General features: G+C 71.9%; 49 protein-coding genes (1 of these 49 cut by a window edge). 25 read left to right on the top strand and 24 right to left on the bottom strand.

All coding sequences use genetic code 11. From position 1 onward, the window contains the following. Positions 1 to 209: the beginning of a GNAT family N-acetyltransferase gene (locus ALMP_RS14860; protein WP_264927836.1), read on the bottom strand. 253 nt of this gene lie to the left of the window's left edge; only the first 209 of its 462 coding nucleotides appear in the window; it begins with the start codon at positions 207 to 209; the stop codon falls past the left edge of the window. A 191-nt stretch (positions 210 to 400) separates the two neighbouring features. Between ALMP_RS14860 and ALMP_RS14855 the strand changes: the two genes are divergently transcribed. The 6 genes from ALMP_RS14855 to ALMP_RS14830 all read left to right on the top strand — a co-directional run bounded on the left by ALMP_RS14855 (position 401) and on the right by ALMP_RS14830 (position 7051). Next, the gene (locus tag ALMP_RS14855) at positions 401 to 1177 is read left to right on the top strand and encodes an SCO2525 family SAM-dependent methyltransferase (protein ID WP_264927834.1); all 777 of its coding nucleotides are present in this window, start codon (positions 401 to 403) and stop codon (positions 1175 to 1177) included. Between the two features lie 50 nt (positions 1178 to 1227). Beyond that, the gene (locus tag ALMP_RS14850) at positions 1228 to 3093 is read left to right on the top strand and encodes an SCO2524 family protein (RefSeq protein ID WP_264927832.1); all 1866 of its coding nucleotides are present in this window, start codon (positions 1228 to 1230) and stop codon (positions 3091 to 3093) included. Position 3094: 1 nt separating this feature from the next. Further along, positions 3095 to 4015 (top strand): SCO2523 family variant P-loop protein, encoded by a 921-nt coding sequence (locus tag ALMP_RS14845; protein ID WP_264927830.1) that lies wholly within the window; start codon positions 3095 to 3097, stop codon positions 4013 to 4015. After that, entirely contained in the window at positions 4000 to 4998 is a 999-nt protein-coding gene (locus tag ALMP_RS14840; protein WP_264927850.1) for an SCO2522 family protein, read from the top strand. Before ALMP_RS14845 ends, ALMP_RS14840 begins: the two co-directional genes overlap by 16 nt. Position 4999: 1 nt before the next feature. Continuing rightward, positions 5000 to 5977 carry an SCO2521 family protein gene (locus tag ALMP_RS14835; RefSeq protein WP_264927828.1) on the top strand — a complete coding sequence of 326 codons (978 nt, stop codon included), beginning with the start codon at positions 5000 to 5002 and terminating at the stop codon, positions 5975 to 5977. Between the two features lie 72 nt (positions 5978 to 6049). Beyond that, positions 6050 to 7051: a DUF6879 family protein gene (locus ALMP_RS14830; RefSeq protein ID WP_264927826.1), complete on the top strand. Its 1002-nt coding sequence runs from the start codon at positions 6050 to 6052 to the stop codon at positions 7049 to 7051. 4 nt (positions 7052 to 7055) lie between these two features. Here the strand turns inward: ALMP_RS14830 and ALMP_RS14825 are convergent, their stop codons facing one another. Continuing rightward, positions 7056 to 8312: an MFS transporter gene (locus tag ALMP_RS14825; RefSeq protein WP_264927849.1), complete on the bottom strand. Its 1257-nt coding sequence runs from the start codon at positions 8310 to 8312 to the stop codon at positions 7056 to 7058. Between the two features lie 53 nt (positions 8313 to 8365). On the opposite strand from ALMP_RS14825, the gene recO reads away from it, so the two are divergent. Genes recO through ALMP_RS14810 form a run of 3 tightly spaced genes read left to right on the top strand, consistent with a single transcriptional unit; the run spans position 8366 to position 10337 of the window. Beyond that, positions 8366 to 9112 (top strand): DNA repair protein RecO, encoded by a 747-nt coding sequence (recO, locus tag ALMP_RS14820; protein WP_264927823.1) that lies wholly within the window; start codon positions 8366 to 8368, stop codon positions 9110 to 9112. 23 nt (positions 9113 to 9135) lie between these two features. Further along, positions 9136 to 9969, top strand: a complete 834-nt coding sequence (locus tag ALMP_RS14815) for an isoprenyl transferase (RefSeq protein ID WP_264927821.1) — start codon at positions 9136 to 9138, stop codon at positions 9967 to 9969. Further along, the gene (locus ALMP_RS14810; protein ID WP_264927819.1) at positions 9966 to 10337 is read left to right on the top strand and encodes a hypothetical protein; all 372 of its coding nucleotides are present in this window, start codon (positions 9966 to 9968) and stop codon (positions 10335 to 10337) included. The genes ALMP_RS14815 and ALMP_RS14810 overlap by 4 nt, the downstream gene beginning before the upstream one ends. A 6-nt stretch (positions 10338 to 10343) precedes the next feature. Here ALMP_RS14810 and ALMP_RS14805 read toward each other — a convergent pair whose 3' ends face one another. The 4 genes from ALMP_RS14805 to ALMP_RS14790 are packed head-to-tail and all read right to left on the bottom strand — an operon-like array spanning position 10344 to position 13477. Continuing rightward, on the bottom strand, positions 10344 to 10760 hold the full coding sequence (locus ALMP_RS14805; protein ID WP_264927817.1) for a Fur family transcriptional regulator: 417 nt from the start codon (positions 10758 to 10760) through the stop codon (positions 10344 to 10346). 58 nt (positions 10761 to 10818) lie between these two features. Then, a complete protein-coding gene (locus ALMP_RS14800; RefSeq protein ID WP_264927815.1) occupies positions 10819 to 11721 on the bottom strand; it encodes a metal ABC transporter permease in 903 nt (300 codons plus the stop codon). Beyond that, complete coding sequence (locus ALMP_RS14795) at positions 11721 to 12497, bottom strand: metal ABC transporter ATP-binding protein (protein ID WP_264927814.1); 777 nt, start codon at positions 12495 to 12497, stop codon at positions 11721 to 11723. Before ALMP_RS14795 ends, ALMP_RS14800 begins: the two co-directional genes overlap by 1 nt. 17 nt (positions 12498 to 12514) lie before the next feature. Next, positions 12515 to 13477 (bottom strand): metal ABC transporter substrate-binding protein, encoded by a 963-nt coding sequence (locus ALMP_RS14790; protein ID WP_264927812.1) that lies wholly within the window; start codon positions 13475 to 13477, stop codon positions 12515 to 12517. 283 nt (positions 13478 to 13760) lie between these two features. Here ALMP_RS14790 and ALMP_RS14785 point away from each other — a divergent pair, with 283 nt between their 5' ends. Beyond that, on the top strand, positions 13761 to 15143 hold the full coding sequence (locus ALMP_RS14785) for a glycine--tRNA ligase (protein ID WP_264927811.1): 1383 nt from the start codon (positions 13761 to 13763) through the stop codon (positions 15141 to 15143). Between the two features lie 65 nt (positions 15144 to 15208). Here the strand turns inward: ALMP_RS14785 and ALMP_RS14780 are convergent, their stop codons facing one another. Further along, positions 15209 to 16321, bottom strand: a complete 1113-nt coding sequence (locus ALMP_RS14780; protein WP_264927809.1) for an endonuclease/exonuclease/phosphatase family protein — start codon at positions 16319 to 16321, stop codon at positions 15209 to 15211. Between the two features lie 169 nt (positions 16322 to 16490). Between ALMP_RS14780 and ALMP_RS14775 the strand changes: the two genes are divergently transcribed. Both ALMP_RS14775 and ALMP_RS14770 read left to right on the top strand, forming a co-directional pair. Then, a complete protein-coding gene (locus ALMP_RS14775; protein ID WP_264927807.1) occupies positions 16491 to 17504 on the top strand; it encodes an aldo/keto reductase in 1014 nt (337 codons plus the stop codon). A gap of 26 nt (positions 17505 to 17530) precedes the next feature. Then, positions 17531 to 18124 (top strand): TetR family transcriptional regulator, encoded by a 594-nt coding sequence (locus tag ALMP_RS14770; protein ID WP_264927804.1) that lies wholly within the window; start codon positions 17531 to 17533, stop codon positions 18122 to 18124. 111 nt (positions 18125 to 18235) lie between these two features. Here ALMP_RS14770 and ALMP_RS14765 read toward each other — a convergent pair whose 3' ends face one another. Both ALMP_RS14765 and ALMP_RS14760 read right to left on the bottom strand, forming a co-directional pair. Continuing rightward, positions 18236 to 18619: a VOC family protein gene (locus ALMP_RS14765; protein WP_264927848.1), complete on the bottom strand. Its 384-nt coding sequence runs from the start codon at positions 18617 to 18619 to the stop codon at positions 18236 to 18238. Positions 18620 to 18689: 70 nt separating this feature from the next. Further along, the gene (locus ALMP_RS14760) at positions 18690 to 20129 is read right to left on the bottom strand and encodes an MFS transporter (protein WP_264927802.1); all 1440 of its coding nucleotides are present in this window, start codon (positions 20127 to 20129) and stop codon (positions 18690 to 18692) included. 96 nt (positions 20130 to 20225) lie between these two features. Between ALMP_RS14760 and dusB the strand changes: the two genes are divergently transcribed. After that, on the top strand, positions 20226 to 21389 hold the full coding sequence (dusB, locus tag ALMP_RS14755; protein WP_264927801.1) for a tRNA dihydrouridine synthase DusB: 1164 nt from the start codon (positions 20226 to 20228) through the stop codon (positions 21387 to 21389). Between the two features lies 1 nt (position 21390). On the opposite strand, the gene ALMP_RS14750 is transcribed toward dusB, so the two are convergent. The 3 genes from ALMP_RS14750 to ALMP_RS14740 all read right to left on the bottom strand — a co-directional run bounded on the left by ALMP_RS14750 (position 21391) and on the right by ALMP_RS14740 (position 26709). Next, positions 21391 to 23172 carry a CDP-alcohol phosphatidyltransferase gene (locus tag ALMP_RS14750; protein WP_375803485.1) on the bottom strand — a complete coding sequence of 594 codons (1782 nt, stop codon included), beginning with the start codon at positions 23170 to 23172 and terminating at the stop codon, positions 21391 to 21393. A 154-nt stretch (positions 23173 to 23326) separates the two neighbouring features. Next, entirely contained in the window at positions 23327 to 25264 is a 1938-nt protein-coding gene (locus ALMP_RS14745) for a glycogen debranching N-terminal domain-containing protein (protein WP_264927799.1), read from the bottom strand. Continuing rightward, positions 25261 to 26709, bottom strand: coding sequence for a hypothetical protein (locus ALMP_RS14740; RefSeq protein ID WP_264927798.1), 1449 nt, complete (start codon positions 26707 to 26709; stop codon positions 25261 to 25263). Before ALMP_RS14740 ends, ALMP_RS14745 begins: the two co-directional genes overlap by 4 nt. Positions 26710 to 26829: 120 nt before the next feature. Between ALMP_RS14740 and ALMP_RS14735 the strand changes: the two genes are divergently transcribed. Both ALMP_RS14735 and ppdK read left to right on the top strand, forming a co-directional pair. Continuing rightward, positions 26830 to 28050, top strand: a complete 1221-nt coding sequence (locus ALMP_RS14735; RefSeq protein WP_264927797.1) for an ROK family protein — start codon at positions 26830 to 26832, stop codon at positions 28048 to 28050. A 441-nt stretch (positions 28051 to 28491) separates the two neighbouring features. Continuing rightward, entirely contained in the window at positions 28492 to 31239 is a 2748-nt protein-coding gene (gene ppdK / locus ALMP_RS14730) for a pyruvate, phosphate dikinase (RefSeq protein WP_375803484.1), read from the top strand. Positions 31240 to 31967: 728 nt separating this feature from the next. Here the strand turns inward: ppdK and ALMP_RS14725 are convergent. Together ALMP_RS14725 and ALMP_RS14720 are read right to left on the bottom strand one after the other, a co-directional pair. Then, positions 31968 to 32918: an SMP-30/gluconolactonase/LRE family protein gene (locus ALMP_RS14725; RefSeq protein ID WP_264927793.1), complete on the bottom strand. Its 951-nt coding sequence runs from the start codon at positions 32916 to 32918 to the stop codon at positions 31968 to 31970. A gap of 142 nt (positions 32919 to 33060) precedes the next feature. Beyond that, entirely contained in the window at positions 33061 to 34218 is a 1158-nt protein-coding gene (locus ALMP_RS14720; RefSeq protein WP_264927791.1) for a PhoX family protein, read from the bottom strand. A gap of 164 nt (positions 34219 to 34382) precedes the next feature. Here ALMP_RS14720 and ALMP_RS14715 point away from each other — a divergent pair, with 164 nt between their 5' ends. Next, positions 34383 to 35312: an oxidoreductase gene (locus ALMP_RS14715; RefSeq protein WP_264927790.1), complete on the top strand. Its 930-nt coding sequence runs from the start codon at positions 34383 to 34385 to the stop codon at positions 35310 to 35312. A 236-nt stretch (positions 35313 to 35548) separates the two neighbouring features. Here the strand turns inward: ALMP_RS14715 and nirD are convergent, their stop codons facing one another. The 3 genes from nirD to ALMP_RS14700 are packed head-to-tail and all read right to left on the bottom strand — an operon-like array spanning position 35549 to position 39726. After that, a complete protein-coding gene (gene nirD, locus ALMP_RS14710; protein WP_264927789.1) occupies positions 35549 to 35908 on the bottom strand; it encodes a nitrite reductase small subunit NirD in 360 nt (119 codons plus the stop codon). Further along, positions 35905 to 38514 carry a nitrite reductase large subunit NirB gene (gene nirB / locus ALMP_RS14705; protein WP_264927787.1) on the bottom strand — a complete coding sequence of 870 codons (2610 nt, stop codon included), beginning with the start codon at positions 38512 to 38514 and terminating at the stop codon, positions 35905 to 35907. The genes nirD and nirB overlap by 4 nt, the downstream gene beginning before the upstream one ends. Next, positions 38515 to 39726, bottom strand: coding sequence for an NAD(P)/FAD-dependent oxidoreductase (locus tag ALMP_RS14700; RefSeq protein ID WP_264927785.1), 1212 nt, complete (start codon positions 39724 to 39726; stop codon positions 38515 to 38517). It abuts the gene before it with no gap. A gap of 226 nt (positions 39727 to 39952) precedes the next feature. On the opposite strand from ALMP_RS14700, the gene ALMP_RS14695 reads away from it, so the two are divergent. Further along, positions 39953 to 40738: a sulfite exporter TauE/SafE family protein gene (locus ALMP_RS14695; protein ID WP_264927783.1), complete on the top strand. Its 786-nt coding sequence runs from the start codon at positions 39953 to 39955 to the stop codon at positions 40736 to 40738. A gap of 46 nt (positions 40739 to 40784) precedes the next feature. On the opposite strand, the gene ALMP_RS14690 is transcribed toward ALMP_RS14695, so the two are convergent. From ALMP_RS14690 to ALMP_RS14680, 3 genes are all read right to left on the bottom strand, one after another. Further along, entirely contained in the window at positions 40785 to 41402 is a 618-nt protein-coding gene (locus tag ALMP_RS14690; protein WP_264927781.1) for a class F sortase, read from the bottom strand. 120 nt (positions 41403 to 41522) lie between these two features. Further along, entirely contained in the window at positions 41523 to 42050 is a 528-nt protein-coding gene (locus tag ALMP_RS14685) for a hypothetical protein (RefSeq protein WP_264927779.1), read from the bottom strand. A gap of 271 nt (positions 42051 to 42321) precedes the next feature. After that, a complete protein-coding gene (locus ALMP_RS14680) occupies positions 42322 to 42759 on the bottom strand; it encodes a gamma-glutamylcyclotransferase family protein (RefSeq protein ID WP_264927845.1) in 438 nt (145 codons plus the stop codon). A gap of 276 nt (positions 42760 to 43035) precedes the next feature. Here ALMP_RS14680 and ALMP_RS14675 point away from each other — a divergent pair, with 276 nt between their 5' ends. Further along, entirely contained in the window at positions 43036 to 43764 is a 729-nt protein-coding gene (locus ALMP_RS14675) for a DUF6215 domain-containing protein (RefSeq protein ID WP_264927777.1), read from the top strand. A gap of 48 nt (positions 43765 to 43812) precedes the next feature. Here ALMP_RS14675 and ALMP_RS14670 read toward each other — a convergent pair whose 3' ends face one another. Further along, complete coding sequence (locus ALMP_RS14670; RefSeq protein ID WP_264927775.1) at positions 43813 to 44586, bottom strand: maleylpyruvate isomerase family mycothiol-dependent enzyme; 774 nt, start codon at positions 44584 to 44586, stop codon at positions 43813 to 43815. Positions 44587 to 44768: 182 nt separating this feature from the next. Further along, positions 44769 to 46853, bottom strand: a complete 2085-nt coding sequence (locus ALMP_RS14665) for a molybdopterin oxidoreductase family protein (protein ID WP_264927772.1) — start codon at positions 46851 to 46853, stop codon at positions 44769 to 44771. A gap of 336 nt (positions 46854 to 47189) precedes the next feature. On the opposite strand from ALMP_RS14665, the gene ALMP_RS14660 reads away from it, so the two are divergent. The 3 genes from ALMP_RS14660 (at position 47190) to ALMP_RS14650 (ending at position 50786) form a co-directional block, all read left to right on the top strand. Beyond that, positions 47190 to 48707 carry an amino acid adenylation domain-containing protein gene (locus ALMP_RS14660; RefSeq protein WP_264927770.1) on the top strand — a complete coding sequence of 506 codons (1518 nt, stop codon included), beginning with the start codon at positions 47190 to 47192 and terminating at the stop codon, positions 48705 to 48707. After that, entirely contained in the window at positions 48704 to 49951 is a 1248-nt protein-coding gene (locus ALMP_RS14655) for a hypothetical protein (RefSeq protein WP_264927768.1), read from the top strand. Before ALMP_RS14660 ends, ALMP_RS14655 begins: the two co-directional genes overlap by 4 nt. A gap of 67 nt (positions 49952 to 50018) precedes the next feature. Next, positions 50019 to 50786: an enoyl-CoA hydratase-related protein gene (locus tag ALMP_RS14650; protein ID WP_264927766.1), complete on the top strand. Its 768-nt coding sequence runs from the start codon at positions 50019 to 50021 to the stop codon at positions 50784 to 50786. A 121-nt stretch (positions 50787 to 50907) separates the two neighbouring features. Here ALMP_RS14650 and ALMP_RS14645 read toward each other — a convergent pair whose 3' ends face one another. Further along, positions 50908 to 51207: a hypothetical protein gene (locus ALMP_RS14645; RefSeq protein WP_264927764.1), complete on the bottom strand. Its 300-nt coding sequence runs from the start codon at positions 51205 to 51207 to the stop codon at positions 50908 to 50910. A gap of 171 nt (positions 51208 to 51378) precedes the next feature. After that, positions 51379 to 52056, bottom strand: a complete 678-nt coding sequence (locus tag ALMP_RS14640; RefSeq protein WP_264927763.1) for a vancomycin high temperature exclusion protein — start codon at positions 52054 to 52056, stop codon at positions 51379 to 51381. A gap of 263 nt (positions 52057 to 52319) precedes the next feature. On the opposite strand from ALMP_RS14640, the gene ALMP_RS14635 reads away from it, so the two are divergent. The 4 genes from ALMP_RS14635 to dnaG form a co-directional block, all read left to right on the top strand. After that, positions 52320 to 53213, top strand: a complete 894-nt coding sequence (locus tag ALMP_RS14635; RefSeq protein ID WP_264927761.1) for a sirohydrochlorin chelatase — start codon at positions 52320 to 52322, stop codon at positions 53211 to 53213. A 102-nt stretch (positions 53214 to 53315) separates the two neighbouring features. After that, entirely contained in the window at positions 53316 to 54587 is a 1272-nt protein-coding gene (locus ALMP_RS14630) for a deoxyguanosinetriphosphate triphosphohydrolase (protein WP_264927759.1), read from the top strand. A gap of 167 nt (positions 54588 to 54754) precedes the next feature. Continuing rightward, positions 54755 to 56020 (top strand): NAD(P)/FAD-dependent oxidoreductase, encoded by a 1266-nt coding sequence (locus tag ALMP_RS14625; RefSeq protein WP_264927757.1) that lies wholly within the window; start codon positions 54755 to 54757, stop codon positions 56018 to 56020. A gap of 29 nt (positions 56021 to 56049) precedes the next feature. Further along, positions 56050 to 57475 (top strand): DNA primase (dnaG, locus tag ALMP_RS14620; RefSeq protein WP_264927755.1); only part of this gene is annotated, 1426 nt, incomplete at its 3' end.

Here is a 57475-nt window from a genome sequence, read left to right as displayed (position 1 = left end):
GCCGCGTTCGGCGGCGTCGAGAGCACGTACCCGACCAGGTCCTCGCCGTCGTCCACGACGAACACGTAGTCCGGGAACGAGGCCAGCATCTGGCGCAGGACGAAGTAGGGGTAGGGGTCGGAGGGGAAGGCCTCCGCGTCGAGGCGGACGACAGTGGGCAGATCCTCCTCCGTGGCCGCTCTGATCCGTAAGGGCGTTTCCCCGGCCACCCGGTCCGCTGTCGAACCGGCGGCCGACGGAAAACGATCTCCGGGAAGAGGAGTCATACCGTCCCCTTGTGAAGGATCGACAAAGCGAATGGCTCTTGCCCTCGCTCTTGTGCGATATGCATACCTGATCGTCCATCATTGCCCGGTGCATCCGCTCCTTCAAGACCTGGGCGTACTGCTAGGCTGAACCAATGACCCCGGGACCGCCCACGGTTGACCAGAAGTTGAATGCGCAGGTGCGTTGGGACGACTTCGATCCCCACGCGTACATCGAGCGCAATTACCTGGAGATCCAGGCCGTGGACGAGGAGATCCTGTCCCTGGTGCGCGATCACTTCAGTGATCATTTCCGGGACGGTGGCGGCCGGGTGGCTTCCGGTATCGATGTCGGCGCGGGGCCCAATCTCTATCCCGCTCTCGCCATGCTTCCCTGGTGCGACCGGATCACCCTGCTGGAGCGGTCCTCGAAGAACCTGGAGTACCTGCGCGGCCAGCTCTCCCACTACGACCCCCACTGGGACCGGTTCTGGGAGGTCCTCTGCAAGGACGAGGCATATGCCACGCTGGACACGGACCCCAGGGTGCGGTTCAAGGAAGCCGTCCAGCGGCCCGAGGCGGGCAGCCTCTTCGACCTCTGCGGCGGCGGCCGGCGCTGGGACCTCGGCACCATGTTCTTCGTCGCGGAATCCATCACCAACTCCCTCACGGAATTCCGCCGCGGAGTCGGCTGCTTCATGCGCGCGTTGAATCCCGGCGCCCCTTTCGCCGCCGCCTTCATGGAACATTCCGAGGGATATCGGGTGGGCGCCCATGAATTCCCGGCCCGAGACGTGGACGAATCCGAAGTGCGGACCGTGCTCAGCGGTCATGCGGAAGATCTCACGATCCATCGCATGGCCAATCCGAAGCAACTGGTGCGCGACGGATACACGGGAATGATCCTCGCCTGCGGGCGACGGAAGAAATGACTCCCGATCCGCTCTTTCCATGGTGACGGGCCTGTGCGAGGGGAATGGGCATGCAGATCAAACCGAGACAGAATCTGCTCGAAGTGTGGCAGGCCGTCGCCCGCCATTCCTTCGTCGACGGGGCATGGGAATGGGGCGCCTCGGGCGGCCGCAGCAGCGTCGCCGACGCCGAGCGTCTGCTCTGTCTCATGTACCCGGCCACGGAAATCACCGCGTTACGCCTCGACGATCCCGACACCACACAACGGGACGTCGAAAGGACGCTGCGGGCCGCGGGTGACTCCAGTGAGGTTCCCGGCACCCTGGTGAAGGTCCTCACCGACTTCATGGAACAGCACCGCGGCGACGAACACCCCACCTTCGCCGGCGGCCACTACTTCAGCGCCGCGGACCCCGAAGAAGAACTCACCAAAGAACAGAAGGAGTTGGGCGTCGTCGACGCCTACTCCATGTCGGTCACCCTCTGCCTCGCCACCCTCGGCTTCCTCAAGGTCTACCAGGGCAAGACCCAGCGGGCGAGCACGCTCGCCCAGATCGAACGGCTCCGCGAGGCCACCAGCGCCCGGCTGACCGCCGCCATGGTCAGCCTGCTGCGCTCCTTCACCGTCAACGTCGTCGACGTCTCCTCCGAGCAGGGGCAGTCCCTGACCCGGCTGCTCGGCCAGGGCCGGCTCTCCGAACGCCAGGTCGTGCAACGCTTCCAGGAGCGCTTCAAGCCCCTGCGCGCCGTCATCAGCGAAAGCGTCACCCTCGGCCTCGACTCCGACGTCACCGACGAACTGCGCAACGAGAACCGCCTCTTCGAATGCGGCTGGGCGTGGAGCCTGGTCAAGGGCGCCCCCGAGATCGAGGTCGAGCCGCAGACCGCCCAGGCGATCGGCAAGCAGCCCCCGGGCGTCGCCCGCCCCGTGCCCTACCTGTACTTCACCGTCGTCGCCCTCGACGGCATCCCCGACCTGTTCTCCGAGCGCACCCTCGTCCTCGGTCTGCTCAGCCCCGAACAGCAGAGGCTGGCCGACGCGCTGCGGCTGCGCTGGGAGATCACCCAGCAGTACTGGTCGGCCATCGCCCGCTTCGGCGACGGCGTCTGGCCGCTGGAGCAGATCCCCTGGCGCACCACCCTCCAGCAACTGGAGTCCGAGTACTTCTCCCTCTCCGTCGCCTCCATCCTCGTGCACGACCTGGTGCGCCGCCGCGCCACCGACGACGACCTCACCCGCACCGTCACCGTCATGGAACGCCTCGCCGAACGCGGCCGGATCACCAGCGGCATGACCCGCGACGACCCCGCGATCGGCCTGCACGACCCGGGCATCACCCTGCCGCTGCTGGGCAGCGAGGCCGTCGGCCCCGCCATGAAGTGGACGATGTCGGACTTCTCCGCGCAGCTGCTCAAGCGGACCATCCAACTCTGCTCGCTGTCGCGGAACATCGCCTCCCAGGACCGCCTGCTGCGGCTCGCCGAGGACATCCTCGACCACCTCTGGCAGCGCCGCATCACCGAGGGCGACGGCGTCGGCCTGTGGGACCACGTGCACGCCGTCTACCCCGAGACACCCGACCGCCGGCGGCCGTTGTCCTGGTCCATGACCGAGCGCGTCACCGAATGCATGGTCGCCGCCCACGCCCTCTACGACCAGCCCCCCATCCGCAGCGCCGAACTCTCCCAGCAGGCACGGGCGTTGATCAGCGAGGCGGCCCACCTCTTCGGCAAGGAGCAGATGCAGCAGCCCGCCCCCGCCCCCAAGAGCCCGCAGGGCGAGGAGATCAAGGGCATCGAGGCCGACCTGCGGCGCGCCCGACGGCTGGTCGACGAACAGCCCGGCACCGCCTACGCGCTGGCCCTCGGCGTCCTCGTCCGCCTGGACGCCCTGGTCCGGGCCCGGGGCGGCGGCTCCGGGTTCCAGGGGGTGTGAGGTGCTCGTCTTCGCCGCCTCCGACAAGGGAGGCACCGGGCGTTCCGTCACCAGCGCCAACCTCGCCTACCACCGCGCGCTGGACGGGGACGACGTCTGCTACCTGGACTTCGACTTCGGCTCGCCCACCGCGGCCGCCGTCTTCGACCTGCCCGACGTCCTCACCGAGGCCGAGGGACGCGGCCTGCACTCGTATCTCAAGGGCAAGACCGGCGAACCCCTGCGGGTCGACGTCTGGTCCCGCACCGAACACCCCGTGCTGAGCAGCCGGCCCGGCGGCTCCGGGCGGCTGGTGCTGCTGCCCGGCGACCGCACCGGCGGCGAATTCGTCACCGACGAGGAGAACCTGCACCGGTGCGTGGACCTCGTTCTGAAGCTCAAGCGCGAATTCGACGTGATCATCGTCGATCTGAGCGCCGGACGCAGTTATGCGATGGACCTCGCCCTCGCCGCCACCTCACCCCGCGGCGGACTCGGACGCCTGAAAACCCGCTGGCTCGTCTATCACCGCTGGACCCGGCAGCACGTCATGGCGGCCGCCGAACTCGTGTACGGAAAGCAGGGCATCGTGCAGGCCGGTGTCGCCATGGGCCACCAGCACGACACGCTTTCCGCCGCGATCCGCTTCGTCCGGGCCGCCGTCCCCGATCTCGAGTCGCCGCTGTGGTCGCAGGTCTCGACCACCCAGTACGCCTGGATGCAGCAGTGCGACACCCAACTCGAGGAAATCGCCGCGGGCCGCGGCATCGGCAAGACCAAGGTGCTCTCCTCCATTCCGCTGGAACCCGTCCTCCAGTGGCAGGAACGCCTCATCACCGACGAGGACGTGCACGACCGCCGGATCGCCAATGTCGAGACCTGGAAGAAGATGGGCGAACTGGCGCAGCGCCTGACCGACGACACGTTCTGGGGGCAGCTGTGAACGGCGGGAGAACCGTCTTCCGGGAGACCAGCGCGCAGCCACGCACCGAATCCGTGCCCTTCTCCCATCTCTCCCTGGAATTAGGGCACTTGTACATGGAGGACTTCATCGAGGGGCCCGAACGGCTGCGCCGGCACTTCGCCGCCGTACGGCCCTGGGTGGAGGCCGCCCGCACCGGCGTCGGCCCGCTCCCGGCCGGCGGACGCCCCCGGATCAGCACCTGCTTCCTCATCGACGACTACTTCAGCCGGCTGTCCACCCCCGCCGAACTGATACCCCCGCTGCTGCGGGCCGCCGCCGACACCGGCCTGACCATCGACTACCTGGCCCGCGAGTCCGCCTGCGCCACGACCGACCCGGCCCACCGCGACCGCGCCGCACTCGCCGAGTCCGTACTGCACCGGCTGGTGGAGTCCCCGCCGCCCGGCAGCAGCGGCTTCCGCCCGCCGGTCAGCCGCACCGGCTGGCTCACCAACGGCCGGCGCACCCCCACCCACCGCACCTCCGCCGCCCTGGACCCCACCGGCGCCGCCTGGGAACCGCCGAGCGAGACCGGGGCCCGCGGCCACTCCGTCTTCATGGACGTCGAACTGTGGAGCGGGCCGGAGGAGGAGCGCACCTGGTCCTGCGCCTTCCTCGCCTCCGTCTGGCAGCTGGTCCGGCTCGGCCTGCTGCGCGACAACGGCGCGGCGGTGCTGACCCCGCGGGACTGGGACCCCAAGGAGTTCCCGGCCCAGTGGGACGCCCTGCCGGCCGTGGTCCGCCTCAACCCGCTCGCGGCGCCGTTCACCGCGTACGCCACGTGCAGCATCCTCCCGGCCCGGTTCCTGCCCGTCGAGCACGCCGTCCGCGTCATCCTCGACCAGGTCCACGTCGAGCCCGAGGCGCTGCGCCAGATCACCGACCGCTCCGCGCGGGAGGGCGTCACCGTGCCCACCGGCGTCGTGGACCGCACCTCCTACGTGTTCCCGCCGGGGCTGTGACATGAGCGGCCTGGGCACCACCACGGACACGGTCCTCGTCTGCGGCGAGGTGCGCACCTGTCTGCTGCCCACCCGCGACGCGGTGGACGAGCGGGTCGCCGCACAGCTGCTGCGGCTGCGCGCCGACGAACCGGTCCGGATCTCCCGGCGCCCCAACCTGCACGCCGTCTCCCCGGACGTCCTCACCGGCGTCGACTGCCGGCTGCCCACCGCCGGCGGCGCCAAGATCCGCGCGGTCGGCACGGTGACGGCCCGCGCGGCGCTCGTCGAGGGCCGGGTGCTCCAGGCCACGGCCTACTTCTCCGCCCCCGCCCGCGGGCCCGACCGGCGCCGGCCGTGGGGGTACTACCTGGTCCGGCCCGGCGTCCTGGTGCCGGTCGGCCGGCTCCCCCGCAAGGCGGTCGTCGAGGGCTTCCTGGCCGGGCACCAGAGCGACGAGCTGGACGTCGGCTCGGTCTCCGAGGGCCTGCTCGCGCGGATCTCCCGCCAGCACCGCCTGCTGGACCACGACCAGCCCCTCACCACGACCGACACCAGCCTGCGCTTCAGCGCCGTACCGGTCGACGACGGCGAGGAGCCGGCCGTGTACTTCACCGAGGCCGCCGAGGGCCGGCGCCTCGTCGAGCTGCGGCTGCCGCGCGGCACCGAGCCCGCCGCCGTCGCCGGGCTCTGCGAGGACCTCGCCCTGCACAACTGGCTGCTGACGACCGTCGGGCGCAAACTCGACGGCCTCAGGCTCGGCTCCGACGACGGCACGGCCGCCCTGAAGGTGCTGCGCCCGCTCGTCGACCACCTGCTGCACCTGTGGATGCCCCAGGCCCGCGTCGACCGCGCCCTGAGCGGCCCCTGGGAGGAACTGGAGCGGACCCCCGGGTTCAGCAGACAGTGGCACAGCATGGCCCAGCGCGTCCGCGACCAGCTGGCGCTGCTCAACCTCGTCCGGCGGGACGCCCACAGCGACGCGCTGACGACACCCTGACGCACCACCGAACCCGCACCACCGCACCACCACATCCGTTCGCGCACGATCCCGACGGGGGGAGAAAGAGAGATGGATGCACCGACGAACCCACTCGGCCAAGGGGGCCGGCAGCGGCGTCCCGGCAGTGACAGCGCACGCCAACTGACGCTGAAGCTGCTGGTCACCGTGGTGGTGGGCGGCGTGGTCTACGTCCTCACCAACGTCCTGCTGCCCAAGGAGGAGGGGCCCTGGCAGCTCGTGCTGTCGGTGCTGTGCGGCGGCACCGTGCTGATCGTGCAGTTCATGGCGTCCTTCGTGAACCAGCTCAGCGAGCTGAAGGACGTCGTGGAGAAGCGCTTCGCCGACATAGGTGAGGCGACCAAGCTCTTCAACGAGGTGGAGAAGCTGCGCGGCGACGGGGTGCCCCGGCTCGCCGAACACGCCACCAAGGTCGTGTCCATGGGGCCGGCCATCCTGCACGACTTCGCCCACGAGGAGATCAACCGCCTCGCCGGGCAGATGGAGGACCTCACCAACCTCAGCGCCGAGTCGCCCGGCGAGAACCACGACTGGCTCATGACGCTGACCAAGTGCACCAAGTTCAGCATCGACGCCATCAGCACCAGCGTCGTAGACGACGGCTTCTGGTCCACCGAACCCGCGAACCGCTATCTGACCGCCCAGCGCGAGGCGATCATGGAACGGCACATCACGGTCCGGCGCCTGTTCATCGTCAAGGAGAACCAGGAGCGCGCCGCGCTCACCCCGATCTGCGAGGAGCAGCGGGAGATGGGCATCCAGGTGCGCGTGGTGGCCCTGGACCGGCTCCCGGCCCACCTGCGGCGCGGCAAGATGATCGACTTCATCCTCTTCGACAGAGCCCTCTCCTACGAGATCCACCCCGACCAGCTGGGCCTGAACTCCTCGACCGGGGTGAACGCCCGCCCGGAACTGGTCCAGCCGTTACAGCGCCGCTTCGAGCAACTCTGGGAGGCCGCCCGGGAACAGACGTCCCCCAACGGCCTGCCCGACCCGGCGGGCCTGCGCTCCCTGACCGGCGGCGGCAACGGCGACGACCCGGCCGGGGCGTGACGCCTCAGCCGGACACGTCGAGGCGGCGCCGGCCGGCGTCCTCGTCCGCCACGGCCCGGCCGAGTCCGGCCGTGAACAGCAGCGGCGGCGTCGCCAGCAGCAGCACGCCCGCCAGCGCCAGGGCCGCGCGGGTGCCGGCGAGGGCCGCCAGGACGCCCCACAGGGCCGTCAGCGACGCGATGGCGGCCTTGCTGCTGACCGACCACGCCGACAGCGTGCGGGTCACCCGGTCCGCCGGGGTCAGCTCCAGCCGGGCCGTGGCCATCACCGGGTTGAACACGCCGATGCAGGTGATCAGCCCCAGCTCCACGATCATCACGAGCGCGAGCCCGGCGGGTCCCGGCCGCACGAAGGCCAGCCCCAGCGGCCAGCACGCCCGCAGCGTCCCCGCCGTGCGCAGCACCCGGCGCCGCCCGTACCGGGCGACCAGGCGCGGCGCCAGCCGGGAGCCGATCAGACCGCCCACGCAGGGCACCGCGAAGGCGAGGCCGTACTGCCAGGGCGCGAAGCCCAGCGGGCCCAGCATCAGTACGGCCAGCGGCGGCGCGACGGCCATGATCAGGCCGTTGACCAGGAGTGTGTTCAGGAACAGCGGGCGCAGCGCGCGATGGGTCAGCAGATGCCGCCAGCCCGCGAGCAGTTCCCCCGGGGCGAGGCGCCGCGGCCCGCCCACGGGACGCGGCTCGTGTCCGCCGACGGCCCGCAGGCCCGCCGCCGACAGCAGATAGCTGACGGCGTCCACCGTCACCGTCACCACCGGCCCGAACACGCCGACCGCCGCCCCGCCGAGCGGCGGCCCCAGCATGGTGGCCGTCCACGTCGTCGACTCGAACCGGCCGTTCGCCACGAGCAGGTCCTCCGGCGGCACCAGCCACTTCAGGAACGCCCCGCTCGCCGCCGTGAAGGTGATGTCGGCGGCGGCCACCACCACCGACACCAGCAGCAACTGCCCGAAGCCGAGCCCGCCCAGCGCGAAGGCCACCGGGACGCTCAGCAGGGCCGCGCACCGCACCAGGTCCGCCGCGATCATCACCGGCCGCTTGCGCCGGAACTCCACCCACGGCCCCAGCGGCACGGCCAGCGCCGCCCCCACCGCCGGACCCACGGCCGCCAGCGCCGCCACCTCGGCCGGCCCGGCGTGCAGCACCAGCACCGTGATCAGCGGAAACGCGTCGAAGGCCAGCCGGGTCCCGAACGCACTGACCGCGTACGCCCCCCACAGCCATCCGAACCCGCGCCCCAGCGTCCGCCGCACCACCAGGCGATCGTACTGGCCGGGCACACGGCCCCCTCCCCGTAGGCGAGAATGGCCCCATGAGTCTGTTCCGCGACGACGGCATCGTGCTGCGCACCCAGAAGCTGGGTGAGGCGGACCGGATCATCACGCTGCTCACGCGCGGACACGGCCGGGTCCGGGCCGTCGCGCGCGGTGTGCGGCGCACCAAGTCCAAGTTCGGCGCCCGGCTCGAACCCTTCTCCCACGTCGACGTGCAGTTCTTCGCGCGGGGGAGCGAGCTGGTGGGCCGCGGGCTGCCGCTGTGCACCCAGAGCGAGACCATCGCGCCGTACGGCGGCGGCATCGTCAGCGACTACGCCCGCTACACCGCCGGGACGGCCATGCTGGAGACCGCCGAGCGGTTCACCGACCACGAGGGCGAGCCGGCCGTGCAGCAGTACCTGCTGCTCGTCGGGGCGCTGAGGACGCTCGCCCGGGGCGAGCACGCGCCGCATCTGGTCCTCGACGCGTTCCTGCTGCGCTCCCTCGCCGTCAACGGCTACGCGCCCAGCTTCGGCGACTGCGCCAAGTGCGGCATGCCGGGACCCAACCGGTTCTTCTCCGTGGCCTCGGGCGGCTCGGTCTGCGCCGACTGCCGGGTGCCCGGCAGTGTCGTACCGTCGCCGCGGACGCTGGAACTGCTGGGCGCGCTGCTCACGGGAGACTGGGAGACGGCGGACGCGTGCGAGGCGCGGTACGTCCGGGAGGGCAGCGGGCTGGTGTCCGCCTACCTGCACTGGCATCTGGAGCGCGGCCTGCGCTCCCTTCGGTACGTGGAAAAGTAAGCAGCGAAGGAGACGAGAAGCACATGGTCGTACGCGGGATCCTGGGGCGCCAGCGGCGCCAGTACCGGACGCCTGAGCCGCACCCGTCCGGCGCCCGTGCGCCGAAGCTTCCCGGCGAACTGGTCCCCGAGCATGTGGCGATCGTCATGGACGGCAACGGCCGCTGGGCCAAGGAGCGCGGGCTGCCCCGCACCGAGGGCCACAAGGTCGGCGCCGAGCGCGTCCTGGACGTGCTCCAGGGCGGCATCGAGATCGGTGTGCGCAACATCTCCCTGTACGCCTTCTCCACCGAGAACTGGAAGCGCTCGCCGGACGAGGTGCGCTTCCTGATGAACTTCAACCGCGACTTCATCCGCAAGACCCGCGACCAGCTCGACGAGCTGGGCATCCGGGTGCGCTGGGTGGGCCGTATGCCCAAGCTGTGGAGGTCGGTCGCCAAGGAGCTCCAGGTCGCCCAGGAGCAGACCAAGGGCAACGACCTGCTCACGCTGTACTTCTGCATGAACTACGGCGGCCGCGCGGAGATCGCCGACGCGGCGCTGGCGCTCGCGCAGGACGTGAAGGCGGGCCGGCTCGACCCGTCCAAGGTCAACGAGAAGACGTTCGCGAAGTACCTGTACTACCCGGACATGCCGGACGTCGACCTGTTCCTGCGCCCCAGCGGCGAGCAGCGCACCTCCAACTACCTGCTCTGGCAGAGCGCCTACGCGGAGATGGTCTTCCAGGACGTCCTGTGGCCGGACTTCGACCGGCGTGACCTGTGGCGCGCGTGTGTGGAGTTCGCCTCGCGGGACCGGCGGTTCGGCGGTGCCGTCCCGAACGAGGAGCTGCTGGCGATGGAGGGCAACCAGGATTGAGTCCTGCCGCCCGTACGAGGGTCGTCCGCGGCTGTGCGGCGGGCGGCCTGTTCGCTTTCGCCGCGCTGATCGTGCTGCTCGCGTTCTCCGCCACGATCGAGATGGAGACGTTCCCCGGGCTGCGGGAGAACCTCGCCCCGGTCGCCGTCGTCATGCTGGGGTGCGCCCTGCTGCCGGCCGCCGGGGCCGTCGCCCTGGCCGGGTGGCGGTCGCGGGCCGCCTGGGTCCTCACCGGCTGTCTGGCCGCCCTGGTGGCGCTGCGGCTGTGGACGCTCGCGCCGATGCTGCACTGCTGGTCGTACGAGAGCGTGGGCCGCGAGGAGGACGGCTCCTACACCTGTGTGAACCGGGGGGACATGCTGCCCTGACGGGCTTCAGGCGATCTTCGCCGCGCAGTCCGCGCAGGTGCCGAAGATCTCCACCGTGTGCGCCACGTTCACATAGCCGTGCTCGGCGGCGATGGCGTCCGCCCACTTCTCCACCGCAGGGCCCTCCACCTCGACGGCCTTGCCGCAGGCGCGGCAGACCAGGTGGTGGTGGTGTTCGCCGGTGGAGCAGCGGCGGTAGACGGACTCGCCGTCGGAGGTGCGCAGGACGTCGACCTCGCCGGCGTCGGCGAGGGACTGGAGCGTGCGGTAGACCGTGGTCAGCCCGACGGAGTCGCCCTTGTGCTTGAGCATGTCGTGGAGCTCCTGCGCGCTGCGGAACTCGTCGACCTCGTCGAGCGCCGCCGCCACGGCGGCACGCTGCCGCGTGGCGCGGCCCTTCACGGGCGATCCAGCGGTCGTCACCGATGCCTCCTCACGTCTGCGCCTGCCGGGCCATTGTGCCAGCCCCCGCTGTGCGCGGTCAGACGCCGACCCCGTCGTCGACCCCTCGCGTGGCCGGAATCGTGCACTCTGCGGGATCCCCGCCGGGGTGGGCGGCGGCGAGCGCCCGGGCACGGCGACGGGCCAGCGGGGCCGCGAGCGCGGTCAGCGCGATGAACGCGGCGATGGTCAGCAGCACGATCGTCGCGCCGGGCGGGACGTCCTGGTAGTACGAGGTGACCGTGCCACCGATGGTCACGCTCACGCCGATCGCGACGGCGATGGCGAAGGTCGCCGCGAAGCTGCGGCTGAGCTGCTGGGCCGCCGCGACCGGCACCACCATCAGCGCGGACACCAGCAGCAGGCCGACGACGCGCATCGCGACCGTCACGGTGACCGCCGCCGTGATCGCGGTCAGCAGGTTCAGGGCGCGCACCGGCAGTCCGGTCACCCGCGCGAACTCCTCGTCCTGGCTGACCGCGAACAGCTGCCGGCGCAGACCGAGGGTGACGAGGACCACGAACGCCGCGAGGACGCAGATCGCGGTCACGTCCGACTCGGACACCGTCGACAACGAGCCGAACAGGTACGACGTCAGGTTGGCGTTGGAGCCGGTCGGCGCGAGGTTGATGAACATCACGCCGCCGGCCATGCCGCCGTAGAAGAGCATCGCGAGGGCGATGTCGCCGCGGGTCCTGCCGTACCAGCGGATCAGTTCCATGAGGACGGCGCCGATGACGGAGACGAGCGTGGCCATCCACACCGGGGACCAGGACAGCAGGAAGCCGAGGCCGACGCCGGTCATCGCGACGTGGCCGATGCCGTCGCCCATGAGGGCCTGACGGCGCTGGACGAGGTAGATGCCGATGGCGGGGGCGGTGATGCCGACCAGGACGGCGGCGAGCAGCGCCCGCTGCATGAAGGCGTAGTCGAGGATGTCCATCAGCTCAGCAGTCCCGTGCGGATCGGTTCGGCGCCCGCCGGTGCGTGCGGGTGCACGTGGTCGTGGCCGGGCAGGGCGTGCTGGCCGACCGCCTTCGGCGGCGGGCCGTCGTGGGTCACGCAGCCCTCGCGCAGGACGACCGCCCGGTCGATCAGGGGCTCCAGCGGGCCCAGTTCGTGCAGCACGAGCAGGACGGTCGTGCCCTTGGCCACCTGCTCGCGCAGGGTCGCCGCGAGCACTTCCTGGCTGGCCAGGTCGACGCCCGCCATCGGCTCGTCCATGATCAGCAGTTCCGGCTCGGCGGCGAGCGCGCGGGCGATGAGCACCCGCTGGTGCTGGCCGCCGGAGAGGGCGTCGACGGAGTCCTTGGCGCGGTCGGCCATGCCGACCAGCTCCAGCGCGTGCCGTACGGCCGCGTGGTCGGCCTTGCGCAGGACGCCGAAGCGGGCCCGGGACAGACGCCCGGAGGAGACGACCTCGGTCACGGTCGCCGGGACGCCGCCCGCGGCGGTGGTGCGCTGCGGTACGTAACCGAGGCGCGCCCAGTCGCGGAAGCGGGCGCGGGGCGTGCCGAACAGTTCGATGTCCCCGGCGCTGACCGGGACCTGGCCGATGACGCTGCGCACGGCCGTCGACTTGCCGGAGCCGTTCGCGCCGAGCAGCGCGACGACCTCACCGTGGTGCACGGTGAGGTCGATGCCGCGCAGGACGGGGCGCGAGCCCAGCTCGGCGCGGACGCCGCGCAGGGATATGACGGGCTCGCCCTTGGGGTCCATGACGCCCTCCGTAAAGATCACTTGGCTCCCAGGGCCGTCTGCAGGGCCTTGAGGTTCGCTTCCTGCACCGCGATGTAGTCCTTGCCGCGGGACTTGGAGGTGATGCCCTCGATCGGGTCGAGGACGTCCGTCTTCAGGCCCGCGTCCTTGGCGATGGTCTTCGCGGTCTTGTCGCTGACGAGCGTCTCGTAGAACACGGTCGTGACGCCGTCGGCCTTGGCCATCTTCTCAAGTTCCTTGACGCGTGCGCCGCTCGGCTCGGACTCGGGGTCGAGGCCGCTGATGGCCTCCTCGGTCAGGCCGTAGCGCTCGGCGAGGTAGCCGAACGCGGCGTGCGTGGTGATGAAGACCTTGGTCCTGGTGTCGGCCAGGCCGTCCTTGAACTTCGTGTTCAGCGCGTCGAGCTTGGCGACCAGGGCGGTGGTGTTCTTCTTGTAGTCGGCCGCGTGGTCCGGGTCGGCCTTCTCGAAGGCGGCGCCGACGCCCTTGGCGACCTCGGCGTACTTGACCGGGTCGAGCCAGACGTGGGGGTCGAGGCCCCCCTCTTCCTCGTGGCCGTGCTCGTCGTCGTGTTCGGCGGCGTGGCCGCCGACCTCGTTGCCGTGTTCCTCGAGCGAGGTGAGCTTCGCGGCGTCGATCTTCGTCTTGACCTCCGACTGGGCCACCGCGTCGTCGACGGAGGGCTGGAGGTTCTTGAGGTAGAGCACCGCGTCGGACTTCTGGAGCTGCGCGGTCTGCTTGGCGCTGATCTCCAGGTCGTGCGGCTCCTGGCCGGGCTGGGTCAGGCTGGTGACCTTCACGTGGTCGCCGCCTATCTGCTCGGCGAGGAAGGCCATCGGGTAGAACGACGCGACGACGTCGAACTTGTCCGTGTTGCCGGCGGCGGCGCTCTCGCTGGAGCAGGCGGAGAGGGTCCCGAGACCGAGGGCGGTGACCGCCGCCACGGCTATCCCGGATATGTGCTGGCGTCGTACGTTCATGACAGTCATTTTCAACAAATATGGAAACCGTTGTCAACAAAGCTCCTGGTAAGGCCGGAGTAAGACCGGCGCGGGACCGGAAGCGGACCGGCGGAGGACCTGCGGAGGACCGGCGAGAGGGTCGCGGGCGGACCGGAAGAGGCTCGCTGGCGGACCGGAAGAGGCCGGATGCGAGGCGGGGAGCGGGCACCGATTTGGTCGAGGGGGAGTCCCCGCCGGTACGCTGAAGCATTCGCTGGAAGCATCTCGCTTCGTCGCCCGTCGTCGTTATGAAGAGAGCACCGTGGCCGCCGACAAGATCGACACCATCGTCAGCCTGAGCAAGCGCCGTGGCTTCGTTTTCCCCTGTAGTGAGATCTACGGAGGCCAGAAGGCCGCCTGGGACTACGGACCGCTGGGTGTCGAGCTCAAGGAGAACCTGAAGCGCCAGTGGTGGCGCTACATGGTGACGTCGCGCGAGGACGTGGTCGGTATCGACTCGTCCGTCATCCTGGCCCCCGAGGTCTGGGTCGCCTCCGGTCACGTCGCCACCTTCACCGACCCGCTGACCGAGTGCACCTCCTGCCACAAGCGGTTCCGCGCCGACCACCTGGAGGAGGCCTACGAGGCCAAGCACAACCGCCTCCCGGAGAACGGCCTGGCGGACGTCAACTGCCCCAACTGCGGCAACAAGGGCCAGTTCACCGAGCCCAAGCAGTTCTCGGGTCTGCTCTCCACCCACCTCGGCCCGACCCAGGACTCCGGCTCCATCGCCTACCTGCGTCCCGAGACCGCCCAGGGCATCTTCACCAACTTCGCCCAGGTGCAGGTCGCTTCGCGCAAGAAGCCGCCGTTCGGCATCGCCCAGATGGGCAAGTCCTTCCGCAACGAGATCACGCCCGGCAACTTCATCTTCCGCACCCGCGAGTTCGAGCAGATGGAGATGGAGTTCTTCGTCAAGCCGGGCGAGGACGAGAAGTGGCAGGAGTACTGGATGGAGCAGCGCTGGAACTGGTACACCGGTCTCGGCCTGCGTGAGGAGAACATGCGGTGGTACGAGCACCCGAAGGAGAAGCTCTCCCACTACTCCAAGCGCACCGCCGACATCGAGTACCGCTTCCAGTTCGGCGGCAACGAGTGGGGTGAGCTGGAGGGCGTGGCCAACCGCACCGACTACGACCTCACCGCCCACTCCAAGGCCTCCGGCCAGGACCTGTTCTACTTCGACCAGGAGGCCGGCGAGCGCTGGACGCCGTACGTCATCGAGCCGGCGGCCGGTGTCGGCCGCGCGATGCTCGCGTTCCTGCTGGACGCGTACGTCGAGGACGAGGCGCCGAACGCCAAGGGCAAGCTGGAGAAGCGGACGGTGCTGCGCCTCGACCACCGGCTGGCGCCGGTGAAGGTCGCGGTGCTGCCGCTTTCGCGCAACGCCGAGCTGTCCCCGAAGGCGAAGGGGCTCGCGCAGGCGCTGCGCCAGCACTGGAACATCGAGTTCGACGACGCCGGCGCGATCGGCCGCCGCTACCGCCGCCAGGACGAGATCGGCACGCCGTACTGCGTGACGGTCGACTTCGACACCCTCGAGGACAACGCGGTGACGGTGCGCGAGCGTGACTCGATGAAGCAGGAGCGCGTGTCGCTGGACCAGATCGAGGGCTACCTGGCCGGGCGGCTCATCGGCTGCTGAGGCTCCTCTCAGCCCTCGGACGACGTCGACGTGCCGGGTCCCCGTGCGGGGCCCGGCACCTCTCGTCACAGGTCCAGGTCCACGAAGAGCGCGGCATGGTCGGAGGCCGCGGTGAGCTTCGACTTCACCTCGTCGAAGGACTTGATGCCGTCCGCGAAGATCCCCCTGGTCTCCAGGCCGACGTGTTGCACCTCGTCCCACAGCGACGGCGCGAGCATGAGGTAGTCGAGCTTCTCCCGCTCGGTCCTGCACGTCCCGTGGGTGCCGGGCAGCCCGCGGTAGGAGCGATGCGTCATCACATCGCGCGCACCGGTGTCCCGCAGTTCCGCGACCGGCGCGCTCTCCGGGGTGTCGTTGAGGTCCCCGGCGACGACGACATGGGGTGAGCGCTCCAGCGCCGCCCGGTAGATCTCCGCCACGCGCTTCGCCTGGGCCAGCCGCAGGTCCGGCTCGTCCCGGAACTTGCTCTTGAGGTGATTGCCGAGGATCACCAGCGATGTGCCGTTCACCTGGATCTCGAACTCGGGGCAGTCGCGGCTGAACAGACGCCGGTCGGGCTTCTCCGGGTCGGTGTCGAAGAGGTGGGACCTGACGGACGTGATCGGGTGCCGGCTGAAGATCCCGACGTCGATGCCGCGGGGGTCGTTGCCGTCGATCAGCAGGCTGTAGGGGTACGGCCGCCTGCCCAGCGCCCCGGCCAGGACCTGCGTGTTGAAGCGCTCCAGGGTGAGCCGGTCCTCGACCTCCACGGCGAGCAGGATGTCGGCGTCGACCTCCGAGACCACCCGGCCGGTGTTCCGCACACCGTCCAGGTCGAGGTCGTCCTGCCCGAGTTCCGCCCAACCGGCCCATGAGGCACGGCCCTTGGCGGTGACCACGACCGTGGTCTTCTTGCCCGACCCCTCGGTCCTGAACAGCCCGGACTCCTTCCCCGGCCGGGACTGGTTGACGAAGATCGGCGGCGGGTCCTCGGGGTCGATCTCGTACGCCCGGTGCTTCTTGATGAGCTCGGCGATCTCCGTCTTGTCCTTGTCCTGGTAGACCGGCAGGTCGAGGAGGGCGACCAGCCTGGCGAAGTCGCCGAGGATCTCCGCGCGCTCGGCCGCGTCGGGCAGACGGAAGGCCGTGGGCCGGCGGAAGACGTTCTCCATGTTGAAGGTGCCGATTCGGATGCTCATGACGCGCCTCCCATGGCGGCGCGAGGTCCGCGAGACGCCGACGGCAGGCGCCGCCGAGGTGACTGCACGCCGACATCTCTCATTGTCCTCGGGACGCCGGAACCTTCGACCGGACAAGTGACAGCTGACAGATATTGAAATCTGTCAGCTGTCATGCCATTCTGGAGCCATGACGATGAACACCCGCTCCCTCGGCACCACCGGCCCCCAGGTCTCCGCCCTCGGCCTCGGCTGCATGGGCATGTCCGCCCTGTACGGCGACGCGGACCGGGCCGAGTCGATCGCGACCGTCCACGCCGCCCTGGAGGCGGGCGTGACCCTGCTGGACACCGGCGACTTCTACGGCATGGGCCACAACGAGCTGCTGATCGGCGAGGCCCTGAGCACCGCCCCCGCCGCCCGCCGCGAGCAGGCCCTTATCAGCGTGAAGTTCGGCGCCCTGCGCGGCCCGGACGGCAGCTGGGGCGGCTACGACGGCCGCCCCGCCGCCGTGCGGAACTTCGCCGCCTACTCCCTCCAGCGCCTCGGCGTCGACCACATCGACGTCTACCGCATCGCCCGGCTCGACCCGGCCGTCCCCGTCGAGGAGACGGTCGGCGCGATCGCCGAGCTGGTCGAGAAGGGGTACGTCCGGCACATCGGCCTCAGCGAGGTCGGCGCCGAGACGATCCGCAGGGCCGCCGCGACCGCGCCGATCAGCGACCTCCAGATCGAGTACTCGCTGATCTCCCGGGGCATCGAGGCGGAGATCCTGCCGACCACCCGCGAGCTGGGCATCGCGATCACCGCGTACGGCGTCCTCTCGCGCGGGCTGATCTCGGGGCACTTCACGGCCGACCGGCAGCTCGCCGCCGACGACTTCCGTGCCCACTCGCCCCGCTTCCAGGGCGACAACCTGCGGCACAACCTGACCCTGGTGGAGGCCCTGCGGAAGATCGCCGAGCAGAAGGGCGTCTCGGTGGCGCAGATCGCCATCGCCTGGGTGCTCGCGCAGGGCGCGCGGTACGACGACATCGTGCCGCTGGTCGGCGCCCGCACCCGGGAGCGGCTCGCGGAATCGCTGGGCGCCCTGGACGTCGCACTGGACGCCGCCGACCTCGCCGCGATCGAGGAGGCCGTGCCGGCCGACGCCGCCGCCGGCGAGCGCTACCCGGCGGCACAGCGGGCACACCTCGAGCGCTGATCGGCGCGCCGGGTACGGTCTCCCTCATGGCACCGACCAGCGAGACCCTGACCGCCGAGCGCATCCTCGAGGCGACCGAGGAGGTGCTGCGCCGCCACGGGCCGGCCAAGGCCACCGTGGTGGACGTGGCCCGCGCGCTCGGCGTCAGCCACGGCAGCGTCTACCGGCACTTCCGTACGAAGGCCGCGCTGCGGGAGGCCGTCACCAAGCGGTGGCTGGACCGGACCTCGCAGGCCCTCGCCGGTATCGCCGCCGACGAGCGGCGTGACCCCGGGGAGCGGCTGCGGGCCTGGCTGGCGGCCCTGTTCGAGGCCAAGCGCCGCAAGGCGGGCGACGACCCCGAGCTGTTCGCCACGTACATGGTGCTCACCGGGGAGAACGTGGAGGCCGTCGGCGCACACGTCGCCGACCTGACCGGCCAGCTGACCCGGATCGTCGAGGCGGGCGTGGCCGCCGGCGCCTTCACCGCCCCCGACCCCACCGCCACGGCCCGGGCCCTCTTCCAGGCCACCGGCCGCTTCCACGACCCCTGTTACGCCCGCACCTGGGAGGACCCGTCCGCCGAGCCCGACTTCGAAGCGCTCCTGGACCTGCTGCTGCGGGGCCTGCGGAGATCCTGAGCCGTGTCCGCGAAGTGGGGGTGCGTCCGCCGTCGTCCTGGGCGTTCGCCGTTCGCCGGATCTCCACGCCCCACGCCCCACGTCTGAGCGTGCGCCTCTCGGGGCCGGTACTCAGGAAGACATCGCGGCGCGATCGGACTCGCTGCGCAGGACGCAGAATTCATTGCCCTCGGGATCGGCGAGGACGGCCCAGCCCGCGCCGTCGGGCTCCCGCAGATCGGTGACCAGGGTGGCTCCGAGACGCAACAGCCGCTCGATCTCCTCCTCGCGCGAGGTCGTCGGGCGCAGGCACAAGTGGATCCGGTTCTTGACCGTCTTCGGTTCCGGCACCTGGTTGAAGTACAGAACCGGGCCCTCCGGCAGCATCACCTGAGTCTCGCGATCGCCCGGTCCGTCCTGCGGATGCAGCGGACAGCCGGTCACCTCGCTCCAGAACCGAGCCAGCTCATAGGCATCCGAACAGTCGATCGCCACGTTCTGCACCACCGAAAACATGAGGTGAGCCTGCCCGAACACCGCTCGGTCCGCCACCGGCTGCCCCTTCCTCCCGGCCCGATCCCCGCCCTCACCTCCGTACGGCCTCGCGGATCTCCCCCGCCTCCAGGCGTTCGGCCGCCCGTTCCGCGGTCCGTCGCGCCCAGCGGCCGCTCGAGGCGAAGCCCACCAGGAGGACCGCCGCGCCACAGGCGGCGAGGATCCACCAGCCGGGGGTGGCGGCGGAGACGAACCGCTCCTCGTAGGCCGAGGCACCGATGCCGGCCGCCAGCACCGCGCCCACCACCGCGACGCCCAGGGTCTGTCCCAGCTGCCGGCTGGTGGAGGCGACGGCCGCGGCCACGCCCGCCTGGCCGCGCGGCATGCCGGAGACCGCCGTGTTGGTGATCGGCGCGTTCACGAAGCCGAATCCGATGCCGAACAGCAGGTAGCCGAGGAAGAGCGTGACGTCGGACGTCTCGGCCTCGAAGACGGCGAACAGGACCGCGCTCGACGTCATCGTGACCCCGGCGACCAGCAGCGGCAGCCGTGGCCCCCGGCTGCCGACCAGCCGCCCGGACAGGGGTGCGCACAGGAAGGTCGGGACGGCCATCGGCAGCATCCACAGACCGGCGCGCAGGGCGTCCAGTCCCCGCACGTTCTGCAGGTACAGCGTCGACAGGAACAGGAACCCGCCGAGGGCGGCGAACGCGCTGATCGCGATCACCGTGGCCCCGCTGAACGGCACCGAGCGGAAGAACCGCAGGTCGATGAGGGGCTCGTCGCGGCGCGGCTCGTACCACAGCAGCGCCAGCAGCGCGGCCAGCGCGAGCCCCGCGAAGGGGCCGCTGCGCGCGAGGCCGGCCGTCGGCGCCTCGATGATCGCGTAAGTCAGGGAGCCGAAGAGGACGATGACCAGCACCTGGCCGACGGGGTCGGGGCGGCGGGCCGTGGCCGCGCGGGACTCGGGGACGTGGCGCAGGGTCAGCAGGAGGGCCGCGAGGCCGACGGGCAGGTTGACCCAGAAGATCGCGCGCCAGTCCACCGCCTCCACCAGCAATCCGCCCACCAGCGGGCCCAGGGCCATCGAGATGCCGACGACCGCGCCCCACACGCCGATGGCGCGGGCCCGCTCACGCGGGTCGGTGAAGGTGTTGGTGATGATCGACATGGCGACCGGGTTGAGCATCGAGCCGCCGACCGCCTGCACCATCCGGAACACGACGAGCAGGTCCAGGTTCGGGGCGAGCGAGCACAGCAGGGAGCCGAGCGAGAAGATCACCAGACCCGCCATGAAGACCTTCTTGCGGCCGATCCGGTCGGCCGTGGAGCCCGCGAGCATCAGCAGCCCGGCCAGCACCACCGTGTAGGCGTCGATCGTCCACTGCAGACCGGAGGTGGTGGCGTGCAGATCGCGCTCCATCGCGGGCAGCGCGACGTTCAGAGCGGTGGTGTCGAGGCTCACGATCAGCAGGCTCATACAGCAGATCGCGAGGACGAGCCGACGTCGGCGCTCGCTGAGCTCGGGCATGCGCCCCATCGTACGCCGATGTCGATAGTGCGGCTAACTAATGACCTTTACAAGGTCATTGCCTCGGCCACCCCCGGCGTGCGTGACAATGGGGGAATGCCCACGACCGCGCCCACGAACAGCACCCAGAGGACGCCCCTGCGGATCGGCCCGCACGCCGTCACGCCGCCGGTCGTCCTCGCCCCCATGGCAGGGATCACCAACGCCCCCTTCCGCACCCTGTGCCGGGAGTTCAGCGGCGGCAAGGGCCTGTTCGTGAGCGAGATGATCACCACCCGGGCGCTGGTCGAGCGCAACGAGAAGACCATGCAGCTCATCCAGTTCGACGCGACGGAGAACCCGCGCTCGATCCAGCTGTACGGCGTCGACCCGGCGACCGTCGGCAAGGCCGTCCGCATGATCGCGGAGGAGGGCCTCGCCGACCACATCGACCTGAACTTCGGCTGCCCGGTCCCCAAGGTGACCCGCAAGGGCGGCGGATCCGCCCTCCCGTACAAGCGCAACCTGCTGCGGGCCATCCTGCGCGAGGCCGTCAGCGGGGCCGGCGACCTCCCCGTCACCATGAAGATGCGCAAGGGCATCGACGACGACCACATCACCTACCTCGACGCGGGCCGGATCGCCGTCGAGGAGGGCGTGACCGCGATCGCCCTGCACGGCCGCACCGCCGCCCAGCACTACGGCGGCACCGCCGACTGGGAGGCCATCGCCCGGCTCAAGGAACACGTCCCGGAGATCCCCGTCCTCGGCAATGGGGACATCTGGTCGGCCGAGGACGCCCTGCGGATGGTGCGCGAGACCGGCTGCGACGGAGTCGTCGTCGGACGCGGCTGTCTGGGCCGGCCGTGGCTGTTCGCGGACCTGGTCGCGGCCTTCGAGGGCCGCACGCGGGACCTCGCCCGGCCCGCCCTGCGCGAGGTCGCCGACGTTATGGTCCGCCACGCCACCCTGCTCGGTGAGTGGATCGGCGACGAGTCCAAGGGCGTCGTGGACTTCCGCAAGCACGTCGCCTGGTACCTGAAGGGTTTCGCGGTCGGCTCCGAGATGCGCAAGCGCCTGGCGATCACCTCCTCGTTGGCCGACCTGCGCGCCGGACTCGACGAACTGGACCTCGACCAGCCCTGGCCGGCCGACGCCGACGGCCCCCGCGGCCGTACCTCCGGCAACAACCGGGTGGTGCTGCCGGACGGCTGGCTCAAGGACCCCTACGACTGCGCGGGCGTCAGCGAGGACGCGGAGCTCGACACCTCCGGCGGCTGAGTCAGTCCCGCGACGGGCGCGGCACCGAGCCGAAGGCGGTCAGGAAGCGGTCGCGGAACGCGCTCATCTTCCACACCGGGGCGTCCGGCGCGGGCCTCAGCCCCTCCGTCCACTTCCAGCCCGAGATCCGGTCGAGGACCTTCGGGTCCTTGGCGACGACGGACACCGGTACGTCCCGGCTGGCGTCGTTCCCGCTGACGCGGGCGATGGGCTGGTGGTCGCCGAGGAAGACCAGCACGGTGTCCTCGCTGCCGTAGCGCTCCAGCCACTGGGTGAGCGCGGTCACCGAGTACTGGACCGACCGGCCGTACGCCTCACGGGACTTGGTGCCGTCGGAGATGATCTCCGAGGCCTTGGTGCCGGCCTTCTGGATGGGGCCGAAGACCGAGCCGTCGCCCAGTTCGTCCCAGCCGACCATCGTCGGCAGCGGCGCCCACGGCTGGTGGCTGGAGGTCAGGATGATCTCTGCCATCAGCGGCTTGTCGCGCTTCTTGCCGTGCTCCAGCCGCTGGAACGCCTCCAGCGCGTACTGGTCGGGCATCGTCGACCAGCTGAACTTCGGCCCCTGGTAGCCCATCTGGAAGGCGTTGTAGACCTTGTCGAGGCCGTAGAACTCCTGCTCCGGCCAGCCCTTCTGCACACCTGGCATGACGCCGACGGTGTCCCATGCGCCGGTCTTCCGGAACGCCTTGGTGAGGCTGAGGTGGTCGCTGGCCATGACGGTCCGGTAGCGCTGCTGGGTGTCGACCCACAGACCGGACAGGGTCGTGGAGTGGCCGAGCCAGCTGCTGCCGCCGAACGTCGACGAGGTCAGCCAGCCGCTCCTGGCGTGGTAACCCGCCTCGGCCAGCGCCTTCGTGCTCACGTCGAGGGTGCGGTTCACACCGGGCGCGATCACCGGGTCCTCGATCGCGCTGCGGCCGTAGCTCTCGATGAACGTGAAGATCACGTCCTTGCCGCGCAGGGCGGGCACGAGCTGCGCGGGCGGCGTGGCACCGAAGGCGTCGGTACGGGCCTCCTCGGCGAACGCGGCCTCGTCCCGCAGGGTGTCCCGCACCTGCCGCGCCTCGGAGGCGACGTTGCTCGCGACCCGGTCGGAGGCGACCGGCAGCCCCGCGTACTCCAGGCCCAGCACCGAGCAGGTGATCCACACCGTGCCGGAGACCAGCGTGGCCCGGGTCGCCGCCCGGATGTCGCGGGCCAGCAGCCCGGCGAGCCGGACCGTCGCCAGCGCCATCACGGTGAACAGCAGTGCCACCAGCAGCAACAGCCCGACGGTGGCGGCGAGCGCGGTGGTGCGGCCCATCGAGTCGGCGACGTAGGACTGGGCGTCGTCGAGCAGCTCCCAGTCCAGGACCAGGTTGAAGTCGCGGCCCAGGTACTCGACGAAGTACATGTCGAGCAGGTTCAGCACGGTCAGCGCCCCGAGGAAGACCCCGGTCAGCGCGGCCACCGCCACCCGCGGCCGGCAGGGCAGCGCCAGCAGCACCGCCGCTCCCACGATCGCCTCGCCGGGCAGCCGCACGAACTGGTCCACCTGGAGCGCGAACAGCCGGTTCGGCAGCAGCAGCGCCCCGATCACCAGGACGACGGACAGCACGGTCGCCGTCCACCACACCACCCGCGCGGCCCTCGGGTGCCGCTCGCGCCAGGCACGCCAGTGCGCCAGCCGCGCCCGTGGCGTGCGCCGGGCGGTCCCGGAGCCCTCGACCGCGTCCTCGGCCGGCGCGGCGGTGCCGTCGGTCGTGTCGGGCAGGTGACGAGAGCGTGTGGAGACAGGCACCCGAGGGGTCCTTCCGTACGAAGGCGGTGGTTCGGCGGATCCGACGTGGAGGATCGGATCCGCCGCAGTTTCGTACGGCTTGTTCCGGGCCGGTGTTCAGCCGCCCCGGCACGCGCTCGGCAAACTTCGCGCAAACGCCGGGCTCAGGCCGCCGTCACACGCCGCCCACCGCGGTGAGCAGCGCCAACGGGGCGGCCGCCGACCGGGATTCCCGTACGCACGCGTGAGGGTACGGCACCGGCTCGGCGTGCGTGTCACGGCCGTGGCCGGCGAGGACCTCGGGCAGGCGGTGGCCGGTGGCGGTGGCCGCGTCGACCATGCCGTTCGCGACCGCGCGCGCCTCGTCGTGCAGGCCGTAGCGGGCCAGGCCCAGGGCGATCAGCGCGTTGTCGTGCGGCCAGACCGACCCCCGGTGGTACGACAGCGGGTGGTACGCCGGCTGCCCGGCCGCCAGCGTGCGCACCCCCCAGCCGGAGAAGAAGTCCGGCTCCAGCAGGCGCCGGCCCACGACCTCGCCGTACTCCTTGTCCAGCAGCCCGGACCACAGCAGATGGCCGGCGTCCGAGGCGAGCGCGTCGACCTGGTGGCCCCGGCCGTCCAGCGCGAGGGCGGGGAAGGAGTGCTCCGGCATCCAGAAGTCCCGCTGGAAGCGGTCGCGCAGATCGGCGGCCGCCTGTTCCAGCAGCGCCGCGTAGGTCTCGTCCCCCCACACCGTGCGCGCCGTCCACGCGGTGCGGCGCAGCGCGTCGTAGGCGTAGCCCTGGGCGCCCGCCGCGGTCACCGGGCCGGTCGGGCGGGTGCCGTCGGCCCAGCAGATGGCGCCGGGGGAGTCCTTCCAGTTCTGGTTGGCGAGGCCGCCCTCGTCGGCGCGGTACACCAGGTAGCCGCGCGAGGTGAGGCCGCCGTGGTCGAGCATCCAGCCGACCGCCGCGCGGGCGTGCGGCTCCAGCCGGCGGGCGAGCTCCGTGTCGCCGGTCTGTTCGACGTACGTGCCGAGCAGGACGAGGAAGAGCGGGGTGGCGTCCACCGAGCCGTAGTAGCGGCCGTAGGGGACCTGCTGGAAGTGGGCGAGCTCGCCGTGCCGCACCTCGTGGACGATCTTGCCGGGCTGGGCGACCGACGCGCGGCCCGTCTCGGTGGCCTGGGCGGCGGAGAGCGCCAGAAGCGTGGCGGCGGCCGGGCCGGGGAGATAGGGCAGGGCGAAGAGGGAGGTGAGCAGGGCGTCGCGGCCCAGCAGGGTCAGGAACCAGGGGGCGCCGGCCGCGGGCACCCGCAGATCCTCGCCGTCCGGGCCGGTCGCCGGGACCTGGAGCGCGGCCAGGTCCGCGAGGCCCCGCGCGCAGGCGGCGGCCAGCTCGGGCCAGCCGGTCGGGAAGGCCACGCCTTCCATGAACTGGGCCTCATGCGCAAGTAGCTTTTCGGTCAATGCCGACGGGGAGCTGGGTACCCGCAGGGCCCGCTTCTCGCCGTGCGGCCGGGCCATCACGCGCAGGGTGAGCGCGGCCGAGCCGTGCGGCGGCAGCTCCAGCGCCCACACCAGGCGGCGGGCGCCGGTGCCGGTCTCCTCCACACCGTCCGGGGCGGGATCGGCGGTCACCGAGGTGACGGACCGCCACTCGCCGCGCCGGTAGGTGAACTCCACGCCGTCGTCGAGGACCTGGCGGCGGCGGACGGCGCCGGCCTTGGCGTAGGTGCGGTGGTCGGAGCGGAGTTCGAACTGGTCGGCGAAGTCGGCGTCGACGGTGAGCGCCAGCCGGACCGTCGTCGGCACCGGACGGTTGCTCGTCACCCGCAGCAGCTCCACGAACGAGCTGTCGCCGACGGCCTGCTCCCGGAACAGCGTGCAGGACGGCGGCTCGTCGCGGCCGCCGCGCGGCACGAGCACACAGCGCGCGGCGTCCCCGCCCGAGACCGGTGAGAGCACCTCCGGCACGGCCCCGTCGACCGTCAGCTGCCAGCGGCTGAGGTGCCGCCCGTCCCTGACGAACAGCCCGTCCGGGGAGCCGGTGCCCCGGACGCCGCTGATGTCCCCGCGGTCACCGACGGCCGCGAACGTCCCGCCGTGCACGAGCAGATGATGCCGGTCCGTCATCCCCGGTCCCCTCCCTTGAGTGCGGTGTCGTCCCTGTCTGCGGTGCTGTCGCTCGAGGTGCCCTCGTGCCCGGTCCTGTCGGTCCCGATGTCGTGCAGGAGGTCGAGCGTGAGCGCGGCCGTCCAGCTGAAGTCGCTCGCCCCGCAGGCCTCGCCGGTGTACGGGTCGACGTACTCGGCGAACCGCGAGGTGGCCGCGATGTCCAGCACGGCCTCGCGCAGCGCGTCCGCGTGCCTGCGCTCGCCGTGCAGTCTCAGGCCCCGCTCCAGCAGCCAGCCGGTGTTGAACCAGGCGGGGCCGCGCCAGTAGCGGTGCCGGTCGAAGGCCTCGCCGAGCAGGTCGTAGCTGGGCACGAGGCGGGTGGTGGTGCCCAGCCCGAAGTGCGGGCCGCGCAGGGTCCCCACGAGGGCGGTGGCGACCTCGCGCGGGAGCCGGGGCAGGAGGAGCGGGACCAGACCGGAGACGCCCCGTTCGCGGACCAGCCCGCCGCCCCTGACGTCCCGGCAGAAGAACAGGCCCTCCGCCGGGTCCCACAGCCGTTCCACCAGGGCCGCCGTCAGCCGCTCCGCGCGGGCGTGGCGTGCGGTGCCGGTGGCGCCCAGCTCGTGCGCGATCCGGGCGAGCGCGTGCTCGGAGGCGATCAGCAGCGCGTTGAAGGCGGGGTCCTCCACGGCGAAACCGCCGCCCCCGTCGGCGTACCCGCCGTCCCGGTAGTCCGTCGCCAGCCGCACGTACCGCCCGTAGTCCAGATCCGTCGGCCGGTCCTCGGCCGCCCCGTGGTCGAGGTCGGCACGCCGGAAGGAGCGGGTCGGCGCGGGGGCGACCCGGGCGAGCGGGGCGTCCCAGGAAGGGGCGTTGTCCATCCCCTGCTCCCACGGGTGGACCACGGACACCAGCCCGCCCCCGCCCAGGTCCCGCCGGTGCAGCAGATACCGGTGCCAGGCGGCCAGCCGGGGATGGACCCGGGCGAGGAAGCCGCGCGCCCGGGAGAGTTCCGGGTCGGCGCGGTGCACCAGCCAGGCCGCCAGCGCGTGCACCGGTGGCTGCACGATGCCGGAGGTCTGTACGGTGCGCGGGGCGCCCGCGGCGCGCCCCGCGGTCGAGGAGCGCCAGAAGTCGGGGCTCGGGAAGTACGCGTCGAGCGGCACGGAGGGGTTGAAGACGATGTGCGGGATCCGCCCGTCGCCCCACTGCGCGTCCAGCAGTGTCTCCAGCTCCGTCTGGGCCCGGTGCGGCGACACGTGCCGCAGGCCGATCGCGATGAACGCGGAGTCCCAGGACCACTGGTGCGGGTACAGGCTGCGCGAGGGCACCGTGGACGTTCCCGTCCAGTTGCGCTCCAGCACCTCCACCGCCTTGAGATGCAGCGAACCCGCCGCCGTGGCGGGCTCGTATACAGCGGTGGGTGCTGTAACGCGGGCGACGAGCTGGGCAGTGCGATCCACTCGGGGCTCCCCGAAGACGTCTCAGCCGCCCGGTTCGGCAGCGGCTACCGTAGGGTTACGTCTATTTAACACGCAAAACTCAATATGTAATGCAAGGTGGAGAAACACAAGGGGGTGCGCATGACCGGGCAGCCGGGACGGACGGGCAGGGGCGGCGGTCAGGCCGGCGCCGGAGATCTGCTCACGCTGGTGCGCACGGGCCGGGCGACGACACGAGGTGCCCTCCAGCAGGCCACCGGCCTGTCCCGGGCCACCGTCGGACAGCGCCTGGACCGCTTGTTCCGCGCGGGCTGGCTGCGCGAGGGAGCGGGCGGCCCGGTCGACTCGCCGCTGGGCGGCCGTCCCTCCATCACGCTGGAGTTCGACGACGCCCACGCCGTCGTCCTCGCCGCCGACCTCGACACCCGCCACGCGCGCGCCGCCGTGCTCTCCCTGACCGGGGAGATCCTCGCCGAGCACTCGGGCACGCTGGTCGTGGAGGACGGCCCGGAGCCGGTGCTGGAGGAGCTGGGCCGCTGGTTCGCCGAGCTGCTGGAGAAGGCCGGTCACCGCGCCGACGAGGTCTGCGGCATCGGCGTCGCCGTGCCCGGCCCGGTCGACAGCGAGAGCGGCCGCGTCGTCCAGCCGCCGATCATGCCCGGCTGGGACGGCTACGACATACGCGGCCGCCTGGCCAGGGCCGTCACCGAGCGCACGGGCGCACCGCCCCTCCCCGTCCTCGTCGACAACGACGCCAACCTCATGGCGTACGGCGAACAGCGCACCGCCCACCCGGACTGTTCGGCGTTCGTGCTGGTCAAGGTGTCCACCGGGATCGGCGCCGGGGTCGTGGTCGACGGCTCGATCTACCGGGGCGTCGACGGCGGGGCCGGCGACATCGGGCACATCCGGGTGGGTGCCGAGGCCCTGTGCCGCTGCGGCTCCCACGGCTGTCTCGCGGCCGTCGCCAGCGGTGGCGCCGTGGCCCGGAAGCTGGCGGAGAGCGGGGTGCGCGCGGCGTCCGGCTCGGATGTGCGGGACCTGCTCGCCGCCGGGCACCCGGCGGCGGCCGCGCTGGCCCGGGAGGCCGGTCGCCAGGTGGGCGACGTGCTGGCGACCGTCGTCACCCTGCTCAACCCGGGGGTGCTGATGATCGCCGGGGACCTGGCCGGCACGCCCTTCCTCACGGGCGTGCGCGAGCTGCTCTACCAGCGGGCGCTGCCGCGCTCCACCGCCCGGCTGGAGGTGGTGACCTCGCGGCTGGGGGAGCGGGCGGGGCTGGTGGGGGCCGGTGCGCTGGTCGTGGAGCACCTGTACGCGCCGGAGCGGGTGGAGGAACGGCTGGCGGCGCTCGGCGTGTGACGGGCGCTCGCGCGGGCGGGCGGCCGGGGCTCGTGTCGGGGGTGTTTCCGTCCTGAGGCGCGTCCGCATGGTGAAACCGGGCAGCTCGGGCTAGCGTGATTCTCGCCACCCCTGATAGGGGCAGCGCTCAGATGAGCGCTTCAAGACCGATTGCACTTCTCCAAGGGGTGGCACTGAGTGCCACCCCTTGATCGTTCATCGAGCGAAATCATACGCGCCACATGGTGCTCATATGAGCGCCGAGAGGGGGTGAGGGCCTCGCTCGTGTTCAAGAAGTGAAAACATGATCCCCCCGGAGCTTGCCCAGCCTTGACTTTCGATCCGGTGGCGGACGACTGGTTACAGGCGTATGACGCACAAGTGGACGTACCCAGAAGCCTTTGATCTGGGTATGTTCCTGGCCGTCAGGGCAGCCACCGCGTCCTCGAGGAGTCGAGACCCGTGTCGGAAAACAAAGATCTCCATGGAGATGAGTCGGCAGCGAGCGTTGAGGGCGTGAAGTTCGTTTACGACTTCACCGAGGGCAACAAGGACCTCAAGGACCTCCTCGGTGGCAAGGGCGCCAACCTCGCCGAGATGACGAACCTGGGTCTGCCGGTCCCGCCCGGCTTCACGATCACCACCGAGGCCTGCAAGGTCTACCTCGACAGCGGCGAGGAGCCGGCGGCACTGCGTGACGAGGTGAGTGCGCACCTCGACGCGCTGGAGCAGCGGATGGGCAAGAAGCTGGGCCAGGCCGACAACCCCCTCCTGGTCTCGGTCCGCTCCGGCGCGAAGTTCTCGATGCCGGGCATGATGGACACGGTCCTGAACATCGGACTGTCGGACAAGTCGGTCCAGGGTCTGGCTCAGCAGGCCGGTGACGACCGCTTCGCCTGGGACTCCTACCGCCGCCTCATCCAGATGTTCGGCAAGACGGTCCTCGGTGTCGACGGCGACCTCTTCGAGGAGGCGCTGGACGCGGCGAAGGCGGCCAAGAAGGTCACCGTCGACACCGAGCTGGAGGCCGCGGACCTCAAGAAGCTCGTCACCAAGTTCAAGAAGATCGTCAAGGCCGAGGCCGGCCGGGACTTCCCGCAGGACCCGCGCGAGCAGATGGACCTCGCGATCAAGGCCGTCTTCGACTCCTGGAACGGCGACCGGGCGAAGCTGTACCGCCGCCAGGAGCGCATCCCGCACGACCTGGGCACGGCCGTCAATGTCTGCTCCATGGTCTTCGGCAACCTGGGCCCCGACTCCGGCACGGGTGTCGCCTTCACCCGCGACCCCGCCAGCGGCCACCAGGGCGTGTACGGCGACTACCTCCAGAACGCGCAGGGCGAGGACGTCGTCGCCGGCATCCGCAACACCGTCCCCCTCGCCGAGCTGGAACAGATCGACAAGAAGTCGTACGACCAGCTGATGCAGATCATGGAGACGCTGGAGAACCACTACAAGGATCTCTGCGACATCGAGTTCACGATCGAGCGCGGCCAGCTGTGGATGCTCCAGACGCGCGTCGGCAAGCGCACGGCGGGCGCGGCCTTCCGTATCGCCACGCAGCTCGTCGACCAGGGCCTGATCGACGAGACGGAAGCCCTCCAGCGGGTCACCGGCGCCCAGCTCGCGCAGCTGATGTTCCCCCGCTTCGACGAGAACGCCAAGACCGAGCAGGTCGGCCGGGGCATCGCGGCCTCGCCGGGCGCGGCGGTCGGCAAGGCGGTCTTCGACTCCTACACGGCCGTGAAGTGGTCCCGCTCGGGCGAGAAGGTCATCCTCGTGCGCCGTGAGACCAACCCCGACGACCTGGACGGCATGATCGCCGCGGAGGGCATCCTCACCTCACGCGGCGGCAAGACCTCCCACGCGGCCGTGGTCGCCCGCGGCATGGGCAAGACGTGCGTGTGCGGCGCGGAGGAGCTGGAGGTCGACACCAAGCGCCGCCGGATGACGGTCCCGGGCGGTCACGTCGTCGAGGAAGGCGACCTGATCTCCATCGACGGCTCGACCGGCAAGGTCTACCTGGGCGAGGTCCCGGTGGTTCCGTCCCCCGTGGTCGAGTACTTCGAGGGCCGTATGCACGCCGGTGCCGACGACGCCGACGAGCTGGTGGAGGCGGTCCACCGCATCATGGCCTTCGCCGACCGCAAGCGCCGCCTGCGGGTGCGGGCGAACGCCGACAACGCCGAGGACGCGCTGCGGGCACGCCGCTTCGGCGCCCAGGGCATCGGCCTGTGCCGCACCGAGCACATGTTCCTCGGCGACCGTCGTGAGCTGGTGGAACGCCTGATCCTGGCGGACACGGAGGCGGAGCGCGAAGAGTCGCTGAAGGCGCTGCTCCCGCTCCAGCAGCAGGACTTCGTGGAACTCTTCGAGGCCATGGACGGCCTGCCGGTGACGATCCGTCTCCTGGACCCGCCGCTGCACGAGTTCCTCCCCGACATCACCGAACTCTCGGTCCGCGTCGCCCTGGCGGAGTCCCGTCAGGAGCCCCACGAGAACGAGCTGCGCCTGCTCCAGGCGGTCCACCGCCTGCACGAGCAGAACCCGATGCTGGGCCTGCGGGGCGTGCGCCTGGGCCTGGTCATCCCCGGTCTGTTCACCATGCAGGTCCGGGCGATCGCCGAGGCGGCGGCCGCGCGCAAGGCGGCGAAGGGCGACCCGCGTGCGGAGATCATGATCCCGCTGGTGGGCACGGTGCAGGAGCTGGAGATCGTCCGCGAGGAGGCCGACCAGGTCATCGCGGAGGTCGAGGCGGCGACGGGTACGGAACTGAAGCTGGCGATCGGCACCATGATCGAACTGCCGCGCGCCGCGCTGACCGCCGGTCAGATCGCCGAGGCCGCGGAGTTCTTCTCCTTCGGCACGAACGACCTGACGCAGACGGTGTGGGGCTTCAGCCGGGACGACGTGGAGGCGAGCTTCTTCACGGCCTACCTGGAGAAGGGCATCTTCGGCGTCTCGCCCTTCGAGACGATCGACAAGGACGGCGTCGGCTCCCTGGTACGGGCGGCGGCCGAGGCGGGCCGCCGGACCCGGCCCGACCTGAAGCTGGGCGTCTGCGGCGAGCACGGCGGCGACCCCGAGTCGGTGCACTTCTTCCACGAGGCCGGCCTCGACTACGTCTCCTGCTCCCCGTTCCGGATCCCGGTGGCCCGACTGGAGGCCGGCCGGGCGGCGACGCAGTCGGAGGGCAGCGACCACCGCTGACCCGAGGCCGGCTCCGTCCGCCGGCCTCACCTGACCCCGGAGCCGCCGTCCGGTCCCCGACCCTCACCGATCGGCGGCGGCTCCGGCACGCAAGAGGAGGGCGACACCCTGTGCGGGGGTGTCGCCCTCTTGTGCGTGCGGGGAGGTCGGGGTGCTCGGGGTGGGATGGCTGGAAGTCGCTCACCTGATGTGGTGGTGCTTTGGGGCTTAAGGTTTCTCCTTGTGATTGATCCATTACCTCCTGTGATCTCTCCGAGGGCTGAAGGGGCCCTCGGGTGACGAGAGGTGTGGGATGAAGAAGGTGCTGGTGGGCGTTGCGGCGGCGGTGGCGTTCTTGGGGGGTGCGGGGACGGCTGTGGCTGATGCGTGGCATGACTTGCCCGATATGAGGCCTATTGGCGTGCACTTTCACCATGGGGAGTACCGCTTCAACCCGCCTGAGCGGAATCACGGCGCCTTCGAGTGGATCGGGCAACTCAAGGACGACATGCCGAACGACGGGCACAACGTGTACATGCTGGCCCGTGCAGAAGCTCATGCGTGGTCCCGCTACAACGGACAGCAGCGGCGCACCGTCTCGATGACGCGTGGGTGGAGTCACGTCTGCCCCCCAAGGCGGTGGTATGAGGGGATGACCGTATGGCCGGATTCCCGAGGGTGGCGGGAATGTGGTTGATTTGTGATGGAGATGTGTTGGTCGTCGGCTCGGTGTCCGGTCTGGCCGGTCGTCAGAGGTGCACGGCCACGCCCGTGAACGTCGTCTCCGGCGTCTGAGGGCTGGTGAAGCGGGCGTTGACCAGGTACAGGCGGTGGCCGTAGCGGGCGGCCGTGGTGGGGACGTCGAAGTCGGGGGAGGTGATGGTGCGGGTGAGGGTGGCGGCGGTGGCGGTGGGGTCGAGGTGCCAGACGGTGACCTTGTTCTGGCGGTTCTGTACGACGTACAGGGTGCGGCCGACGCGGACCAGGCCGTCGCCGTTGGTGACGTCGGTCGCGCCGGTGAGCGTGAGCCTGATGGCGTGGCCGGTCTTGAGGTCCACGTTGTACAACTGGCCCGCGTTGACGACGATCAGGCCGCGGCCGTCCGGGGTGGCGACCAGACCGTTGGCGCTGTTGGTCCCGGCGGGGGCCTGAACCCACTCGCCGGACAGGGGGAGGGCGCGGACCTCCCCGGTGCGGCCGCGCGGGACGCCGTAGAGGACGTCGTCGCGGGAGTCGGTGAACCAGGCGCGGTCCTTGTGCAGGACGACGTCGTTGATGAACGGGGCGGTGTTCTGCGTGAGTCGGTACGTGGTGAGCAGCTTGCCCGAGCGGGAGTCGATGATTTTCGCGGTTCCGCCGGCGCCGCCGCAGACGTACAGCAGGCCGTCGTCGTCCAGCTTCAGGCCGATGGACGCGAGGCCGGTGCCTCCCTCGTGGAGGATCTTGCCCTCGCCGGTGCGCAGGTCGGTGCGGTAGATGCCGCCGTTGGCGCGGGAGCCCATGTAGGCGTACGGCTTGCCGCCGATGGTGATGCCTTCGGGGAGCCAGCCGTTGGGGAGGGGGAAGACCGTCGGCCAAGTGGCCGCGCCCGCGGCGGAGTTGGCGGGCGATGTCGTGGCCGTCAGGGTGAGGGCGGCCAGGGCGGCTCCGCCGAGGACGGTTCGGCGGGAAGGGGAGGAGGGAGTGGGGGTGGGGGGCATGTCGGGCCTCCGTTGGAAGGGTCGGGCGGCGGACTTGTCAACTCCGTTGGCGAGTAACGTGCCGCCGCCCGCCCGGGTTCCCCCGGTTTGCTGTCAGGTTCCTTTCAATCTCAGGGATGGTCCCCGACCTGCGGCAGAGGCCTCACGCCCGGAACGGGCCCCGCACCTCGTAGGTGATGCCGCCCGACGAGCTTCCGCTGGTGCCGCGCTGGCTGGAGAAGTACAGCCGCGTTCCGTCGGGGGAGAAGGCCGGGCCGGTGATCTCCGAGGCCGACTGGCCGTCGATGCGCAGGAAGGGGGCGACGACGTCGTCCGGGGTGATCACGCAGATCTCCATGTTCCCGCCGTCCTCCGCCACGAACAGGTCGCCGGAGGACGCACCGGTGACGTTGTCGACGCCGGTCAGCGGAGCCGTGCCGGACGTCACCAGGGAGTCGTCGTAGGCGAGTTGGAGGGTCTGGGCCGCCGCGTCGTACTGCCAGACGCGGTTGTCGCCCTTGGTGGTGAACCAGCAGGTGCCGTCGGCGTAGTAGCAGCCCTCGCCGCCGTTGAAGCGCTTGGCTCCGGAGACCTGGTTGCGGGTGGCGGTCGCGCCGGTCGGGTCGGGGACGCGGGACCAGGTGACCGGGCCGGAGGTGCCGCTGCCGGCGACCAGGACCTCCAGCGTGCCCGCCGACAGGTCGCCCCAGGTCGTGGGGCGGAAACGGTAGAAGCACCCGTCGGAGACGTCCTCCGTCAGGTAGATCACCTGCCGCACCGGGTCCGCGGCCGCCGCCTCGTGCTTGAAACGGCCCATCGCGTCCCGGCGCACCGCCGCCTTCACCCCCCACGGGTCCGTCTCGAAGACGTACCCGCGGTCGACCTCCTCGCAGGACAGCCAGGTGTTCCACGGCGTCTTGCCGCCCGCGCAGTTGGTGCGGGTACCGGAGAGGATGCGGTACGCGGACGTGATGGTGCCGGTGGAGGAGAACCTCACCGCGCTCGCCCCGCCCGAGGGGCTGATCTCCGAGTTGGAGACGTAGATCCAGCCGGCGCCGTCGGTGTAACAGGCCCCGCCGTCGGGGGCGTTGTGCCAGGTGTACGAGGTACCGGGCACGGTCTGCCCGGAGCGGGCGATGACCCGGCTGGTGAAGCCGCTCGGCAGACGGATGCCGTTGGCGTCCGGCGCTCCGAGCGCCCCGTACGGGCCGGTGCCGGGCTGGGCCGGCGCGGCGTACGCGGCGCCGCGCCACAGGGTTCCGCCGAGCACGGCGGAGGACCCGCCGATGACGGCCGCACGCAGGAGGGTACGACGTTCCACGCTCACTCCCAAGGGGTGTCGTGACAGTCCCGCCGCCGGTCGGCCGCGGGGTCGTGCGGCAGGGAGGCTAGGAGGACCGGATGGCCGTGTCGTGGACACGCCGTAAAGTGCGCATGCCTAGGCTGGGGACAGCAGCGAAGGGGCAGCGACGGAAGGAGTACGGCATGTCCGGCTGGAGCACCCGCGACATCCCGGACCAGAGCGGGCGGACAGCCGTCGTCACCGGGGCCAACAGCGGCCTGGGGTATGTCACGGCACGGGAGCTGGCCCGCAAGGGGGCGCGTGTCGTCCTCGCCTGCCGCAGTGAGACGCGGGGGCGGGAGGCCGTCGAACGGCTGAGGGGAGAAGCATCGGGCGCGGACGCCGAGTTCCGTCGGCTGGACCTCGCCGACCTCGCGTCCGTGCGGGAGTTCGCGGCGCGGGCGTCGTACGAGCGGCTCGACCTGCTCGTCAACAACGCCGGTGTGATGGCGCTGCCGTACGGCACGACCGCCGACGGCTTCGAGATCCAGTTCGGGGTGAACCACCTGGGGCACTTCGCCCTCACCGGACGGCTGCTGCCCGCGCTGCTCGCCACGCCCGGCGCCCGCGTGGTCAACGTGTCCAGCATGGCCCACCTGCTCGGCAACATCGACATCCGGGATCTCAACTCCGAGCAGCGCTACCGGCGTTGGACAGCCTACGGCCGTTCCAAGACCGCCAATCTGCTCTTCACCCACGAGCTGGCCCGCCGGCTGGCGGCGGCCGGTGCCGGGCTGGTCGCGGCGGCCGCGCACCCGGGGTACGCGGCCACCAACCTCCAGACCGCCGGGGTACGGGCCGAGGGGCGCCGCGCCGCCGAGCGGTTCGTCGAGATCGGCAACCGCTTCTTCGCCCAGTCCGCGGCGGCCGGTGCGCTGCCCACCCTGTACGCCGCGACCGCGCCGGACGTCCGTCCCGACTCCTTCACCGGGCCCTCCGTGACGATGTGGCGGGGAGCGCCCGCACCGTCGTGGCGGGCACCCTGGACCCGCGACGACCGTGCGGGCCGCTTGCTCTGGGCGGAGTCGGAGCGGCTGACGGGCGTGATGTACGAGGGCCTCGACGGCGAGTAGGCATCCTGCCCCGCGCCGGGATCACCAGGGCGAGGTGTGTCCCTGCGGGTACTGCCGGGGGGTGCCCCCGGTCGGTGCCGGCACCGGCACGGGATCGGGGGCGGCGGCCTGGACGCCGTGGTCCGGCTCCCGGCGGTCCCGCACCGCACCGGCCCGGCCGGGTCCGCGCCACGGTCGGCGAGACCGTTGCGGACCACGACACCGGGCCGGCGGTGAGGGAGCCGGGGCGGCGGCCGTCAGGCCGTCCGCACCTCGTAGGTGGCGACGCGTACCGTCTCGTCGTCCAGGCAGCGGCCGTCGAGCAGGTCGAAGCGCTGCTTGAGGAGGGGCGAGGCCACGAACGGGCGGCCCTGGTGACTGCCGATCAGCCCTCGGGAGAGGACCGCGGCGCCGCCGAAGGGGTCGCGGTTGTCGATCGCGTACAGCTCGCCCTTGCGGTCGCGGAAGAGGGCGACCTGACGGCCGTCGGGCAGCAGGGCGGCGACGCCCCGGCCGGGGACGAGCCGGTTCAGGTCGCAGACGGTGAACCAGTCGCCTTCCGGGGAGTCCAGCCTCAGCTGGATCTTCAGGTCGGTCGTCTCGGGTGCCAGGGTCATCGCTGGGCGCTTCCTTCCAGGACTTCTTCGGCAGGTCGCATGCCGATGGACAGCAGCGGCAGGTCGGGCTTGATCTGGTCCCGCTCGGGGACGAAGCCGACGACCGGGTCGGGGGTGTCCGGCGCGTTGACGAAGGACACGAACCGGGCGAGCTTCTCGGGGTCGTTGATGGTGGTCGCCCACTCGTCGGCGTAGTTCGCGACGTGCGCCGCCATCAGCGACTCCAGCTCCTCGCAGATGCCGAGGGAGTCCTCGACGACCACGTCGCGGACGTGGTCCAGGCCGCCCGGGATCCGCTCCAGCCAGGTCGAGGTCCGCTCCAGACGGTCGGCGGTGCGGATGTAGAACATCAGGAACCGGTCGATCAGCCGGACCAGCTCGGCGTCGGACAGGTCCTGGGCGAGCAGGTCCGCGTGGCGCGGGGTGGCGCCGCCGTTGCCGCCGACGTACAGGTTCCAGCCGTTGGCGGTGGCGATGACGCCGAAGTCCTTCGACTGGGCCTCGGCGCACTCGCGCTGGCAGCCGGAGACCGCCGACTTCAGCTTGTGCGGGGAACGCAGGCCCCGGTAGCGCAGCTCCAGGTCGATCGCCATGCGGACGGAGTCCTGGACGCCGTAGCGGCACCAGGTCTGGCCGACGCAGGACTTCACCGTGCGCAGCGCCTTGCCGTAGGCGTGGCCGGACTCGAAGCCGGCGTCCACCAGGCGGGCCCAGATCAGCGGGAGCTGCTCGACGCGCGCGCCGAACATGTCGATCCGCTGGCCGCCGGTGATCTTCGTGTAGAGGCCGAAGTCCCGGGCGATCTCACCGATCACGATCAGGCCCTCGGGGGTGATCTCACCGCCGGGGATGCGCGGCACGACCGAGTAGGAGCCGTTCTTCTGGAGGTTGGCGAGGAAGTGGTCGTTGCTGTCCTGGAGGGCGGCCTGCTCACCGTCCAGGACGTAACCGCTCGCGCCGATGGTCGGGGCGAGGGAGGCGATGATCGAGCCGACCGCCGGCTTGCAGATCTCGCAGCCGTCGCCGCCCCGGGCCTCGTCGCGGCCGTAGCGGTCCAGCAGGTCCTGGTAGGTGTTGATGCGCAGGGCGAGGACGATCTCGTACAGCTCCTCGCGGGTCTGGGAGAAGCAGCCGCACAGGCCCTTGTCGACGACGACGCCGTTCGCCTCCAGTTCGGCGGTGACGAGCTGGCCGAGGACCTTGACGCAGCTGCCGCAGCCGGTGCCGGCCTTGGTGCACTTCTTCACCTCGGGCACCGTGGTGCACTGGTGGTCGGTGACCGCGCCGCGGATGGTGCCCTTGCTGACGTTGTGGCAGGAGCAGATGATCGCGTCGTCGGGGAGCGCGGACGGGCCGAGCTGGGCGCCCGCGCCGGCCCCGGCGGGCAGCACCAGGGACTCCGGCGCGACCGGCGGCACGGAACCGGTGAGCGCGCGCAGCGTGCCGTAGGCCTCCGCGTCGCCGACCAGGATGCCACCGAGCAGCGTGCCGTCGCGGCCTATGACCAGCTTCTTGTACAGGCCGGCCCGGGAGTCGGAGTAGACGACGTCCAGGCAGCCGTCGGCGGTGCCGTGCGCGTCACCGAAGGACGCCACGTCCACGCCGAGCAGCTTCAGCTTGGTGGACAGGTCGGCGCCGGTGAAGGCCGCCTCGTCGGCGGCGATCGTCGCGGCGGCCGTCTCGGCCTGCTCGTAGCCCGGCGCCACCAGGCCGTACACCCGGCCGTCGGCGGCGAGCGCGCACTCGCCGATCGCGAACACGTGCGGGTCGGAGACCGTGCGGCACTGCTCGTCGACGGTGATGCCGCCGCGCTCGCCGACCGCCAGGCCGCAGTCGCGGGCCAGCTGGTCGCGGGGGCGGACACCGGCGGAGAACACCACCATGTCGGTGGCGAGTTCGGAGCCGTCGGACAGCTTCATGCCGGTGACCGCGCCGGACTCGTCGGTCACGATCTCCTGGGTGCCCACGCCCGTGTGCACGGACAGGCCCATGTCCTCGATGGTGCGCAGCAGCGCCGCGCCGCCGCCCTCGTCGACCTGCACCGGCATCAGCCGCGGCGCGAACTCCACGATGTGGCTGGTGAGTCCGAGGCCCTTCAGCGCGCCCGCGGCCTCCAGACCGAGCAGACCGCCACCGACCACGGCACCGACCTTGGCCTTCGCCTTCGCGTACGCCTCGATCGCGAGGAGGTCCTCGATCGTGCGGTAGACGAAGCAGCCCTCGGCGTCCTTGTTGGGGACCGGCGGCACGAACGGGTAGGAGCCGGTGGCCAGCACCAGGACGTCGTAGTCGACGACCAGACCGGAGCGGGCCGTCACCTTGCGGGCCTCGCGGTCGATGGTCTGCGCCGGGTCGCCGACGTACAGCTCGATGCCGTGGGTCTTGATGAACTCCATGTCGGTCATGGAGAGGTCCTCGGGCGTCTTCCCCGAGAAGTACGAGGTGAGCTGGACGCGGTCGTACGCCGGACGCGGCTCCTCGCACAGCACGACCACGCGGTGCGTGGCGGTCAGGCCGCGCTCGGCCAGCGCTTCGAGGAAGCGCTGGCCGACCATGCCGTGGCCGACGAGCACGATCGTGGGGGTGGCCCCCGGGGTGGCGGTCATTCAGAGGCCTCCATCGTTGGTGAGCAGGTGGAGCAGAGGGCCGTTGTCGGGGAGCGGCTCTGCTCCCTCCCAGGCGCGGGCGAGCGCGCCGACCGTGCCGAGTTCGCCGACGAGCACCCCGCCGACCAGACGGTCGTCGCGGACGACGACCTTGCGGTAGGTGCCGCGGGTGGCGTCGGCGAGCTGCACGACGTCGTCGCCCGGGCGCGCCTCGGTCTCGCCGAACGCCGCGAGGTCGAAGACGCCGTTCCCGGCGAGGGTGAGCCGGGTGAGGGCGCGGGTGCCGCGGTAGCGGGCGTCGGCGTCGCCCGCCAGCACCTCGGCCAGCACCTCGGCCTGTTCGAGGGCGGGCGCGGCGAGGCCGTAGACGTTCCCGTCGTGCTGGACGCAGTCGCCGATCGCCCGGATGTGCGGGTCGGAGGTGCGCAGCTCGTCGTCGACGAGGACGCCCTTGCGGACGGCGAGCCCCGCGTCCCTGGCGAGACCGACGCGCGGGTGCACCCCGCAGGCCAGCACCACCAGGTCGGCGTCGAGGGCGTAGCCGTCGGCCATCTCCACCGAGCGGACCGCGCCGCCGACGCAGCGCACGTCCCGCACCCGGCACTCGGTGTGCACCTCGACCCCGAGGTCCTTCAGGTGCCGCAGCACGAGCCCGGAGGCGCCCGGGTCGAGCTGGCGCTCCATGAGCCGCTCCGACTGCTGGGCGAGGACGACCTGCGCGCCGCGCGCGGCCAGCGCGCGGGCGGCGGACACCCCGAGCAGCCCGCCGCCGATGACGACGGCCCGCACGCCCGGCCGTACGGCCTTCGACAGGCCCAGGCAGTCGTCCATGGTCCGGAACGCGTGCACGCCCTCGGGCAGCACGTGGTCGGGGGTGAACAGGCCGCGCAGCGGGGGCAGCACCGGGTTGGAGCCGGTGGCCAGCACCAGCGTGTCGTATGCGATCTCCGAGCCGTCCGCGCAGGCCACGGTCCGCCGCTCGCGGTCGATGCCGGTCACCCGGGCACGGACCAGACCGGCGGGCGCGGGCAGCGCGATCACCTCGGGGGCGTACCGGCCGGCCAGCACTTCGGCGAGCAGGACCCGGTTGTACGGGCGGTGCTCCTCGTCGCCGACGAGCAGCGCGGGCATGCCCAGCTCACCGAGCCGGCGGGCGAGACGTACGCCCGCGAGGCCGGCGCCGATCACCACCACACGCGAATTCGAGGTCATGTCGTCGAGCGTGCGATGCGGAGGTTACCCGGTCGCATCACGGTTGTTTCCCGCGAGGAACGCTGCCCTCAGCGGGGGCGGGGGCGGTGTGTGAGGGCCGGGGGAGCGGGGTGCGGGACCACGAAGAAGGTAATGGGAGGAGGGGACCGGCTGTTGAGGGGGCACATCCTCAGAAGAGGCTCAGGTCGATGGACGGGGCATCCATCCCCTCCCTAGGGTCATGATCATGCCCGACATCTCCCTGACCATGATGGCCGTCCTGTGCCTCGCGGCCCTCGCGGCCGGCTGGATCGACGCGGTGGTGGGCGGTGGCGGGCTCCTGCTGCTGCCGGCGCTGCTGCTCGGGCTGCCGGCCGGCACCCCGGCCGCGCACGCGCTCGGCACCAACAAGGCGGTCGCGATCGTCGGCACCACGGGCGCGGCCATCACCTACGCCCGCAAGGCGCCGGTGGACGTGCGCACCGCCGTCCGCATCGGCCTGGCGGCGCTCGCCGGCTCCTCGGCCGGGGCGTTCTTCGCGGCCGGCATGAGCACCGAGGTGCTGAAGCCGGTGATCATGGTGGTGCTGCTGGGCGTGGCCGCGTTCGTGATCCTGCGCCCGTCCTTCGGCACCGCCCCCGCCGCCGGTCCGGCCGGCCCCCGCCGCGTCCTCGCCGCGATCGGCCTCGCGGGTCTCGGCATCGGCTTCTACGACGGCCTCGTCGGCCCGGGCACCGGCACCTTCCTCGTGCTCGCCCTCACCGCCGTCCTCCACCTCGACCTGGTGGCCGCCTCCGCCACCGCCAAGATCGTCAACTGCTGCACCAACGCGGGCGCCCTCGCGATGTTCGCCTGGCAGGGCGCGGTCCTGTGGCAACTGGCCGCGCTGATGGCCGTGTTCAACCTGGCCGGCGGCACCCTGGGAGCACACACCGCGCTGAAGAAGGGCAGCGGTTTCGTCCGGGTCGTCCTGCTGACCGTGGTGCTGGCCCTGGTGGCGAAGATGGCGTACGAGCAGTGGATCGCCCAGTAGGCGTCCTGTGCACGGCGACCGGCGGCAGGGCCCGGAAGAGGTTCGGTCAGCGGCTGCCGGTGAGGTGGGCGAAGACCACCACGTTGCCCCGGTATCCGGTGGCCCGGGAGTAGCCGCCGCCGCAGGTGATGACCCGTAGTTCCGGGCGGGGTGCCGCCCCGTACACCTTCCGGTCGGGGAAGTCGCGTGCGTCGTACACCTCGACCGCGTCCACCGTGAACACCGCGACACGGCCGTCGCGTCGGTCGACCTCGATCGTGGAGCCCTTGCGGAGCGCGCCGAGGTCGTAGAAGACGGCGGGGCCGTCCGCGTTGTCGACGTGGCCGGCGACGATCGCGGTGCCGCGTTCGCCGGGGGTGGTGCCGGCCTCGTACCAGCCGGCGAGGTTCGTCCGCTCGGCGGGCGGGACGTCGAGGCTGCCGGAACCGGTCAGGCCCAGGCCCGTCAGGGGCGCGTCCACGCCGATCGACGGGATGCGGACGCGGTCGGGCGGGGAGGGCGGCAGCGCGGGGGCCGCGTGCGCGGCGGCGGGGTCCGGGCGGGCCTGGGCGGCGGACGGCTGCGGCGGGGGGTGCGGCGCGGCGCCGCTGTGCAGCAGCCACGCGCCCGAACAGAGGGCGGCCACGGTGATGGCGGCTATGGCGGTGTCGGCGATCGCGCGCACGGCGACTCGCCCCCTCTCTGTGTGAGCGGTCCCCGTACCCCCCTCCGGGCCGCGAGGGGCGTCGGACCCGGAGGGGGAGGGGACATGCGGTACCGGCGGACGGACAGCGGAGGGTGCCCGTCAGATCCCGTCGCCTCTCGCCCGGCGATGCAGGAGCCAGGTACCGCCCGCGGCGGCGACGGCGAGAGCCGCCACACCGGCCGCGGTCCGCACGGGGTCGGGGCCCAGAGCGCCGCCGACCCCCGTCTTCACACTTCCTCGTGGATACACCTGCTGCGGGGCGGTGGTCAGCGTGACCACCAGGTCACCGGTGACCTTCAGCCCGTCCTTCGCGCAGTGCGCGACGATCTCGTACGTTCCCGGGTGCGCGCTCGGCGGCACCTGGAACCGCCCGACCGCCTCGCCCTCGTGCGCGCCGGGCGCGAGCGTGAGGCGTCCGGCGCCGACCGCACCCGCGTCGCCCGCCGCCGCGCCGTGCCCGCAGGCCGTCGTCGTGACGGTGACCCGGTCACCGGGCACCACGGTGGACGGCGACACCTCGAGTCCGCCGGTTGCCGGGCCGGCGCCGTGAGCGGGCCCGACGAGCCCGACGGCGGCGGCGACGGCGAGCGTGGTGCCGGTCAGCAGACGGGCGGCGGTACGTCGCATCGATGCTCCTCCGAGCGTGTCGAGGGGCGGCCCGCGGCACCCCCGTGCCGCTGCGTCGGTCGCGCCCCTGCCCTACCGAGGTAAGTGGCACCGGCCCGAGCGCGCTTCCTGAAGGGACGTCAGAAAGGGGATGAACGGGTGTCAGGAAGCGGTGTGGGGCAGGCTCGGGGCAGGCGGTTTCAGCAGGTCACGCCGCTTCGGCCGGGACCCTCCGGAAAAACCCGCGAGGACCGGTGAACGGGTGACCACCACACGCGGCACCGCCCACCGCTCACCCCCCGAGCCGCTCGTGGCCCCCGAGCCCCCCGCGCTCCCTCCAGTCCCCGCTCTCGATCCGTTTCCCCCGTTGCCGTAGTCGTGTCGCCACCGTGGGGGCCGCGAGGTACACCCAGGCGCGGACCGGCTCTCCGTCGGTGCCGCGCAGGACCTCCCGCGCGGTGCGCTCGTACAGGTTGCGCGGGTCGCCCGGTCGGTACTCCTCCAGGCGGTCCAGTTCGGTGAGCAGCCGTCCGTAGGTCTCGGGGAGGGGCACGACCAGGTCGCCGGCCACGACCCCGCCCGCTTCCTCCACGGCGTAGGGGTAGCCGGGCCCGTCGTACAGCACCGCGTCCCGCAGCCGGGCCGGCCCTTCGGCGAGGGTGCGGCCGCGCAGGAAGAGGTCGTGGTTGGGCTCGCCGGGGCGGAGGGTGCCGTAGACGAAGAAGGGCATTTCGAGGGCGCTCACGGAAACGATTTTCTCCTCTCACCCCACCCCCACGTCCGGCTATGGACATGACACGCCTCGCACCGCCGGCACGGAGTGCGACGCGGTGGCGCCGACGTGGAGCGCCGGTGAATGCGAACGGACCGGCCATCCGGTGATTACCGGCGGGTAAACCCGCTTCCCCGCCGGACCGATCACCCGTTAGGCTCCCCCGGCGCGCGTGACCGACGTGCGCCAGGGGGAGTCGGAGTGTTCCGGCCTGACCAGGGGGTACCGGCGGTAATGGCGGACGTTTCGGAAAGACCCGCGGCGTCCGGGGGGACGCCGAACGCCTGGGGCCAGGCCATTGCGGCATTGGTCGTGGTGGGGGCGCTGGGCGGCGGACTGTGGGCGCTTCAGAAGTCGTCCGGGGAGGACGCCGCGACCGCGCTCTCCTGCTCCAAGCCGACGCCCTCCGCGTCGGCCACGGCGTCCGCGCCGGCGACCGCGGGCAAGAAGAACGTGGAGTACCTCACCGGAAACCAGCTCTGCCGGGTGCTGAACCGCCCGGACCTGCCGACGCTGCTCGGCACGCCGGGGGAGAAACCGAAGTCGCTCGGCAGCGCCGACGACGGCATCTCGTTCGGCAGCGACGCGCCCAGCCCCAAAGCGGACGTCGCGCTGACCACGTACACCGTGCAACTCTCGGCGGCGTACGACGACGAGCCCGTCACCGGGCTGGCCGACCTGCTGGGCGCCACCGCACAGGAGCGGACCGTCCTCGGTCGCCCGGCGGTCCTCTACTCGACCGGGACCATGGGCTTCAGCTTCAGCACCGGCGGCGACAAGACGGAGAGCCTCCCCAGCCATCCGGCCCGCAGCCTGGTGATCGCGCGGGACCCGAAGGACGGCGGCGGCTCCTACGAGATCGCCATCTGGCGCCAGGACTCCGCACCGCCCGACGACGCGACGCTCCTGCGCGTCGCGGAAACGGTGCTCCCCACGATCCCGGGCTGGACGCCCGCCTCCTGATGACCCACCGGGCTGCCCGGGCCGACAGATGCGTCACACATGCGCGTTCTACGCGTTCGGGTCCCAGTCTGCGAGCTGCTCCATCGGCTCGGTGTCGCCGGTGTTCTCCAGGGCGTCGAGCGGGACGCGCTCGTAGAAGTAGAGGACCAGTTCGCTCGCTGCGCCTCGCATCACCATGTCGCCCGGCTCCGCGTCGGCGGCGAGGTCGTCGCAGCGGACGCCGTCGGCGTTGAGGGTCAGGCGCCAGGAGCGGCCCTCGGTCGCGTGCAGGTCGATGGTCGCCGGCTTGAACGGCCAGGGGACGGTCGTCGCCGCGACGGTCGTCAGGAACTCGTCGACGCCCTCGACCGCGACGTCCGTCGGCAGCGGCTGTGCGGCGCCCTGGGTGAGCTGGACGTCGTAGGTGTGGACGGCGATCTCCTGGATCTGGTGCCGGGCCACGGCTCCACTGGTCTCCGGGGCCTGCGAGCGGCCCCACCAGGTCCAGCAGCCGCGGTCCGGGCCGGCCTCGCGCAGCGCGTCGAGCATGAGCTCGGTCGACTCGGCGAGCCAGGCGTCCAGGGCTTCGCGGTCGCGGGGCGCGGTCGGGGCGCCCTTCGGGTCCGTTCTCGCCGGGGGCTCAGCGCCCGGGCCCGCCGCGACGATGGCGGCCTGGCGGCGGCGGCCGTCACCGAGGTGCTGCGCCAGTTCGCGCAGGGTCCAGTCCGGGCAGGTCGGGACCTGGACGTCGAGGTCGGGGGCGGACGCGAGCGCAGCGCGGAACGCGGCAGAGCGGTCTTCGATCAGCCGCAGGACCTCGGGGAACTCCAAGATGTTTCGCACGGCGGTTTGTATCACGGCGCTCCGGCCGCCGGGTAACGAATTTGTCGGACGAACGCGTCGACGGCCGGGCGGAGCGCCGACGTCGGCGCCGAAGCCGTCCTGGTCACTCCCGGCAATCCGCACCCCTGGCCGATGCCGGCGGCCTGAGCGGTGTGTGCGGCCCGGCGGCGCCGGGACAGCCCCTAGGACGACGCGTTCTCCACCCGCACCGCGCACACCTTGAACTCCGGCATCCGCGAGGTCGGGTCCAGTGCCGGGTTGGTCAGGGTGTTGGCGCGGCCCTCGCCGGGCCAGTGGAAGGGCATGAAGACGGTGTCGGGGCGGATGCCGGTGGTGATGCGGGCGGGGGCCACGGCCCGGCCCCGCCGGGAGACGACGGCCACCGGGTCGCCCTCGGCCGCGCCGAGGCGGGCCGCGAGGCGGGGGTGCAGTTCGACGAACGGGCCGGGCGCGGCGGCGTTGAGCTCGTCCACGCGGCGGGTCTGGGCGCCGGACTGGTACTGGGCGACGACCCGGCCGGTGGTGAGCAGGACGGGGTAGTCGTCGTCGGGTTCCTCGGCGGTCGGGCGGTGCGAGACGGGCACGAACCGCGCCCGGCCGTCCGGCGTGGCGAAGCGGTCGAGGAAGAGGCGGGGGGTGCCCGGATGCGCGTCGTCGCCCTCCAGCGCGGGGCACGGCCAGAACACGCCGTTCTCCTCCGCGAGCCGGCGGTAGGTGATCCCGGAGTAGTCCGCGGGCCCGCCCGCGGACGCCCGGCGCAGCTCCTCGAAGACCTCCTCGGCGTCGGTCGGGAAGCCCTTCTCCACGCCCAGCCGGGCCGCCAGCTCGCGCATGACCTCCAGGTCGCTGCGCACGCCCTCCGGCGGGGTCAGTGCCCGCCGCCGCAGCAGCACCCGCCCCTCCAGGTTGGTCGTGGTCCCGGTCTCCTCCGCCCACTGGGTGACGGGCAGCACGACGTCCGCGAGGGCCGCCGTCTCCGACAGCACGACGTCACAGACGGCAAGGAAGTCGAGGGACTTCAGGCGCTCCTCGATGTGCGCCGCGCGCGGCGCGGACACCACCGGGTTCGACCCCATCAGCAGCAGGGACCTGATGTCGGTTCCCAGCGCGTCCAGCAGCTCGTAGGCGCTGCGGCCCGGTCCGGGCAGCGAGTCGGGGTCCACTCCCCACACCGCGGCCACGTGCGCCCGCGCCGCCGGGTCGTCCAGCTTGCGGTAGCCGGGCAGCTGGTCGGCCTTCTGGCCGTGCTCGCGTCCGCCCTGCCCGTTGCCCTGCCCGGTCAGGCAGCCGTACCCGGACAGCGGGCGGCCGGCCCGCCCGGTGGCCAGGCACAGGTTGATCCAGGCGCCCACCGTGTCGGTGCCCTTGGACTGCTGTTCGGGTCCGCGCGCGGTGAGCACCATCGCGGCCTCCGGCTCGCAGAACATCCGTACCGTCTCACGGAGCTGTGGAACGGACACCCCGGTGATCCGTTCCACGTACTCGGGCCAGTGGGCCATGGCGGCCGCCCGCGCCTCCTCCCAGCCGGAGGTCCGCTCCCGCACGTACTCCTCGTCGACCCGTCCCTCCGCGACGACCAGGTGCAGCAGCCCGAGGGCCAGCGCGAGGTCGGTGCCCGGGCGGGGCATGAGGTGCAGGTCGGCCTGCTCGGCGGTCTTCGTGCGCCGCGGGTCGACGACGATCAGCGTGCCGCCGTTCTCCTTCAGCTCGTTGAAGAAGCGCAGCGACGGCGGCATGGTCTCCGCGAGGTTCGAGCCGACCAGGATCACACAGCCCGTCCTCGGGATGTCCTCCATCGGGAACGGCAGCCCCCGGTCCAGCCCGAACGCCTTGATGCCGCCCGCCGCCGCGGACGACATGCAGAACCGACCGTTGTAGTCGATCTGCGAGGTGCCGAGCACCACCCGCGCGAACTTGCCGAGCGTGTACGCCTTCTCGTTGGTCAGCCCGCCCCCGCCGAACACCCCGAGCGCGTCCGGCCCGTGCTCGGCGCGGACGCGCGCCAGCTCCCCCGCGATCCGGTCGAGCGCCTCGTCCCAGGTGGCGGGCACGAGCGTGCCGCCGGAGCGCACCAGCGGGGAGGTCAGCCGCACCCGGGAGGAGAGCACCTCCGGCGCCGTACGGCCCTTGCCGCACAGCGCCCCCCGGTTCACCGGGAAGTCGGCGCGCTCGGTCACCTCGACGCCCCCCTCCGGCGTGGGCGACAGGTTCATCCCGCACTGCAGGGCGCAGTACGGGCAGTGGGTGGGCGTCGAGGTGGTCTGCATGCGCTTCAGCGTGCTTCGGCCGTGTTACGCGTCGTGCGGTGTCCTGTTACGGCGGTGTGGTGGTGACCTCCCCGGCGGAGCCCGCCCGGCGTGAGGCACACGCCGACCCATCCTTGAGTCGTCGCCGGCCGGGGCGGAAGTTGCCTCAGTGACGCAACTCGCCACATGTGACCGATTCCGTTTCGTAGTTGGCCGGTCACAGGTGGTTGAGGATTGAAGGGTCGCTACTACAGTCGTTCCTCCGCACGGCCCCGCACGGCGTTCGAAACCCCGGGCATGCCGCCGTTCCCCGGCCATGTCACCGATGCTCGAAGCAGCCTGGAGGTCCTCCTCATCATGCCTCTGCGTCACCTCACCCCTCATGACCAGCGGCTTTTCCACAGGTACGGCCATGGCCCGGCCGTCCCCGTCCCGGATCCGCTGGTCCACCGCGCCGTCGAACGGCACGCCAGGGCCGCCCCGCACTCCGTCGCCGCCGAACACCAGGGCGCGACCCTCACCTACGGCGAGCTGAACCGGTACGCCGACGCCGTCGCCGCCCGCCTGGCCCGCGAGGGCGTCGGGCCCGGCGACCACGTCGGCCTCTTCGTCCGCCGCTCGCTGCCGATGCTGGTCGGCCTGCTCGGCATCCTGAAGGCGGGCGCCGCGTACGTCCCGCAGGACGTGGGCCTCGCGCCGCCGGCCCAGCTCGCCCACGTCGTCCGCACCGCCGCTCTCCGTGTCGTCCTCACCCAGGCCGAGCACGCCCCCCGCGTGCCGCGCGGCCCCCGGGTGATCGCCCTCGACACGCCGCTGCCGTACGAACCGGTGGGCCCGCTGCCGGCCCCGTCGCCCGACGACGGCTGCTACGTGCTGTTCACCTCCGGCACCACCGGCCGCCCCAACGGTGTGAAGGTCACCCACCGCAACGTCGCCAACATCCTGCTCACCGAGCCCGGCGGACTCGGCATCCGCCCCGGCGACCGGGTGGCGCAGCTGCTCAACATCGCCTTCGACATGGCCGCCTGGGAGATCCTCGGCTGCCTCGCCCACGGCGCCACCCTGGTCGTGCGGGGCAAGGACATCGCCCCCGCGGCCCGCACCGCCACCGTCCTCGTCGCCACCCCGACCGTGCTGTCCGGCATCGACCCGGCGGCCTGCCCCCGGGTGCGCGCGGTCGCCGTCGCCGGGGAGCCCTGCCCCCGTCCGCTCGCGGACGCCTGGGCGCGCCGGGCCGCCTTCCACAACTGCTGCGGCCCGACGGAGACGACGATCGTCAACACCATGGCCCGGCACGACCCCTCCGCGCCGCTCCTGACCATCGGCCGCCCCACCCCCAACAACACCGTCTACGTCCTCGACGCCGACCGCCGCGCGCTGCCCATCGGCGAGGTCGGTGAGATGTGGGCGGGCGGCGACTGCGTCTCGGCCGGCTATCTCGGTGACGACGAGCTGACCGCCGAGCGCTACGCCCCCGACCCGTTCCTGGGCGGCGGCCGCCGTATGTTCCGCACCCGCGACCTCGGCCGCTGGACGCCCGACGGGCAGCTGGAGCACCTCGGCCGCACCGACGACCAGGTGAAGGTGCGCGGCTTCCGCGTCGAGCTGGACTCGGTCTCCTCGGTGCTGGAACGCCTGCCGGGCTGCTCCCGCGCGGTGACCCTGAAACGCGACGACCGCACCCTGGTCTCCTTCGTCTGCCCGGCCGAGGTCGACCCGGAGGCCGCCCGGCACGCGGTCGCCGAGGCGCTGCCGTACTACTGCGTCCCCGAGAGTGTCATGCCCCTGTCATCACTGCCGGTGACCGACCGCGGCAAGATCGACAAGCAGACACTGCTCCGGCTGGCCCACGAGCGCACGGCGGTGGCCCGGTGACCACCTCCCTCGACCGGCGGGCCGTCGAACTGCCCCCGCTCACGTCCGCCCCGCGCCGACTGTTCAAGCACCCCCGCCTGATGCACTACAACCGCCTGGCCGCCCTGGTGCTGCTCACCAACGCGGGCCTCGCCTGGGCGCGCTGGCCCCTGTCCGACCGCACGCTCGCCCACGCGGCCCTCGCCAACCTCGCGCTCGCCGTGCTCGTCCGCCAGCAGTACGTCATCAACCTCTTCTTCCGGCTGGCGACCTCCGCCCCGACCAGTTGGCCGCTGCGGGTCCGCTGGACGCTCGGCAAGGTCTACCACTTCGGCGGACTGCACGTGGGCGGGGCGCTGGCGGGGTCGGCGTGGTTCCTGACCCTCACCCTGCGCACCACCGACGGCCCCCGGGCGGCGGTCGGCTGGGCCCTGGTCGCCCTCCTGGCGGTCATCGTCGCCACCGCCCTGCCTCCCTTCCGCGCCCGCCACCACGACCTCTTCGAGCGGATCCACCGCTTCGGCGGCTGGAGCGCCCTCGCCCTGTTCTGGACGCACACCCTGCTGTCCGCGCCGGGCCCGGTCCCGGTGGCCGTCCTCGCCGTCGTCACCTTCAGCGTCGCCCTGCCCTGGCTGCGGCTGCGCAAGGTCGACGTACGGACCGAACGCCCCTCCCCGCACGTCGCGCTGGCCCGCTTCGACCACGGTGAGACGCCTTTCGCCGGCTCCTCCACCGCGATCAGCCGCAGCCCGCTCAAGGAGTGGCACTCCTTCGCCAACGTGCCCACACCCGGCGAGTCCGGCTTCCGCCTCACCATCTCCCGGGCCGGCGACTGGACGGGCTCCTTCATCGACGACCTGCCCGCCAAGGTCTGGGTGAAGGGCATCACCACCGCCGGCGTCGCCAACATCGAGGTCCTCTTCAAGAAGGTGGTCTACGTGGCGACCGGCAGCGGCATCGGCCCCTGCCTGCCCCATCTGCTCGCCGCCGAGGTGCCCTCCCGCCTGGTCTGGGCGACCCGCGACCCCCGCGCCACCTACGGAGACGCCCTCGTCGACGAGATCCTCGCCGTCCAGCCGCACGCCGTCGTCTGGGACACCTCCCGCCGCGGCAAGCCCGACATGGTGCGCCTCGCGTACGCCGCGTACCGCGACTTCGGGGCGGAGGCCGTGATCTGCATCTCCAACAAGAAGCTGACCTGGCAGGTGGTGCACGGCCTGGAGCGGCGCGGGATTCCCGCGTACGGCGCGATCTGGGACTCGTAGCACTCACGATCCGTAAGGCCCGGAAGATCTGTAAGGCCCGGAAGATCCGGAAGGCCCGGAGGGGAAGATGAACAATCTGAAGCTGGAGCGCGCGGGCGGGGTCGTCACCGTCCGGCTGCACCGCCCGCACGTCCTCAACGCGCTCGACTCCGAACTGCTCGCCGAACTCCTGGAGGTACTGGTCCCCTTGGACCGGGACCCGGACGTCGGCTGCCTGGTCGTCACCGGCTCCGAGCGGGCCTTCGCCGCCGGGGCGGACATCGGGGAGATGGCGGGCAAGTCGGCCGTGGAGATGGTGGCGGAGGACTACTTCGGCGCCTGGGAGGAGTTCGCCGACCTGCGCACCCCGACGATCGCGGCCGTCCAGGGCGTCGCCCTGGGCGGCGGCTGTGAGCTGGCGATGATGTGCGACCTGGTGATCGCGGGGGAGTCCGCGGTCTTCGGCCAGCCGGAGATCAAGCTCGGCGTGATCCCCGGGATCGGCGGCACCCAGCGGCTGACCCGCCTGGTCGGCCGGGCGAAGGCGATGGACCTGGTGCTGACCGGCCGCACGATGGACGCCCGGGAGGCCGAGAGCTGCGGCCTGGTCTCCCGGGTGGTGCCCGACGAGCGGGTGCTGCCGGAGGCACTGGAGGCGGCGGCGACCATCGCGTCGTACGGCCGCACCGCCGTCCGCGCGGCCCGCGACTGCGTCGACCGTGCCCTGGAGAGCGGCCTGCGGGACGGCATCCGCTACGAACGCCGGGTGTTCCACGCCCTGTTCGCGACCGAGGACCAGAAGGAGGGCATGACCGCGTTCCTGGAGAAACGCGCGCCGGTCTTCCGGGGCCGCTGACGGGCGGGGGCGGGAACGGCCGCTGACGGCAAGGGGGGCGGGAAAGGCCGCTGACGGCAAGGGGGCGGGAACGGCCGCCACCGTTCCCGCCCCCCGGTCATCCGTTCAGCCGGTCATCCGTTCAGCACTCGTCGTACGCGTAGTACGGCACGTCGCCCGGCTCCAGGCCGATCCGCTCGGTCCGCAGGGCGCCGATCTGGATGCAGTCCGGGTCCCAGCCGTCGACCTCGACGCTGGCGGAGATCACGTGGTTGCACTCGTTGTAGATGTCCGCCCACCCGGCGCCGTACCCCCTGAGCTTGGCGCAGCCCGGTTCCCTCGCCTGCGCGGTGGCGGCCGCCGACGCGGTCGTCATGGCGGCCGGCGCCATGAACATCGCCGCCGCCACGGCGGTGACGCAGACCTTGCGCAGTCCGGTCATGAAGTGTCCCTTCCCCGAGATCGCGGCGGACGGTCCGATCCGCCGCCGCACACCGAGGACACTATGAGTAACCGTGCGATCACGGTCGGTTCCGGAGGTGTTTTTCATACCCTAGGGTGAAATGAGCGCGTCAAACCCGGATCCGAAGAATGTCCGTATCCGTCCGACCGTCTATTCGGCCGTGGCCAACGCCTGCCGCACCCCCGGCTCCTTCGGCCCCAGGAACCGTGGATCCGGCTCGAACAGCGCGTCCAGCGCCGCCTTCCCCGCGGCGAAGATCTCCCGCGCGCCCCCGTAGTACCAGGTCACGTCGTGCTTGGCGGCCACGCCGACGCCGTACGACTCGACGCCCGCCGCCCGGCACAGCGCCACCGCCCGGCGGACGTGGAAGTCCTGGCTGATCAGGACGGCCCGGTCCACCCCGAAGATCTTCTTCGCCCGGACGCAGGAGTCCCAGGTGTCGAAGCCCGCGTAGTCGCTGACGATCCGCCCGTCCGGCACACCGTGCTCGGTGAGGTACGTCCGCATCGCGTCGGGCTCGTCGTAGTCCTCGCGGCTGTTGTCACCGGTGACGAGCACCACCTCGACCCGGCCCTCCCGGTACAGTTCGGCCGCCGCGTCCAGCCGGTGCGCGAGGTACGGCGACGGCTCGCCGCGCCACAGACCGGCACCGAAGACGACGGCGACGTCGGTGCGCGGCGCGTCCGCCGTGGTGCCCAGCGCGTCCGCCGTCGACACGAACAGCCAGGTCGCCGGCAGCAGCCCCAGCACGCACCCCGCCATCACGCCCTGCACCAGCCGCCGCCACCCCGCACGGGTGCGCGGCAGCCGCGGTCGACGGATGTCCATCAGGCGTCCCCCCGGTCGATGTCCCCTACGGCCTGGGAAGACGCGGCGCGCGCCGATCCGGTTCACGCCCGCGCGCGTCACCCGGATCACACCCCACCGCGCTCCCCTGAGAGCCCCACACCGCTCCCCGAGACCCCCGTGCCGCTCCCCGGGAGCCCCGGATCGCACCTCACACCGCCGCCACGCGCGCCGTGAACCCCCGGAAAAAATACTCGTGACGGCCGCGCAACGGGGAGGCAACCTCGGGCCGTCAGGATCGGGGCATGACGGCGTCGACCTCCTTGTACGACGAGTCCGACCCCCGCCCCGGCAGCCCGCTGCCCGGCGGCGCCCACCTCGACAGTACGGCGCACCTCATGAACCGGATCAGCTCCCAGCTCGCCAGCCAGCTCAGCCTCGTCTCCCGCGAGGGCCGCCGGCGCCCGGGTCCGCCCGCGCTCGTCGTCGTCGCGCACGGCAGCCGTGACCCGCGCGCCCTGAGCACCGTCAGCGCCCTCCTCGACCGCGTCCGCGCCCTGCGCCCCGGCCTGCCGGTGCACCTGGGGCACATCGAGCTCAACGAGCCCTTGCTGACCGACACCCTCGCCGCCCTCGACGCGGCGGGCACGGCCGACGCCGTCCTCGTGCCGCTGCTGCTCAGCCGCGGCTACCACGTCAAGCGGGACATCCCCGAGATGGCCGCCGAGGTCGGCGTACGCACGCACCTGGCCGCGCCGCTCGGCCCGCACCCCCTGCTGGTGGAGGCCCTGTACGCGCGCCTCGTCGAGGCCGGCTGGCGCACCCCGAGCGAGTCCGAGCGCCGGACGAGCGCCGTCGTCCTCGCGGCGGCCGGCTCCCGCGACCCCGACTCGGCCGTCGACACCCGCCGCACGGCCCAGTTCCTCGCCGAGCGCCTCGGCGTCCCGGTCGTCCCCGCCTACGCCACGACGGCCACCCCGACCGTCCCCACGGCCATCCGCGCTCTGACCGCCCGGGGCCGTCACCGCATCGCCGTCGCCTCCTACTTCACGGCCCCCGGCCGCTTCGCCACGGAGTGCGCCGACCTGGCCCCCTGGATCGCCTCGGCCCCCCTCGGCACCCACGAGGCGATGGCCCGCCTGGTCCTGCACCGCTTCGACCAGACGCTGGCGACCGCCACCGCAAGCACCGCGGCCTGAGCGACGACCACCACGGGCCCCACTGCTCGCGCGCGCCCGCCACGGACGCCCCGGCGGCAGGGCGGGCGCCCATCCGTGCCCGGCCCCGCTTAATGTCGGACCATGGAAGGCACACCCCCCACCGCCTACGACCCCACGTCAGTGGCCCGCTGGGCGCCGGAGCCGGACAAGCGGCCCGGCCGCACCGCCTTCCAGCGTGACCGCGCCCGCGTCCTGCACTCCTCCGCGCTCAGACGCCTCGCCGGCAAGACCCAGGTCGTCACGCCCGGCGCCAGCGACCAGACCTGGGACGCCGCCCCGCGCACCCGCCTGACCCACTCCCTCGAATGCGCGCAGGTCGGCCGGGAACTCGGCGCGGCCCTCGGCTGCGACCCCGACCTGGTCGAGGCCGCCTGCCTCTCCCACGACCTCGGCCACCCGCCCTTCGGCCACAACGGCGAACAGGCACTGAACGACTTCGCCCGGGACTGCGGCGGCTTCGAGGGCAACGCCCAGTCCCTGCGCCTCCTCACCCGCATCGAACCCAAACGCTTCACCGCCGAGGGCTCCGTCGGCCTGAACCTCACCCGCGCCACCCTCGACGCCGCCACCAAGTACCCCTGGCCGCGCGGCGCCCACCCCACCGACCCCGGGTCCGTGAAGTTCGGGGTCTACGACGACGACCGCCCGGTCTTCGACTGGGTCCGCGAGCACGCCCCCGGCCCGCGCACCTGTTTCGAGGCGCAGGTCATGGACTGGTCCGACGACGTCGCCTACTCGGTGCACGACGTGGAGGACGGCCTGCACGCCGGTCACATCGACCCCAACTGCCTGCACGCCGAGCCCGAGCGCCAGGAGATCTTCGCGGTCGCCGTCGGCCGGTACACCCCCGCCGGCACCGACCCGGCCGAACTCGCCGCCGCCCTCGACCGTCTCCTGGACCAGGAGTGGTGGCCGCACGGCTACGACGGCACCGCCGTGGCCCAGGCCCGCCTCAAGGACGCCACCAGCCAGCTCATCGGCCGCTTCTGCCTCGCCGCCGAGGGCGCCACCCGCGCACGCCACGGCTCGGGCCGGCTCACCCGCTACGGCGCCGAGCTCGTCGTACCGCGCGAGACGCGCCTGGAGTGCGCGGTGCTCAAGGCCGTCGCCGACCGGTACGTCATGCAGCGCGCCGAACAGGCACGGCTCCGCGCCGACCAGCGCGTCGTCATCACCGAACTGGCCGAGGCGCTCACCGCCCGTGCCCCCGACGGTCTCGACCCCCAGTTCCGCGCGCTCTTCGACCGGGCCCCCGACGACCGGGCCCGCAAGCGTGTCCTGGTCGACCAGATCGCCTCCCTCACCGACACCTCCGCCCGCTCCCTGCACGCCCGCCTCACCGGACTCAGGTGACAGAAGGGGCGGCCGGGGCACAGGGGACCGAACGGGCCCGAACGGGACACGCCGGGGCCTGATCGGCCACGTCCTCTTCCCCCCTCCCGCCCCGTGCGGGACGCTCAGTGGCGGCACCGCAGCGTTCACTGGGGGGACACCCCCAGGACCCCCGTAGGAGGCATCACGTGGTCGACGCGGACCAGACATTCGTCATCGTCGGAGGAGGCCTGGCCGGCGCCAAGGCGGCCGAGACGCTCCGCGCGGAGGGCTTCACCGGTCGCGTGATACTGATCGGCGACGAACGCGACCACCCCTACGAGCGGCCGCCGCTGTCCAAGGGCTTCCTGCTCGGCAAGGAGACCCGCGAGAGCGTCTTCGTGCACGAGCCCGCCTGGTACGCGCAGAACGACGTCGAGCTCCACCTCGGCCAGACCGTCGACGCGATCGACCGCACCGCGAAGACGGTCCGCTTCGGCGACGACGGCACCGTGGTCCACTACGACAAGCTGCTCCTGGCCACCGGCGCCGAACCCCGCCGCCTGGACATCCCCGGAACCGGCCTGGCCGGCGTCCACCATCTGCGCCGGCTCGCGCACGCCGAGCGCCTCAAGGGCGTCCTGGCCGCCCTCGGCCGCGACAACGGCCACATCGTGATCGCCGGCGCCGGCTGGATCGGCCTGGAGATCGCGGCGGCGGCACGCGTGTACGGCGCCGAGGTCACCGTCGTCGAACCGGAACCGACCCCCCTGCACGGCGTCCTCGGCCCCGAGCTGGGCAACGTCTTCGCGGAGCTGCACCGTGAGCACGGCGTCCGCTTCCACTTCGGCGCCCGGCTGACCGAGATCGTCGGCCAGGACGGCATGGTCCTCGCCGCCCGCACCGACGACGGCGAGGAACACCCGGCGCACGACGTCCTCGCCGCGATCGGGGCCGCCCCTCGCACGGCCCTGGCGGAGGCGGCGGGCCTGGAGCTGGCCGACCGGGCGCACGGCGGCGGCGTCGCCGTGGACGCCCGGCTGCGCACCTCCGACCCCGACATCTTCGCGGCCGGCGACGTCGCGTCGTTCCCGCTCCGCCTGTTCGACACCAGCCTGCGCGTCGAGCACTGGGCGAACGCCCTCAACGGCGGCCCGGCCGCCGCCCGCGCGATGCTCGGCCAGGACGTCACCTACGACCGGGTGCCCTACTTCTTCACCGACCAGTACGACCTGGGGATGGAGTACAGCGGGTGGGCGCCGCCGGGGACGTACGACGAGGTGGTGATCCGCGGCGACGCGGGCAAGCGGGAGTTCATCGCGTTCTGGCTGAAGGACGGACGGGTCCTCGCCGGGATGAACGTGAACGTGTGGGACGTCACCGAGCCGATCCAGGAGCTGATCCGTTCCTCGGCGCGGGTGGACACCGACGCCCTGGCGGACCCGCACGTGCCGCTCGAAAGTCTGGCCCCATAGCTGTCGGTCCGCCCCCGTAGACTTCACGCGTGGCAGGACGGATCAACGACGAGGACGTGAAGGCGGTACGGGACGCGGTCCCGATCGACGCCGTGGTGTCCGAGTACCTCCAGCTGCGCAACGCGGGCGGCGGCAACCTCAAGGGGCTCTGCCCGTTCCACGACGAGAAGTCGCCGTCCTTCCAGGTCAGCCCCAGCAAGGGCCTCTTCCACTGCTTCGGCTGCCAGGAGGGCGGCGACACCATCACGTTCGTGATGAAGGTCGACCACCTCACCTTCTCCGAGGCCGTCGAGCGCCTCGCCGCCCAGGCCGGCATCACCCTGCGGTACGAGGAGGGCGGCTACAACCCCTCCCACCAGCGCGGCGAACGCATCCGCCTGGTCGAGGCCCACAAGATCGCCGCCGAGTGGTACGCGGAACAACTCGCCACCGGCCCCGAGGCCGACACCGGCCGGATCTTCCTCGCCGAGCGCGGCTTCGACCAGGCCGCCGCCGTCCACTTCGGCGTCGGCTACAGCCCCCAGGGCTGGGACCACCTCACCCGCTACCTGCGCGGCAAGGGCTTCAGCGACAAGGAACTGATCCTCTCCGGGCTCTCCCAGGAGGGCCGTCGCGGCCCCATCGACCGCTTCCGCGGCCGGCTGATGTGGCCCATCCGCGACATCGGCGGCGACGTCGTCGGCTTCGGCGCGCGCAAGCTCTACGAGGCGGACACGGGCCCCAAGTACCTCAACACGCCCGAGACGGCGATCTACAAGAAGTCCCAGGTCCTCTACGGCATCGACCTCGCGAAGAAGGAGATCGCCAAGAGCTCCCGCGCGGTCGTCGTCGAGGGCTACACCGACGTCATGGCCTGCCACCTGGCCGGCGTCACCACCGCCATCGCCACCTGCGGCACCGCCTTCGGCAGCGACCACATCAAGATCCTCCGCCGGCTGCTGATGGACAACGGCTCCGCGCGGGTGATCTTCACCTTCGACGGCGACGCGGCCGGCCAGAAGGCGGCCCTGCGCGCCTTCGAGGACGACCAGAAGTTCGCCGCCGAGACGTACATCGCGATCGCCCCCGACGGGATGGACCCCTGCGACCTGCGCCTGGCCAAGGGTGACGACGCCGTCGCCGACCTGGTCGCACCCCGCACCCCGCTGTTCGAGTTCGCGCTCCGCCAGATCGTGAGCCGCTACGACCTCGACACCCCGGCCGGTCGCGCGGCGGCGCTCGACGAGGCCGCCCCGGTCGTCGCCCGCATCAAGAACAGCGGCGCCCAGCACGAGGTCGCCGTGCAGCTCGCCGGCATGCTCGGCATCCTCGACACCCAGTTCGTCGTCAAAAGGGTCGGCCAACTGGCCCGTTGGGCGCGGGAACGGGGCGGCAAGCCCGGCCCGGCGCCGGGCCGCGGCCCGCGGCAGCCGTACGAGCCCGCCCCCCGCCCCGCCGCCCCCGGCCCGTCCCTCA

The organism is Streptomyces sp. A012304 (assembly GCF_026008495.1).
Taxonomy (GTDB): Bacteria; Actinomycetota; Actinomycetes; order Streptomycetales; family Streptomycetaceae; genus Streptomyces.
Note: the sequence above shows the minus strand (reverse complement) of the source record. Positions and strands in the feature narration are given on the sequence as shown.

Bases quoted from the DNA above. Each gene is read 5' to 3' on its own strand.
- nirD (WP_264927789.1), bottom strand. From the start codon at position 35,908: ATGACCCTGGCACCCGAGACGACCGACCTGAAGATCCAGCTGAGGCTG.
- dusB (WP_264927801.1), top strand. From the start codon at position 20,226: ATGCCCACGACCGCGCCCACGAACAGCACCCAGAGGACGCCCCTGCGG.
- ALMP_RS14660 (WP_264927770.1), top strand. From the start codon at position 47,190: ATGCCTCTGCGTCACCTCACCCCTCATGACCAGCGGCTTTTCCACAGG.
- ALMP_RS14760 (WP_264927802.1), bottom strand. From the start codon at position 20,129: ATGCCCGAGCTCAGCGAGCGCCGACGTCGGCTCGTCCTCGCGATCTGC.
- ALMP_RS14685 (WP_264927779.1), bottom strand. From the start codon at position 42,050: ATGCGACGTACCGCCGCCCGTCTGCTGACCGGCACCACGCTCGCCGTC.
- ALMP_RS14665 (WP_264927772.1), bottom strand. From the start codon at position 46,853: ATGCAGACCACCTCGACGCCCACCCACTGCCCGTACTGCGCCCTGCAG.
- ALMP_RS14725 (WP_264927793.1), bottom strand. From the start codon at position 32,918: ATGCCCCCCACCCCCACTCCCTCCTCCCCTTCCCGCCGAACCGTCCTC.
- ALMP_RS14855 (WP_264927834.1), top strand. From the start codon at position 401: ATGACCCCGGGACCGCCCACGGTTGACCAGAAGTTGAATGCGCAGGTG.
- ALMP_RS14695 (WP_264927783.1), top strand. From the start codon at position 39,953: ATGCCCGACATCTCCCTGACCATGATGGCCGTCCTGTGCCTCGCGGCC.
- ALMP_RS14700 (WP_264927785.1), bottom strand. From the start codon at position 39,726: ATGACCTCGAATTCGCGTGTGGTGGTGATCGGCGCCGGCCTCGCGGGC.
- ALMP_RS14850 (WP_264927832.1), top strand. From the start codon at position 1,228: ATGCAGATCAAACCGAGACAGAATCTGCTCGAAGTGTGGCAGGCCGTC.
- ALMP_RS14765 (WP_264927848.1), bottom strand. From the start codon at position 18,619: ATGTTTTCGGTGGTGCAGAACGTGGCGATCGACTGTTCGGATGCCTAT.
- nirB (WP_264927787.1), bottom strand. From the start codon at position 38,514: ATGACCGCCACCCCGGGGGCCACCCCCACGATCGTGCTCGTCGGCCAC.
- ALMP_RS14635 (WP_264927761.1), top strand. From the start codon at position 52,320: ATGACGGCGTCGACCTCCTTGTACGACGAGTCCGACCCCCGCCCCGGC.
- ALMP_RS14650 (WP_264927766.1), top strand. From the start codon at position 50,019: ATGAACAATCTGAAGCTGGAGCGCGCGGGCGGGGTCGTCACCGTCCGG.
- ALMP_RS14680 (WP_264927845.1), bottom strand. From the start codon at position 42,759: ATGCCCTTCTTCGTCTACGGCACCCTCCGCCCCGGCGAGCCCAACCAC.
- ALMP_RS14735 (WP_264927797.1), top strand. From the start codon at position 26,830: ATGACCGGGCAGCCGGGACGGACGGGCAGGGGCGGCGGTCAGGCCGGC.
- ALMP_RS14630 (WP_264927759.1), top strand. From the start codon at position 53,316: ATGGAAGGCACACCCCCCACCGCCTACGACCCCACGTCAGTGGCCCGC.
- ALMP_RS14815 (WP_264927821.1), top strand. From the start codon at position 9,136: ATGGTCGTACGCGGGATCCTGGGGCGCCAGCGGCGCCAGTACCGGACG.
- ALMP_RS14775 (WP_264927807.1), top strand. From the start codon at position 16,491: ATGACGATGAACACCCGCTCCCTCGGCACCACCGGCCCCCAGGTCTCC.
- ALMP_RS14780 (WP_264927809.1), bottom strand. From the start codon at position 16,321: ATGAGCATCCGAATCGGCACCTTCAACATGGAGAACGTCTTCCGCCGG.
- ALMP_RS14800 (WP_264927815.1), bottom strand. From the start codon at position 11,721: ATGGACATCCTCGACTACGCCTTCATGCAGCGGGCGCTGCTCGCCGCC.
- ALMP_RS14640 (WP_264927763.1), bottom strand. From the start codon at position 52,056: ATGGACATCCGTCGACCGCGGCTGCCGCGCACCCGTGCGGGGTGGCGG.
- ALMP_RS14770 (WP_264927804.1), top strand. From the start codon at position 17,531: ATGGCACCGACCAGCGAGACCCTGACCGCCGAGCGCATCCTCGAGGCG.
- ALMP_RS14835 (WP_264927828.1), top strand. From the start codon at position 5,000: ATGAGCGGCCTGGGCACCACCACGGACACGGTCCTCGTCTGCGGCGAG.
- ALMP_RS14830 (WP_264927826.1), top strand. From the start codon at position 6,050: ATGGATGCACCGACGAACCCACTCGGCCAAGGGGGCCGGCAGCGGCGT.
- ALMP_RS14645 (WP_264927764.1), bottom strand. From the start codon at position 51,207: ATGACCGGACTGCGCAAGGTCTGCGTCACCGCCGTGGCGGCGGCGATG.
- ALMP_RS14715 (WP_264927790.1), top strand. From the start codon at position 34,383: ATGTCCGGCTGGAGCACCCGCGACATCCCGGACCAGAGCGGGCGGACA.
- ALMP_RS14745 (WP_264927799.1), bottom strand. From the start codon at position 25,264: ATGACGGACCGGCATCATCTGCTCGTGCACGGCGGGACGTTCGCGGCC.
- recO (WP_264927823.1), top strand. From the start codon at position 8,366: ATGAGTCTGTTCCGCGACGACGGCATCGTGCTGCGCACCCAGAAGCTG.
- ALMP_RS14790 (WP_264927812.1), bottom strand. From the start codon at position 13,477: ATGAACGTACGACGCCAGCACATATCCGGGATAGCCGTGGCGGCGGTC.
- ALMP_RS14675 (WP_264927777.1), top strand. From the start codon at position 43,036: ATGGCGGACGTTTCGGAAAGACCCGCGGCGTCCGGGGGGACGCCGAAC.
- ALMP_RS14795 (WP_264927814.1), bottom strand. From the start codon at position 12,497: ATGGACCCCAAGGGCGAGCCCGTCATATCCCTGCGCGGCGTCCGCGCC.